The following is a 52572-nucleotide window of genomic DNA, read 5'->3' on the forward strand; positions in this document are numbered from 1 at the left end:
CCTGAAGATGGCGGTGAACCTGCGCAGTGACGTTCAGTCGCAAACCGACGCATCCGAAGCGGACCGAGCCAGGCCCCTTGATTCGGTGATCATCGTTATTCCGCAACCAATCACAACGAACAGGACGACGGCGAACCATTGGTCGGCACCAACGGACAAGCTCCATTCGGGAGGAATGAAAATCCACGCGGCTATAATGGCGCTTAGGACGGTAGCGAGAAGGCCGGACCCTCGGTCGAACAATAGAGCTGCCAAGAAGACGGCAGGAACGAACAACAACAGAGGGTAGTGTTTGAGGGTTTCATCGAGGGCCATCCGCAGCAGAGCCGCCAACAGAACGATCCCAACGGTTATCGAATATCGAACGAGCCTCGACGACGGCGTTCTGGGGAGCACTGCAAGGAGGAGGTTTTCCGTGACCACCTAAACTATCGCTCACGGCCAGGGTCCCAGGTCGGGGAAGCCACCAGGGAAACAAGCAACACATCCCATAGAGGCTTCCGATGTCCTTCAGGATTTGGACAAAACTACGCTACGACAGTTACACCATGTAAGCACGAACTTAGGTCTGGTGCGCTTCCGTACCAATAATGTTCGATCATTCATGAGAAATAGCGGCCGCAGGCACGAACACGCGTGCGGGCGATGGGTGTTCCGCCGTCACCACCAATGCTCCACAGATAGCGGCGATAGCGATAAGAATGACGATTAACGGAAAACGAATACCTGAGGATTTTTCTTCTTCGTAGATCATGGACATTCCTCTTGGCGGCCCCGACGGCGCAGTGCGACGCCGCCGGTACTGCCTGCTAGGCCTCGATGATGTAGACGATCGTTAGCGCATCAGGATCGACGATAACGATCCGGCCATCCGCAAGGAGAAAGAAACGGTAGCCTTCGTACGCTGGCACGATCTTCACAATTCTCGGCGGCAGCCTTTCAAGGTGAACCCGCTTGGGGATTGTGGTGCCGACGGAGACCGTGAAGTCGACCTCTTTCACAGGTTCGACGTGGACTTCCTGGATGACCTGCCGGATTTCAGTCCGCTGTTCGACGGTGACGTTGACGTTGGCCTTGGAATTGGTCGACGCTCTGTTATTGACGTTCGTCTCGGTCGAATTTTTGTTGGTCGTGCTCTGATCAACGGAATTCTTTGAAGCGTCACCGCTCTGGGTACTCGTGCCAGAAGTCGTGGAATTCTCTGTAGTGCCGCTCCTTGAGCCCGGCACCGCGCCGTTACTGCCCAACGTCGACTTCTCCTCAGTCGTCGTGCCGCCGGAGGTATCCTGCGACGCAGGCTTCTTTTTCATGTCGGTAGAGGATTTGCCGGGCAGAGTTCCCTCGCTCGAACCGTCGGTCGACTGTTGTTTCGAACTTTTCTGCGTATCGGACCCTTCGCCGCCCTTCTGCTCGGATTGATCTTTGGATTGCGGACATGCGCCTGAAGCGTCGGGAGTGCAGTCAGTTCCAGAGGCATTCGCGCCGGGCTTTGGCTGGCTCGACTGAGGCCCAGCGACGGCATCGGTGGAGGTTGACCCGGATTGCGTACCCGATTGAGCATCTGACTGCGTCTTCGTGCTGCTCTGGGCGGCGGCCGGAGCGGTTGCTAGCGGCGAGACGCTCAGTGATAGTGCGGCCAGGACCGCTGCAAGATTAGTGTGTCTCATGATAAACTCTCCGAATTCTGCACGGCAGCGCGGCCGCAGCGGAAAATCTGTGCTGCGGCCGGTGTCGCCGCTTGTTGATGATTGACGGCTGTCGCCGCCTACCGATCGCGGCTCAAGTGACTTACTGGATGACCTGGATTACCTTGCGGGTGGAAGGTTCGACGATCACGCGCTCATCGTTGACGATGGCGTAGGCGTAGCCAGTTTCATCAGGGATTGGCGTCACGACAACGGTGTCAGGAAGAGCCTGTCCGACGACGATCTTCTCCTTGACGACCACGCGTTCTTTGGGAGCAGGAGCCTTCTGGACGAAAGTGATGACCTTCTCCGACGGCATGGCCGACTGAGCGAATGCGGCGCTCGAGGTCAGGAGCACGGCAGTTGCGATTGCTGCTCTAATTTTCACGATGTTTCCTCCTTTAGCGGACCATTCCGCTGGGAGGCCAAACCTTCGCGCCGAGCACTCGTTCCAGACCCGGGACCTCAGTCCGGGGTCCACCGGACCTTAGTCCGAGGCTGCCAAATCATTGGTTTACTACGCGGCGCAACATCCGACTCGTCGACGTTTTCGACACCACCATCATGGCATCGATCGAGATCGCCTTGTCGCGATCCTGAATGTTCGAAATATTGTCTTCCAGAACCGCGAAGGGTCCGAGCATGTTGATGGTGATCGCATTGCTTGCGAACATTGGGGCTGCCGAAGCGCGGCGTGATGGTGGCAACCATCGCCGCGGAACGTTGACCTTGTAAACAGCAGTCGTCGTGACTGATATTGTGGAGAAGAAGCGTCGACGCGGCCATCCTCGCAGACGGTATCGTCAATTTGCTGTCGCCCAGCGTGGTCTGGTTCAATACTGGCCGCCAGGAGACTGGCATCATTGCCTGCCGAGAGGCCGATCGTGCGTAAACGGTATTTTGATCCCACGTTCCCCGGTCCGCCCTATCTGTTATCGGCTGTCTTATGGCGATCGTCTCGAAGGCGTCGTTTTAGCCGACCTGCTCCACAGTCAGGGTGCCCGCTGAGAGCGGCCTGATCAACGACTTTGCCGAAACGGTCGGATCGAGCCAGCCGGCCCATGCGTCGCGTTCGAGGATGACGATCTGACGGTCATGGTAGGGCGCGATGTCCGGTCCCGGCTCCATCGTCAGCATGGTGAATGCCGGCCCCACCTCCGGCGTTTCGCGCCAGGTGCCCGCGATGCAGAAGATCGGCTCGTCCTTTTTCGTGAACAGCCACTTGTCCTTGCGTTTCTTTTTAGGGACCTTCGGTTCGGTGAACTCGTAGAAGCCGTCGGCAATGATCAGGCAGCGGTTGGAAGTAAACTCCCGTCCTTCTGACCGGAAATTATACACTGGCCGCTTGTTCGGACCCGGCCAGCTCCAGCGCCGCTGCACGAGCTCAGCCTCGTCGCGAACGCCATCAATGGACCGGACGATTGGCCCGACATCGGTGATCTTGATATCCTCACGCGCTTGGAGGTTCGGTATGCCCTCGCCGAAGCGGATCTTGATCTTAAGATCGGAGAAGTCCTTGGCGATCGAGGCAGCGTCCACCGTCAGTCGATAATCATTACACATGCGTTCCCCATTTCAGGTTGGTTGCTTGAAGTAGAGGTTCCTGATATGTTCTATTTACGATGAGCGCGAAGGTTTTCCAGTCCGACGCCCCGCTCGACGAGCGCCGCGTCATCATAAGACGCCATGACGGCGATGTGGAGATGGTCGAGCTGCCATGGGGGCTGCGTCCCCGCGAGGGCGGCCCGGGCGCCGTCAATGTCGTCCGATCGGAAGGACGGACCTTTCCAGCCCACCGCTGTCTGGTGCCGGCTTCCGAGTTTCGCCACAAAAACTTCAGCTTCTCGCTCGCCAACAGTGACTGGTTCTATTTCGCAGGGATTTGGCGGCCCGAGACCAGTGGATGGCCGGAGGCCTACGCGATTCTGACTATCGAAGCGAATGCGGATATCGTGCCCTACCACGATCGGCAGATGGCGGTTCTGACACGCGATCAGCGCATGGCTTGGCTCGATGGGCTTCAGGGGGAAGAAGAAATCCTGCGGCCTCTGCCGGCAGGGACATTCCGGGTCAAGCGCCGTGCGGGCTCTTCTGCCCAGTCGATGCTGGCGGTTTAAGGCGCCAATCGCAACTCCAGGCTTCGTCCCGGAAGAGCTTGTTCGAATGTTGAGCTAAGATTTCTGACACCGGCGGTGGCCGCAAATGCGCCGCCACCGCAGATGGACCCGACTTTCGCAGGCTACAGCTTATATCCGCCGCTCGTTTCGATCACCTGCGCGGTGACCCACCGACCTTCATTGGATGCGAGGAAGGCCACCACAGCCGAGACGTCGGAGGTTTCGCCAAAGCGACCCAGCGCCGTATCTGCCTCGATCGCCTTCACCATTTCTGCATTCTCGCGAACGGCCGCGTTCATGTCCGTGCTGATCCAACCTGGCGCGACGGCATTCACGGTAATACGACGCGGGCCAAGTTCGGCGGCGAGCGCATGCGTGAGATTGTTGATGGCGGCTTTGACCATTGAATAGATCGGAACCACGGCCATTGGCCGAGCGCCAGCCGCAGAGGACACATTGATGATGCGACCGCCGTCCGCAAGGCGTTTCAACGCTGCCTGCACGACGAAGAAAGGTGCGCGCGCATGGACTGCAACCATCTCATCCCAGCTCTGCGGCGTAGCATCCGCCAGCCCGCCCCATCCGGAGTTTCCGGCATTGTTGACCAGGATATGGAGGGAGGAAGCTCCGTTGCGCTCCGTCAGTTCGCGACCAAGCTGGTCGAACAGGGACGGGATAGTTTCTGCATCCGCCAGATCGGCATGAAGTGCGAACGCCGCACCCCCGGCATCTTCGATAGACTTCACGGCCTCGTCGGCACCCGACCTGTTTGCGTTGTAGGTGAGGGCGACGGTTGCGCCTTCCTTTGCAAGACGTTCTGCGATCGCCCGGCCGATGCCCCGCGACCCTCCCGTCACGAGCGCGGTCTTTCCCTTGAGTGTCTGCGACATGGAATGTTCCTTCATTTTCAAAAGAGGTCGATAGGGTTGCGTCAGGCGACGCGGTCGCGCGCGATCGGGCCGGGAGCCGCTTCGATGACCGTCATGGCCAATCGTATGAGATCGGCGTCGCCGTTGAACTCATTGTCTGCAACCTTGTGCAGGAGCACGGCAACCTGTTCGATCTGACGGGCCGCCTTCAAGGGCCCAGCATTGACTGGCCGGAATCCGGCATCGACCACCAGGCTCCGGGTTATCTGTCCGGCCTGAACGTCGTCGGTTGCGTAGAAGACGGCCGGGCCGACAGGCGCTTCCGACCAGGCGGCTGCTTCAAGAACCGGGGCGGCGAGAAGGTTGAAGCCCTTCACGACACGCGCCTTTGGCAAGCGCTGCTGAAGGTTCTCGGAGGTCGAGCTGTCGCGCATGAATTCCACGTCATGGAAGTGCACGAAGTCCGACGTGACGTCGAGCGGGTTCATGGTCTCGATAACAATCTTGCCGTCGAGCGCGTCGCCGACTTCGGCGACGATCGCCTCTACCCGCGGCCAGTAGACCGAAAATAGCACAACCTCGCCGAACTCGGCGGCTTCCCGAATGGTGCCAAGGAGGGCCTTTCCTCCCAACTCCGCCAAGAGCGGTGCGAGCTTCCGATCCTCTCCGTCCTTTGCAATGACAAGGTCGTGGCCTGCGGCAGCCCAGGCGCGCGCAAGGCGTCCGCCAACGTTGCCGGCATTCAATATTCCGATTTTCATCTTCGTTCCTTTGACTTCAAGCTTCGACGCTGGGGTGCTTGCGTCGGCATGAGACTTAAGGATGTCCATCGAAGGGGATTAGACGCCGCAGTCACCTCAATCTGTTGCTTCGATGAGCAACAATCCCGTAGGAACGCCCAATCAGACCTCGTTTAGTCCTGGCTGAAGGATCCCCGACATAGATCGACGAAGCTTCTTACCTTCGGATCCATGTACCTCGTGGACGCAAAGACCGCGTGGACTGGCATCGGCGTGCCCGCCCACTCTGGTAACAGGTGAACCAGAGTACCTCGTTCGACATCGGGACATGCCATGAAGCGAGGAAGGTGCGCGACGCCAAGCCCGGCGACTGCCAGGTTCCTGGCCGCGACGATATTGTCGACCGAGCATCGGGGCGAGCGGAAGATGTTTTCGGTGGTCTCGCCGTTTACGAGCGTCCAGCTCGGGCGTCCCTTCGACGATTTCATGACGAGCTCGTGTTCGTTCAAATCGCCGACGGACCGAACCGGCTGCGACCGCTGAAGATATTCCGGGCTTGCGTATAAGCCGTAGGTGATCTCCCCGAGCTTCCGCGCAGAAAGATCGGAGTCCGGCAGTGTGCCGAGACGAATGGCGACGTCCACGCCCTCGTGAATGATGTCGACGAACCTGATGGAGTAGACGGTCTCTACCGCCACCTTCGGCCACAGCTTGAGATATGCCGCGATCCAGTTGTCGACGCGGGTGGTTCCGAATTCCGGCGTCGCGGTGATCTTCAAGCGCCCTTGCGGTTCCTGATGTTGGTGGGCAACCGCAGCTTCGGCCGCTTCGGCAGCCGCCAAAATCGAGGACGCCCGCTCGAAATAATCCCTGCCGACCTCGGTTACGCTGAGCCGTCTTGTCGAACGATTGAGCAGTCGGGCGCCGAGCTTTTCCTCGATCCGTTGCACGATCCGGCTCACCCGCGCCTTGTCAGTGTCGAGCCGCTGCGCTGCTGCCGTGAAGGACGCATTCGTTACGACGGCGACGAATACCCTCATCTCCGAAAAGCCGATTGTCGCCGTCATTCAGGTCTCCAGAAGCAGCTAGGAAAGCGAGAGGGCGCCCGCGCACGGGCGCCCCGGCACTCACTTCTTGATCGTGTCACCACTGGCGAGTTCAAGGAACAGGGCGACGTGGACGGCCGGCATGGATTCAAGCGTCCCTCCGATCGGCGATGGACGTACGGCCGTTTCGATCAGCTTCCGCGCCTCGGATGGCGACAGTGGTTCGCCCGGCTGCTTGTAGACCTTCTTCGCCTCTTCTTCCGTCAAGCCGTCAGGGATCTTTGGCGCATAGGGCGTAAAGTAGATCGCTGTATTGGGTTCGATCCTCCAGCTATCGGCGAGGGAGCCAGCGTCGACAACGTCATATCCGATGTTTTCGATGAAGCGCATGACGACCTCCTTGGCAGCTGCATCGCTTCCCGCGATGGGGAGCGTCGTCCGGCGGGCGTCGCCCTTCGGACGTGCGTTACCTTCCATGTGGATCCAGCCGAGATTGTGCATTCCCTTGACGACCTTCGCGCCTCGAAGGTGTCGCTGCACGAGTTCGCTCGACGTCAGTTCGCCGTTGTCGAGATCCGCTCTGCGAAACTCTCCAAGGCCGGGGTAATAGTTGCTCTGGTCGAGAACGATCTTTCCCGCGAGCTTGTCGGCTGGCAGCGCCTCGAATGTCGCCAACGGGATCGCGATCAAGACGATATCGGCGCTCGCGATAGCCTCCCCGACCGTGCCTGCGCGGGCAAGAGGGCCGAGTTCCTCTACGAGGTCAGCGAGCGTCTCCGGCCCGCGGGAGTTGCTGATCACGACGTGGTACCCAGCTGCGACGGCCAGGCGAGCGACTGCCTTGCCAACGAGGCCGGAGCCGATGATTCCGATTATTTGAGTCATTTTCCGTTTCTCTCTCTGAACGGCGGAGGCCCGCCAACATGTCGTGGTGCCTGCGGCGAACCTCGCTTGGGCTTCGTCCGCGGCACGACCTGAGATGCGGTTTTGTTCGGAGGCATAACAGTGCGAGCCCGAGCAACTGACTGTTGTCCCTGATGCGGACAATCGAAGCGGCACTAGTTCGAGGGCGAGAGGTTGTCCCTGAACCGTTCGCGGCAGAGATCAATGAACCGCCTAACCTTGGGGTCCATGTATCGCGTCGAGGCGAAGACCGCGTGAACGGGAACCGTACTCCGTGCCCAGCCCGGAAGGACGACCTCCAAGGTCCCGTCGCCGATGTGCTGCAATGCCAAATACTGGGGTAGCTGAACGATCCCGAGACCAGAGAGAGCGAGGTTTCGTGCGGTGATCGTATTGTTGACCACGCACCGAGGCGTCCGGGCGATCTTTTCGATCTGATTGCTGTTAACCAGAGTCCAGGAAGGGCGTCCTCGGGGAGTGTGCATGATCAGATCGTGATCCGCGAGGTCAGGCACACCTTGGATGTCGGGTCGGCTGCGAAGATACTCTGGCGAGGCATAGAGACCGTAGGACAGCTCGCCCAGCTTCCGAGCGGAAAGACCCGAGTCCTGCAGAGGTCCAATGCGGATGGCGACGTCAAAGCTCTCGTGGACGAGGTCGATGAGCCTGTTCGTGTACTCGGTCTCTACCGAAACCTTCGACCAGCGCTGGAGGAAATCGGCGATCCAGGCGTCGACCTGGGTTGTTCCGAATTCGACCCCTGCGGTCACCTTCAACCGACCCTGAGGTTCCTGCGCTTGCTGGGCCACGGCAGCCTCCGCAGCTTCCGCAGCAGCCAATATCGAAGACGCTCTCTCGAAATAATCGCGACCAACGTCGGTAACGCTGAGATGTCGGGTCGATCTATTGAGCAGGCGCGCACCGAGCTTTTCTTCCATGCGCCGAACTGTACGGCTCACGCGCGCTTTGTCGGTGTCGAGGCGTTGCGCAGCGGCCGTGAACGAACCCTCCGTCACGACCGCAACGAAAGCCCGCATTTCCAGGAAGTCAATCGTTGTTGCCATGACCAACAGTCTGATCAGCTGTTGTCCTTTGTCAACTTGTTGGGCGCGCTGCAGCTTGATCGTGTCAGGGGAAAAGCGATGCACCCGTTGGTGCGATTCAACCCAGCTAGTGGCAGTCCTGTGCATCTGATCAATTACTTAGAATTTCACGTCCTGAAGGGGCGTCCTTTATGAGCGCTCGGTGAGGACACTGAGCGAGCTGGACTGTCGCGAGAGATCGCCCGCTCAATCGCCGGCAAGACGACCGCAAGATCGCGATCGGCACGGTCTATCCGGCAACGACCGGCGTGCTGCCGGTATTGCTGTCGCGCATCGGCAGGAGTATCCCGATATCCGCATGCATAGCGAAAGCGGCACGATCGATGACATCATCCGCCATATCGAGGCAGGCCCCGTCAATCTCGGTTCATCCGGCCGGTGGAGAATATCGGCTCATTGCGCTTCTTCTCGATTGCCCATGAGCGCTACCTTCTGGCATTCGCCAAGGAGAGCCCGCTGTCTACGAGAAGCGACATCGATCTCGAGGATCTGCGCTCCCCGTGAGTGACCGCCCGTTGAGCGTAATCGATCGTAAACGCAGTACGAAATGATCTGAAGGGTGCAAGCAGGGCTCGCCTCCTAATCGAGAAACAAGAGAGCCCCAAATGTGGTTAAGTGCGGTGCCAGTGCGCGAGTATCGACTGGTTGATTAAGCGACGCGCCGCCGCTATCAGAATGTCACGGGTGCTCTGAGGGGCCTTGCCCGACACGGCCTCCTCCAGGAGGTCAGCCAGCTTCCTTGCCGTCTCCTGATCAGCTAGACCCTGGTAGATGCGATTGGGTTCGCGCAGTTGATTGAGTAGAGTGTTCACCTTGTCGGTCATGGAAAGAAGAACAACCGCACAAAGTAGATGTTCCTTTGTCCTCCCGGACGCATATGGATCACTCTCGGGCGGCGCGATTTTTACGCAACTCGTATGACGACATCAGCGATATCTGCGACGATAATTCCTCGGATGTCACTGGTCACCCGCAGCGACTATCCGTTGACGGAGTGCAGGGTGAGGCAAGCCAAAATATCAGCTCAACATGACTTTAGTGGTCTCTGGACTATCTCCTTAACGATCCGATAGCCGCTCAGCATTGGTCGGGTATAGCGGATTCTTCTCTCCCGATTTTCAAGGAGTACCGTTTGCTGAAAATTTACCGCGACACCGAGGGCACCGTCAGGTCGGGCGGAGCCGATGACGATTTGCCGGGTCACGTGATCTGGATGGACTTGCTCAATCCCGACGAAAAGGAGATCGAATTTGTCAGGCGCCGGGCGAAGGTGAGGGTACCGACGCGCGAAGCACTAAGCGAGATCGAAGCGTCGAGCAGGTTGTCGAAAGAGGGCAATCGCATCTATCTGAGTGCGCCGGTCATTGCACACGCGACGCTCGAGCATGCCGAGCTTTCCCCGGCAGGTTTTATCGTCGGCCGCGATTTTCTGATAACAGTTCGCTATGACAGCCAAGCCGCTTTCGATGCAGTTGCTGAGCGGCTGGTGCACGACGCAACGTTGGCTAGCGGCATGGGGGTTTTCGTTGCGCTGCTGGAAGCAATCGTGGACCGCGGCGCAGACGTGCTGGAACACCTGGCGTCCGCCGTCGATGAGGTGTCCAAGACAGTTTTCAAGGGAGACCTCAAAGGCTCGGCATCTCCTCACAGCTCCAATTTTACGCTCCGTCGGGCGCTGTCCAAGGTTGGGGCACTCGGTGATCGATCGTCAAAGGCCAGAGACGTGCTCCTCGGTGTTGGCAGGATGGCCGCTTTCACGTTGGATGTGTGTCACGATATGCTGTCGGACGAATTTCGAGACCAGCTCCACGCCGTGACGAAGGATGTCGCTTCGCTGAGCGACTACGAGACGCATCTTTCCGACAAAACGCAGTTCTTGCTGGACGCAGTTCTGGGCTTCATCACCATCGAACAGAACGACATCTTCAAAGTGCTGACAATCGCGTCTGTCGTTGGTGTGCCGCCCACGTTAATGGCTGGAGTATGGGGAATGAATTTCAAGTTCATGCCGGAGCTTAGCTGGACCTGGGGGTATCCCTTTGCATGGACGATCATTATCTTGAGCGCCGTCGCGCCGCTGCTCTGGTTTTGGCGCAAAGGATGGTTTTGATCCTGTCAGTCGTCGGAGGCCTTTGTCTGCAGGACCACGATCTCGCTCACGAATTTCCGAGATGCCGAAGCCAGATGCATAACAACTGACGGGTCAGACGGCAAGTAAGTGCACGGCTCGACGCCGGTCGGATCTGCAGACAGATCAGTTCTTTTCGGATGATGTGCTTACCTATCACCCCGTGACGTGAGGCAATGAACGCGCAGCAATGGAGGGTCTTCGCCAATTGCGCACGTATGCCGGAACCCGCTTTGCTAAAAGCGGTGGCCGAGACAGTTGAACGCGTAAACAATCTCTGGTGGCCGCTGCCGTAACGTGCGTTTACTCCGGAGAAGGTGCTCGAACGGACCGACGCATGTGAAGCGGATGACACCGATCCTCGAAACATGTGCCGGCTAGCCGGCGCAAAGAAACAAAAAGCGCAAAGCTTTGAACTGAGCGTCTTTCACAACAACCGCCGCGCTGACGCGTTCGTCTGCGGTTTGCCAGGCTGGAGCGTTTCGTGCCGGAGAGGAATCCAGAGAGACCGTGAAATGCGTCTCGTGATTTGATCGTGGGGTGAAGGCGTCCAATACCGCACGAGCCTCCCAATCGTCGGACCAATTACGTTCTGCCGATGGCCGTTCCCCTTTTTCCTCACCTTTTTCCACGGCGTTGCAGTCACTCGACGGAACGTTCAGCGGGGAGGGAACTTATCCTATGCCTGATAGGAGGAGCATCATGGACAGAGAACAGCAGCGGCGTGAGCGCGCCTATAAGATCTGGGAGGATGAAGGTCGCCCGGATGGCCAGCACGCAGACCATTGGCGGCGTGCCGAAGAGCAGCATGAGGCAACTGAAAAAGAAGCTGCCGATGTCACGGAAGCCAATCAGAATGCTTCCGATGAGTTCAACGGCGACAATGGAAACCGGCCCGTCACTGACATCCGGCCGCCTTCGACAGTCACTCCGGATTAGAGACCTCAATCATCATATGATTGGCTAGCCCCAGGGGGCACGATAGCTTCCGCTCTGAAAAGATCATCTCCCTTCCCGAGAAGACCGGTCCAGCGAGCGCCATTTCACCAAGAAGTTCGAGGAGCATGATCGCCGCTTCGATGTGGTCGATCAAGGCTAAAGCAGCGTCGAAGCCTGCGCTCGTATCCATCCTAGCGGTTCCGTTTCGATTGAGGTCGAAACGTTTTACGCTGCTTCGACGGTATCGCTCCGATTGCCCTCTCCTGCGTCGCGGCGAAGAGCTGCGAGGACATGATGTTGTCGATCGTATAGGTGGGGAAAGAGCCGGCGATGCCTGACAACTAGTGGACATCCTGCAGCACGCCGAGCGTATCATTTTGCCGCCACCTATGCACAGTTCGGTCGATTTCAGCGGCAAGCCCGGCTCCGGGCGGGCTCTTCCAATCCTCGCAGCGCGGTGTCTGTTCGCTGAGCAGATCAACGCCATCATCTCTAAAGCCCGCAAAGTCGGCGTTTGAATCCATGACAGATGTGGAACTCCGACGTCGGTTCGGGGTTGCTGTTAGCAAGGTCATGAAGGGAGAGCTTAGATGGCGCACAACAGTACGACAACGATCACGGCAACGTTTGGGACACGTGAGGCGGCGGACATTGCAGTCGAACATCTGGTTCAGCAGCATCGTATTTCCCGGCCTGACATTTTCATACAGGCAAACGGTAAGCGCAACAGTGCCGGTTCGCTGCCGTCAGGCGGCGACGCATCGCATCCTGGCGGCGTCCGACATGACGCCGCTCTCGAGGGTGACATCGAGGTGTCCGTCGAAATCACACCCGACAAAATCCCGGCGGTCCAGCGCAGCCTGGGGGATTCGGGTGCAATCCGCGTTACCGGAAAATAAAGCGAGGAACCTTCGATGAGGCAGTCAAGGCACGCAGATGATGACGAGCTGGTTGGCGTGATCACCGAAAAACTCGCCGCGCTCATCCGCGAACTCGAGGACGCTGATTGGAGTACCGACGACGTCGTATTCGCAATCGAGGACGTTTTGAACAAGAAGTGGCTTGAAAAGGCGAGAGCGCTGGCCACGGCGCGCGAGACTGTGCCCGACGATTTTGTTTCCGACGGAAACGAGGGATAGACCGCCGTGGATCACAATGAAGACGCCGTGCTGCCGAGGTTCCAGGTGATTGCTCTGAGCTCGCTCGATCCGGATGGACGCGATAGGGACAATGAGCCGAAACTTCTCTATCCCGATGCCATAAAGACAGCCAAGGAGCTGAGGTCCCAGGGCAAGGCATTTCGTGTTATCGCCGACGCCGAGGCGTCCATGGAGCAACGGCAGTCGTTCCAAGATCTGGGCGCAGTCGAGTAGAGCAGGGGAGGCGGCTGCTGAGGTGCGCTATCTGGCATGCTTCCTTTGTGATAATGAGGAACTTTAGAGCGATCTAAACATTTCTGCGCGAGATGGTGTGAACGCATATGCTTCAAGAGCACCTTTGCCGAGCCAGCCACTGGCAGCGCCGTCTTTTCAACTACCGGAATCATCCATGCCAGACGACAAGCCATTGTCGAAGTCGTTGTCTCCGAGGAAGAGGTGAGACTGCCTATTGGGATTGCCAGTGTGAAGCAGGGATTGGACATGCCAGCGGTTGACGGGCTGGCGTGCTCGCATCCAGGTCGCGAGCCAGGTGGTTCACGAACGTATCCATGACCCAGGACGAGCTCGCGAAGTTGCCGTAACGCCAACCAAATAGATCGTTTCTAACTGCCGGACTTAACCCCTCTGACGCCGTAATTCAGCGACGAACAAAACTTCCGGGCGAACGATGCTCGCCTTCTCCTAAAGGCTGATGAGCTAGCGGTATGACGATGTTTACCTAACTAATAGAAACATCCAGTGCTTGGAGTATATCTGGCGTTCGTCGCGGTCATGTCTTTCACCATGGACCACGGAAGCGGTGCCCGCGGCGCTTGCCAGCGGCGACATCGGTGATCCATACGGCACATCGATCAGATGGGGGGCGGGTGCGGCAGAGTTCCTATGCCGAGCGACGGAACCCACGCCTCTTGAAACCATTTCCACCGGATGAAGATCCGAGCCGCGTTCCTCAACCTGTCGGAAACCGTCGTTTCTCTGGCGGGGCATTCTCTCGTCCTTGCAGGAGCCGCCGCTCTCGTCGTGGTCTGGTGCGCCGTCGGTTTTGCTCTCGGTCCGCCAAAGGAGTGGCATCTTTTGTCGGCAATGTTCGGCACGCTCGTGTCGCTCTTCCTTCTCCTAATCATGCAGCATAGTCAGAATAGGGACATGGCGGCGCTCCAGGTGAAGGTCGACGAACTCATCAGGTCGAGTGAGGCTGGAAACCACATGATCGGCATCGAGCGGCTCGAGGCCGAAGAGTTGGAAAGATTGGCCGAGAACCGGACAACGTAATCGGGTTCGGGCGGTTCGCGCGGCGATATCGAGCGGCCGCGCGTTTCGAAAGCAGCGACCTCCGACGTCGTGACGTTACATGACGGTTGATTAGTGTTGGCCGATCGCGAACTAGTGGAACTGCAGCATCGTACAATGGTTTAAACGTCGTCGCCGGAGGTATCCATGATCAGGGAAATCGCAGTCGCTGCCGCATGCGCCATCCTCGTGCTGGAAGCCATGTTCACCCTTCAGCTCTACGGGCTGAACGCAGCGTCGGGCGCGTTGGCGGGAGGCACCGTAGGAGGGCTAGGAATCTTACTTGCGCGCTTTCGATGCAAGGCTTCTCGTCGGCGGCGACCCAACCGCCGTCTGTAGCACCGAGACAGGGCGCCTAAGTAGGATTGCGCTCCCGTTCCTCGGCTTTGTCCTCGGCGACCTCCTCGACACACTCGGCCTTTTCCGCCAGCTTTCGGCTCATTTCCCGAAGCTCTTGTTCCTCCAGCTTCTCGATACCGACGAACTTGTTCTGTGCCTGCGATGTCAGGATCAGCTCGTCCAGTTTCGCCTGAAGAGCCTTGCCATCGCGGTTCTGCGAGTTCTGAAGAACAAAGACCATGAGGAAGGTAACGATCGTCGTGCTCGTGTTAATGACGAGCTGCCAGGTCTCGGAATAGTTGAAAAAGGGGCCGGAGACTGCCCACGCCAGGACAAGAACAACGGCGAGCACGAAGGTCGCCGGCTTTCCGGAAAGGTCTGCAATGGCGGATGCGAACTTTGAAAATCCCTTGGACATTGCGTTGTCGCTCATGAAAAACCTCCTTGGTTCCCCGGAAAATGATAACGCGATCCGAGCTCGAGCAGTTCCGATCTTGGGACTTCAGTCTGAGGTGCCCCGTGTGCCGTGCATGGGAGACTTGCGTTGCGAAGCGCCAATGATAGTCGGCATTCGCTCATCCTGGCGCGAGTCGAGATCAATTAAGGTTTCTCGGAATCGTGGCCGAACGTATCAGGCAGCGTTCACGATGGTCGATAGCTACCGCGCCGCTTCACTGTTCCGCAGTGACGTGATCGCCAATTCGATCGGACCACAGCGAGATCGCCTCCTTCTACGGCCCTGCTCGCGTCTTCACTGCGCCGATCTTCCGGCGCTCGACAAGCCCAAAGTGCCGGGGGCATTCGCCCTCGATCGAGACCGGGGCACAGCAGCCCCATATTTCCAGGCTGCACCAGGCCGAGATCAAGTGCCTTCCCAACCTGCATATCGTGCCCAATGTCATCGTTGTCAGACTGGATCTCGACTCTGAAACCAGCCGCGCCCGAAAGGCGCGCCTCTGGCACCACGGAGTGCTACAGAGCATTGAGGCGAAGACCGTCGCACTGGGCTGCGGCGGCCGGGAAACGCCCGGCTTGTGGCGGGGACACGAGTAAGAAAGAAGCCGTGCGGCCTTCGGGTCACCCGACGCGCGATTGTGGAAGTTGTCCCGGCGCGTCATCTAGCGGCGTCAGTCGTTGCAGCAACTCTGAGACAAGCGACGCCTCATCGTATTTGGACTGAGCAAGATCGATTGCAATACTGAGAGCCCGGCGACCCTCAATGCTGTCGATGCCGCAGTGGCGCGTGCGGCACCATTCGCGGACAGCACTCGTAACCAGTTCAATTTCGGAATCCGAGAGTGATATGACGGGTAGCAACATTTCTATGCTCCTGCGGCAGAACGGCAGAAGCAAAGCGCACTCCCAAGCGACCACTACCATGAGTTAATGAGGCCGATGAACACAATATACGCTCAAACAGCGAGTTCTGATACTCACTATGACATGGTCGGGGTAGTAGTCAGGGGGAGCTGGCGTTCGCTGTCTTTCCATCTTCGAGTACGGCAGCATTACTCGCCTGCGCGGACTGCCGCCTTTTGATCTACGAAACGCACCAAGTATGCTTATGTGCTTCGGCATGCGGCGTACATGCGATAAATCCTGTTCCGCAACCGTCAACGCGTTTAAAGCCAACGTGAGGCCCCGCGCAGGAGTGCCGCCCCGACGAGCGGCAGGAGAACTCAGACTTCTATCAGCTGTAGCCATTGTGCTCGTCGTTGGCGGTGACCCGGTTTCGGCGCCGAATACGGCGGTCGCGTGAGACCTGATTGAGGGCACTGAAAAATTCACGCGGCTCAAGCTTGCCGTTGAAAAACCGGTCGGCAGCGTCCAAAAGCTCCCCCAGGTCGACATTTGCGTTGCCGATCACCCGGTGTCGAATGAAGGCAACAAGTACACGGTCCATCGCACATCCTCAGGCCTGCCAGGAGCATCCGTCTAACAGGGCGGCGTAAAAACCGTTTTCCCAGTAATTTGTTCCCTACCAATTTTGGACTAAAGATACTTCGGCCGGTGCATCTTTTGGATGCATCAACAAAAAGTTAGATTCTCGTATAGGTAAATTATGCCTGCAGCAACCCGGGCGCCGGTCCACCCTGGACGGCGTCGTAATGCTGAATCCTACAGGCTTCTTCTGGCCGGTCGCTCGAACGGGCAAACTCGCTGCGAACTAAGTTTGGTCGACAGCCACAACACTCTCCAGCGGTGGAAGCGCGCAGACGAAGCATCTACCACTTTCGGTGATGGACTGAACCTTATGATGATACCGCCCTTCCAAAGGGTAGTTTGTTAAGTGCTCAACTATGGGTGATAGTTCGTAAGGGCTGGGGTGCCTCGAGGGCGTCAGGAGGCTGACATGGAACCTTTAATCCGCGAAGTGCCACGACTTGCAAATGTCACCAAAGATATCTCGGTGACCACTCAGCTGCGACAGGAACTGCGATCCAATGGCTTTGCGATCATAAGAGGATTATTGACCCCGCAGGAGGCGAAAAGTTTGCGGCCGGTCGTCAGGCGATCGCTCAAGGCTAACGGCCGCTATTTGTATGGCGGCAAGTTTCAGCTACACGCCATGTACACGACAGAGGAAGTCGCGCGGTTTTTGACATCTGACGTCATCCTTGCTCGATTGAAGGAAATTACCGATCCTCTCGAAGTCGTTCTTACCGGCGAGTGCGACCTGATGATCAACACGACGTCGTCATGGCACAACGATGTCCCGCACCATCCTCGCTGCAAGGATGGCAGTATCTTTGCCGACGACACGTTCAGGGTCTACAAGATTGCGTTCTATCTGCAAGACCAGGGGGACGATTCGCCGGCAACGTTGAAGGTTCGCCCGCGATCTCACTTGAAAGGCGTGGTCGAGAGCCTTCCGGCAAGAGGGCTCGGTGTCAAAGCGGGTGATGCAATCATATTCGACGTGCGCATCGAGCACGCCGGCCAGATGCCGACATTTGTTGACCGAAGCCTACGAAGGTTTTGCGAGCTGGCCGCTCGCCCACTTCATCTGGATGCGCAAAAGGCTTTCACCCTGAGCCGCGCGATCCTCCGCCGCATCGCTTTTACACAGGATCGCGTTGCAGTCTTCATGACGTTCGGTCCCGCTGAAGAACAGACCTATTCTTATGCCGATGAAGGTCGCCTTCGTCACCCAGGGACAAGAGGCACGCTCAGCACTGAAGTGCTGGCGCAGCTCTCACGGACAACATACAACCGCCCATAATCGGCAGCCCCGCGTAAGGCCGCGTGAATGGCCGCTCGATGAGATCGAAGTCAGATGGATTTCGGTTGTGGCCAGCCGCGGTGCTGGATGTTTCATACATTTCGTCAAGGTAGCGCGATACTGCCCATCGATTGCAACTTCCAGGCAACACGGACAAGGCACGCTAGAAGTTCGCGCGGCATCGGCCGGGCGGCTGCGCTTGCCTTCGCAAGGGAAGGTGCCGCGCTAATCGGCGTGCACTACTCCGCCAATGCGGATGCGGCCAGCGCAACGGTGCGCGATATCGAGACGCTTGGCGTGAAAGCCGTTGCGGTAAAAAGCGACCTTCGACAGGGTAAGGAAGCTGCCGATAGCCTATGGACCCAGTTCGGCGAAGCGGCGCGTGCAGAAACCGGTTCGTCTGCTCTCGACATTCTGGTGAACAACGCAGGTATTGCACCAGCACTGCCTTTGAAGCAGACAAGTGAAGCCGCGTTTGATGAAGTGATGACGATCAACTACAAGGCGCCGTTCTTCCTGATCCAGGTAGTCGCCGACCACGTCCGCGACAACGGCCGGATCATCAATGTCTCCACCGGATTTACACGTATCGCGGAACCGACCCATCCGGCCTATGCTGCTTCCAAGGGCGCCCTGGAGACTTTGACGTTGGCGCTTGCACCGGAGTTTGCGGCGCGCGCGATCACAGTCAATGCCGTGCTGCCGGATGTGACCGAAACCGATATGAATGCGGAGTGGCTGGCTTCGCCTGACGCGCGCGCCGGCGCCGAAGCGCTCTCGGTCTTCTCGCGCGGTGGCAAGGCAGAGGATGTCGCCGACGTTATCGCCTTCCTTGCATCGAACGATGCGCGTTGGACGACGGGCCTGGTGATCGATGCCACGGGCGGCGCCCGGATCTGAACTGCATCAAGGTAGTTCACGTTCGAGCTGGCGAGGGGCGGTCGAAGCCTGTCCCCTTCGGCCCTGCGGCAGGTCCTGCTGGAAGGTTGCCTGCCTCGCCAATGCTGTCTTGATCAGAAAAAGCAAACATCTGCTTGGGTGCCGTCTCCGGCGCTTGTCGAAGGCAGGTGTCAGACCTGAGCCATGCCCCCATCCACGGCTACTTCTGCACCCGTGGTAAAACTGCTCTCGTCGCTTGCGAGGAAGAGGGCAGCGGCTGCCACCTCATCAGGTCTGGCCATACGCCCAAGAGGGATCATCTTGGACAGTGCATCTCGAATTTCCAGTGAGGCGGCCGCCATCATCGCAGTATCCGTCGGCCCAGGGCTGACAACGTTTACGCGTATGCCTTTGGGAGCAAGTTCGTTGGCCCATGTGCGTGCGAACGAACGGACGGCGGCTTTGGTCGCACCGTAGACGCCATAGCCTTTGGTGCCGATACCGCCCGCGATGGAGCCAATCAGCACAATCGTTCCGCCCGGCTGCATGATGTCGACGGCGCCCTGTGCCGCAAATACGAGAGCTCGCACGTTCAGGCCGAATGTCCGATCGAAATGATCCTCGGAAATGTCTTCTAATTGTGCGTGTTCGGATAGGCCCGCATTCACGACGAGCACGTCGATGCGGCCTTGTTCCGATCGGACCCGCTCGAAGACACGCTGAAGATCGGCGCTGTCGCTGGCATCTGCCCGAACCGTTCGGATGCTGCCCATGCCGGCTGACTCAGGTTGGCTCTCGGCTCCCTTGCGGCTAGTCGCGTAGACCTGCGCCCCTTCGCCGGCAAACCTCTGAGAAATGGCTCCGCCAATGCCACCGACACCGCCGATAACGAGGGAAATCTTGTTCGCTAGTCTGTTCATGTTAACTCCATCAAGACTGATGGCGCTAAGATATATTCTCTATACCTACGGTCAATTACGCACTATATGTAAAGCAGATATCGAGGTGTATACCGATGCCCACAACAGACGAAGGTCCGCTCATCAAAGCTTGCTCGTCTCCTGGCCACAAGGCTGTTTCCGCCGAGACGTTGTTGGACGTTGAGAAGGCGCGGCCGGTGCTTGAGCAGATCGCTAACAAGTGGTCTGTCCTTATCCTGACTGTACTATGTACCAAACCGTCACGCTTCAACGAGATCATGCGTCGTCTTGACGGGATTACGCACAAAGCCCTCGCCGACGCGTTGAAACGGCTGGAGCGCAATGGGCTCATCCACCGTGAAGTGCTTACAACAACGACGCCGGTTGGCGTCGAATATACCATCACCTCGCTCGGTCGCTCCCTTCAGCAACCGTTCGAAGCGCTCTATGCGTGGTCCATGACCTACGGTTCCGAGCTTGAGCGCGCGCAAGAAGAATATGATCGGGGTCGAGGCTAGCGGATGCTCGGCCTGATCGCATATCACGCGCCTGCATTTACGAGATGGGCAGACACGGTCGAGATGAACGCGCGAAGACGCTGAAGACGTCTCAGGTCCCGGTGATATCCCATCCAGATATCTCGCGCCGGCGGCGACTTTGAAAGTTCCAGCCTGCGGATACCGGCGATCTGATCTCCGACTACGCGAGGCAACACGGCGATCCCGACACCTTGCCGACACATGCGCCCCTGGACGTTGCGGTTGTTCGATCGCAGGATCGGTCTCGCGTTGGGGAAACTCTTGATGAGCCAATCGATATCGGGGAACTGACCGGTAGATGTATCATGTGTAATCAGCCGGAAACCGGTTCCGTCGCCATATTTGGGAGCAGGCGAATCCTCGGCGATGTAGACGCCGTATTGGAGCGTGAATAGCCGCCGCTGGACGACATCGGCAGTGTTGAACGGAACGATACGAAAGGCGACGTCGGCCTCTCGCTGGGCGAGATTGAACAGGCGCGTGCCCGTCAGGATCTCGACGTCGATATTGGGGTAGGCGTTGGAAAAATCCGCCAGGATGGAAGGCAGCACGTAGGCCCCGAACCAGTCCGCTGATGAAATGCGCAGACTGCCTTTGAGATTCTGCTCCAGCCCCGCAAGCCGGCGCTCCATGCCCAGCGCGCCCTCTTCCATCTGCTCCGCCAGCGCGATGATCCCGTGGCCCTCCTCGGTCAGCACGAGACCGTCGGCGGTCCGCTGGAAGAGCGTGTGCCCGATCGCCTGCTCAAGTGCGCGCAGTCGCCTTCCGACGGTCGGATGGCTCGTTTGAAGAGAACGCGCGGCACCGCCAAGCGTGCCGGATCGCGCAATTGCAAGAAAGATTCTGACGTCACTCCATTCCATCATACGCCCCTAACAAAACTGAACGCCGAGAATACGATTCTGTCACTTAAAGAACAAACCTAAACACCTAGATTTTTGTCATCGTAAAGGCGCGCCTTATGCAGTCCCGACGACTTTCATCAGGGCGCTCAAGTGAAAGAAACGCGCCTTGGGTGTCGTGTGAACTTAACCTCGGAGACAAAATAATGAGAACTTGGCTCATAACAGGCTGCTCGAGCGGCTTCGGCCGCCGGCTCGCGCTCGCTGCAGCACAGCGCGGCGATCAGGTCATCGCCACGGCCCGCAATCTTAAAACGATCGAAGAAATGGCTGAGCCTTTCGACGGCCGCATGATCACCTTGCCGCTCGACGTGACGGATGCGGCGGCAGCCGAGGCCGCGGCCGCAAAGGCGGTCGAGATTTTCGGCGGCTTCGACGTGCTCGTGAACAATGCCGGTTACGGACTGTTCGGCGCGATCGAGGAAGGCACGCCCGAAGAATATCGGCCGATGTTTGAGGTGAACGTCTTTGGTCTGATTGAAACCACGAGAGCCGCTCTGCCCGTCCTGCGAAGTTCAGGCGGAACGATTGTCAACATGTCGTCCGGCGCAGGCATCGCGGGCAGCGGCGGTGCCGGATATTACAATGCCGCCAAGTTCGCCGTAGAAGGAATTTCCGAAGCGCTCGCCGGCGAGCTGAAGCCGTTCGGCATCCGAGTGCTGATCGTCGAGCCCGGGCCGTTTCGCACCGATTTCCTTGGCCGTTCGATCACGATGGCGGCCAATGAGATGCCGCAATACGCCGCGAGCTCGCGTAGGCATTATCGCGCAACCAACAACGGCAATCAGGCGGGCGATCCCGACAAGGCGATTTCGGTGATCCTGCAGGCAGTCGACGCCGATGACGCTCCGCTTCATCTGCCGCTCGGCCAGATCGCGCATTCGATCGCTGAGCGAAAGCTGGCTTCCTTCCGCAGCGATATCGACGCATGGCGCGACATCACGATCGCCACCGATTTCGACCAGCCCTGAACGCTGGCCGCGAGCTTTGCTAACGTCAACATCGACTGGAAAGTGACCATGATCGCAACTCTGAAGGGGTTTACCCAGCAACTGGTGCCGGCGAATGGGATCAAGATCAACGCCGCCACTGGGGGCTCAGGCCCGCCGATCCTTCTCCTGCACGGTTGGCCGGAAACCTGGTGGGAATGGCACCATGTGATGCCGCTGCTGGCCGAGCATTTGAGCGTGGTGGCCATGGATCTGCGGGGCGCGGGTTTTTCCGACTGCCCGCTTGACGGCTATGACAAAGCGACGATGGCGCGCGACGCGCATGAGGTCATGCTTGCCCTTGGGCATGAACGCTACGCCGTGTGCGGTCATGACATTGGCGGAATGGTGGCATTGCCGCAGGCCGCCATCTATCGGGAGGCTGTCACCCACCTGGCCGTGCTCGACGTTCCGCTTCCCGGCTGGACGCAATGGGAGGCGACGATCGCAAGGCTCTGGCACTTCAGCTTCCATATGAACCGGGATCTACCCGAGCGCCTGATCCATGGCCGTGAATATGACTATGTTTCGACCTTCATGGCTGAGCGGTTCTACGATCACAGCACCTTCAATCCGGCGGACATCGAGATCTACGCGAAAGCGTTGGCACTTCCTGGCCGCACGCGCGCCGGCATGGAATGGTATCGTACCCTCGCCGGCGATCATGCGGCCGCGCTGGAGTACAAGAAGCGACCGCTCGAGATACCAGTACTAGGTCTCGGCGGGGATCAGCGCTTCGGTGCGCATATGGTCCCGATGCTGAAGGAGTTCGCCAGCAATGTGACGGGCGGCTCGATTGAGCGGTGCAGCCACTATGTCGCGGACGAGCGATCGGCAGAAGTGGCGGCCGCTCTCATCGATTTCCTCAAGGCCAGCTGAAACTCTGCGGCCGCCCCGTCGCGGGGCGGATCGCGACGCTGCGGGCAAGTTGCGCCCGCACCTACCGCATTCGATCGATTAAATAAGAAAGGAAACTGTCATGACCGCACCTGTCATTCGCGGCGTCAATCATATTGGCATCACAGTGCCCGACATCGAAGCAGCAAAATCGTTCTTGGTGGAAGCTTTCGGCGGTCAGGTGATCTACCAGTCCTTCGGACCGCGGGATGCGCCGCGTCAGGGACCCGACTTCGAACGGGCTACCGGTGCTTTCCCCGGAACGGTCGTGCGCGCACAGGCGATGGTCAAGATCGGTACCGGACCTGACATCGAGCTCTTTGAAATGCATGGCCCCGCACAAGCCAAGCCGGTTCGAGCGAGCGACTTTGGGATTACTCACTTCGGTGTCTACACCGACGACATCGACGCGTCGGTAGAACGCTTTGAAAAAGCTGGAGGCACCTCTCTTACCGCGCCGCGCGCTATACCCTACGCAACCGAAAAAGGCCCTGGAAACAAGGTCTGCTACTGCCGCATGCCATGGGGCACGACGATTGAATTTATCACCACGCCCGACCGTATGGGCTATCACGACCAGACGGATCTGCGCCGGTGGCAGGACTAGGCCGAGCGTTCTTTGTTGGGGACGAGCGGCAGCGATTATCCCACCATCTCCTTGAGGCCCGATCAGGCCTTTATCATCCCGCCACGGCGGAATTAAAAGCAAAGAGCATGCTAAGCCCTCCAGCGGAAATCGGACACGCTGAAGCAGTGGCACGCGATAATCGGGGTCCAAACACGCTCGACTGTCGAAATATCTACTGCGTGGACATTCCCACCGTTGCACGTCAGGTCGAGCCCGGGTGGACTCTGTTGTAGATGGTCGCTTCGCGGGCGCCATCCGATGGCGCGGTGAGAATTCGAGGATTAAAGCGACAGGATAGCCGACACGACACAGATTAACCGTGGTCCGCAATTAAACCCTCTAAGAGGATGCTGCTGCTGGACCGATCACAACCACTACGCTACGCATTGCATGTTAGGATTTTCGCAATCATGTTTCCGACGAGGATGCATTGCCGTTTGACGCACTGAACAAGCTCTGGACCAGCGTTCGCGAATCCAGCCACGACTTCCGGGCATCGACCGAGATTTTCCCGTCACTCGATACGGACAAGCTTACCCAGACCTTGGATGTGCGCGAAAAGGGAGACGAGAACGGCAGGGCCAATCGTCCGGCGTCATCGGCCCAGTTCCTCGATGAGGTCGAACAGCGGATCGTCGGTCGCATCGAGCAGGAAAAAGCGTCCGCCTATCAGCTGCTTGAGGATCAGTTCCAGACCTTCGACGGGCGGTTGCGCAATCTCGATTTCGAGGGACAGTTCGGGCTGATCCGGCAGGCAAACGCCTCTAGCCTTTCGGATTTCAAGGCCGAGATCGCCAGCGGCGTCGACGAACTCCACGGCTTGCGCCGCGATCTCAAGATTGCCGAGGACGAAATGAGGTCTTTCAAGAGGCAGCATCGGCTGGATCGCGCGGCAAAGGTCCCGAGTGCGGGCGCAACGAGCGTCAAGATCGCGCTGCTCATCGTTCTCGTCCTAATCGAGATCGTCATGAACGGCAACTTTCTGGCCAAGGGCAGCGAACAGGGCATCATCGGCGGCATAACTGAGGCGGTCGTCTTTGCCGTCCTCAACATTGGCGCTGCACTGCTATTCGCTTTCTTCTGCGTTCGCAATCTTGTGCACCGGTCCTGGCTCATGAAGCTCGGCGGATTGTTCGGCCTGGTCGGCTATATTGTCGTTGCGCTTGCCGTGAATATTGCGCTCGCCCATTATCGCGAAGTATCGGCCACGATCCTCGACGGGGCCGGGACCGAAGTCGTCCGCCGGATCCGCGAAAACCCGCTAGGTTTGAGCGAATTGAATTCCTGGATGCTGTTTGCGATCGGCATTTTTTTCTCGATCCTGGCGTTTATTGACGGCTGCATGCTCACAGACCCGTATCCGGGTTTTGCTGGCGTCCAACGTCGGCTGGACGAGGCGCGGCGAAACTACATTTCCGGAAAGCTTGATCTGATCGACAACCTTCGGGAAATTCGCGACGACCACAACGACAAGATCGAGGAGATCGTCAGAGACCTGAGCACGCGCCGGCAGGAGTCGGCCGCGATCATCGCCCACCGAATCCGTACGGCTGGGCTGTTTGCCGAGTACCAGGGTCATCTCGAGCGCACGGCGAATGCTGTTTTGACGGCTTATCGTGAGGCGAACCGGGCCGCGAGAAGCGAACCGGAGCCTTTGTACTTCACGAGCGCCTACACGCTGGAGCGGATTGTACCGGTCCTCAAAATCAGCGGGGAATGGGACGATCGCGTTCTGTCGGAACGCGTCCAGGTCGCCCAGGCCGAACTCAGCGATCAGATCAGGAAAATCGGCTCTGCCTTCGAGGTCGCCGTCGAGCAGTATCACAGACTGGACAATCTATTCCCGGAGGCGGGCGTTGGCGCGGAACAGGCGGCGTAACAGTCGTTCAAGGAAAGGCGGCTTTTCGACGGGTGCTGTGGTGGCGACGATTGCATTGTCGGCAGTGGCACTGGCCATGATCGGCGCTTTTGGGTGGCTGAAGTATCAGGCGATGTCCGCGGTCTCGCTCGACAAGGCCTCGCTCTGCCCGACGACGGGTCCGACCAGCGAGACCGCCGTCCTTCTTGATGTCACGGATCCGATTTCCGGCACGACGTCCCTCGATTTGAAGAACCAGTTCCAGCGGCTTGTGTCTGGCGTCCCCGTCAGCGGTGCGATCGACGTCTATGCGCTGACCGAAAAGGAAGGCGAGCTTCAAAGAACCTTCCACGGCTGCAATCCGGGCAGCGGTGATCTCGCCAACGAGTGGACCAGCAATCCGAAGCTCGTGCAGCAGCGCTGGGAGAAAGGTTTCCAGAAGCCGCTCGACGACATCGCGGGAAAACTCGGGTCTGGCGCTTCAGGCGAGTTTTCGCCGATCATGGCCGGCATTCAGCGCATTAACCTCGAAGCCTTCCAGCCTTTGCCTGCTGGCATTCCGAAAACCTTGTACATTGCCTCGGACATGGTCGAACATACTGCGGCGTTTTCCAGCTATCGCGACGGCGTTTCGATCGCCAAATTCGACAGCAGTGCTGCGCGCGAGAAATTCAGGACCTCGTTGGATGGGGTGCAGGTCAGGATCCTGGCGTTCCAGCGGCCGGGCCAAAAGTTCAAGATGGAGGACCTGGCGGCATTCTGGAAATCCTGGGTGGAGAAGAACAACGGAGAGTTCGCAGGTTTCACCCGTCTGGAGGGACTGGAGTGATGGCGTCGAACGAGACAGGAAGAACCGCATTTCGCGATTGGGCGCCTGTTGTGCTGTTTGCAGTGGTGACGATTGGGGGAATGATCTTCATCTGGACGGCGAAGCTCGCGGCTTGGTCGACCCTTGTTGTGACCGCCGTGCCCCTGGTGCTGATGGCGGTCTATTTCCTGGCATCGATCGCGCTTGCCGGTTTCCGCCTGCACAACGAGCAGGCCGGCGACAACCTCTATTACATGGGGTTTCTGTTCACCCTCTCGAGCCTTGGCGTATCGCTCTACCTGTTTGCTGGCGAGACGTCGATCGAGACGATCGTGCGCAACTTCGGGATCGCAGTCACATCGACGATCGCCGGCGTCACACTCCGCATCCTCTTCAACCAGATGCGCCGCGACCCAATCGACATCGAACGCAGCGCCCGTCACGAGCTTGCGGAAATGACGCGGCGGGTGCGAACCGAGCTCGACACGTCCGCCCGCGAGTTCTCCAACTACCGCAGGGTCAGCAACCAGATGTTGACGGAGGGCTTCGAGGAGATCGGTCGTCAGGCGGAAAAAAACGGCGAGGAAATCCGCAAGGTGATCGAATCTATCACCAAGGAGGCGATCATCCCGATCCAGGAAGCCGCGGCCAGGCTTTCATCGATCATCGGGGATCACAATCGCTCGGTGACCGATCAGGCCGCAGAAGCAAGTCGCAAACTCAACGAGACCACGGATAGACTTTCGACGATCATCGACCGGTTCGGGGTTGCGGTTGAGGGCGTCGGGACCCGTCTTGGAGAGATCAGGCCGCCCGAAGATGTGATCCGGTTCGAGTTGACCCCCACGATCGATGCCATCAGGGACATGACCGATGCCCATCTGCGGCGGATGGAGGAGGTGATGGCGCAGACGCGCTTGCAGACTGTTACGGTGGACGACGCGCTCAGGCCACTGAGCAGCATCGACAGCAAACTCGATCGCATCGCCGAAGCTCTCGAGCGTGACCGGAACGGTTCGTCGTCGTCCAGCCTTGCGAGAATCCCAGAGGTTGTCGAGGATATAGTGGCGGGCGAGGACAAGACCGTGGATACAGAACCGGTGTCGGTGGCACCTGAAAGGACGAAAGCCAATCCAGCGCCGGGCGAGCCGAAGCGACGGTTGTTCAAATGGTGACAAGGGCAAGCGCAGGTCCAAAGCTGGAACACAAGGGCTATAACCGCGGCCTCATTCTGGGGCTGACGATGGCAGAATCCATGCTTCTGCTGGTCTTCTGCCTGCTGCTGGTCGCGGCCGCCATGATCACGGCCGAACGCAGGCACCGGATGGACGCCGAGCAACGGCTCGCCCAGCTGGAACAGCAGAACAAGGAACTTTCCGCCCAGCTTGTCGAGGCACAGTCCAAGCTCGGCGCGAACATGTCGGCAGCCGATCGGGTCAAATTCGAGAGCGAATGGCGCGAGCTCGTCTCTGCCCGACAGATCATAGACAGGCTGAAAATGAATGATGCGAGCCCCGCTGATCTCGCCAAGCTTGCGGCGGTCGGAAAGGTGCTGGTGGCGAATAATATCCCGCTCGACCAGGCTCGTGACCGGCTCGAACAGCTGTTACACGGTCAGACCGAACCCCATGAGTGGCCACCGATCATCAACCTTTCCGAAGCCGGCGGCTATTATTTCACGTCAGGTAGCGCCGCATTGACACCGGAGTTCGAAGACAGGCTTGAGACATCGATCGCCGACCAGATCGCCGACAATCTTGAGCGCTACAAGGTCGATGTGATCGAGGTGATCGGACATACGGACGAACAGCGCCTTTCCAGGAGCATGTCCAATCTCGACGACGCATCGATCGAAGTGATCGACGGCGCGCTTCCGGTCGAGACGCTTCAGCCAGCCGACAACGCCGGGCTCGGTCTCGCGCGGGCGATCGCCGTTGCAAATATCCTAAAGGCAAATCCGAAGCTGAAGGACGTGACCGTCTTGCCGATGTCAGCTGCGCAGCTGGTCATTCCCGGCGACACGCTCACCAGTGGACGGGCCGGAAACGTCAAGGAACGGCGTCGTATCGAGATCAGGATCAGGCGTCGCGCCGAATCCCTGCAGCCCTGACTTGGGCCAATCTTGGCTTTCGGTGGGGCGAGTGACAATGGCGGCTCGTAACGTAGACTTGGCCGCTCGTCCATCGCGGCATCGCTCGCCAAACCACCAAGGCGGTGCTGCTATCTCCAAAACCGCTTCGTATCGAGCACCTCATCGACCGACGCTTGCGCCCTATGGATCAACGCCTCCTTGTCTGCATGGGAAAGGACCGAATCCTTCGCCGGGTGGTCCGATAGACCGTGCTTCTGCAGTACATCGGGGCCGGTCGCAAGATCGTTCAGGCTGCCAAGATCATCCTGAAGCAGTTCCATCGCAGCGAGGAATTTCCTGTGTCGACGGGCGCCTCGTCTGTCGTCGAACAGCGATGCGAAGAATTCCGCCGCATACCGGAACTTCTTCGCGTCCTTGCGAACCTCGTGACGGTGCTCGTCGTCCATCTTCGCCAGCGCTTGCCCGCCCTTCTTTATCCGTTTGCGCAGCTTGTCGAGCGCGCGCGCTGCAAAATCACGAGCGCCAGGTATGTCTCCGGAAGAATAGTCCCTGCTCCAGAGCCATTCTATCAGGCCGAGCATCAGGGCCCGTGACCTCGGAGAATTCAATGCTTCAATTGCATCCCGGTAAACGACGTCCCTGGCTGACTTGAGCTTGAGGACAAGGTCGGCATCCTCTGCCTTGGCGAGCAGGACGTCGACGTTTCGCGCCTCCCCGAGCGCAGCGGCGATCCATCGCAGGTCTTCCTTGAGCCTAAGCGCTTCGTCGCTCGGGATGAGCTCCCTGAAAAGGGAGAAAGCCGACCGCAGCCGTCGAAGAGCGACGCGGGCCTGATGCAGCTCCTCCGAGTTCCGCTTCTGGAGGAGCACGTCCTCATTCAATCGGAATTGCCGGACACAGGAAACGGCGATCGCTTGGAATGCCGCAGCCGCATTCATGTCCGGGTCGAGATGGATAGGTTCTGACTTGAAGACCAGTTTCTGAGCTTCGACGAGCGCGAAGCCTCGCTCAGCCTTCGAGCGCACGCCAAACCGGAAGCCCGTGACGGCGTCGATCCTTCGCGCGAAGACGAAAAGGTCGCTCGGGTTTCCGTCTTTAAGTTCGACCTCGACCTCGCGGATCGGGGAGCGACGGTCGCCGGCGACAACCTCTCCTTGATCGACAACGACTTCGAAGCGCGAGCCGTTCTCCTCGATATCCCATTGCCGCCGTTCAACCACGACGTCGAACACCGGTTCCAGTTTGAGCTCGCTGCCGAACTCGCCGGCGAGGGGACTGGTATGATCGACGACGGGCTCGTCTCGGTTGACGGGCGTTTCCCACTCCGACCGCGCAAACAGTGAGCGTGCGGGTCCGGTGGCTTTGACGGTCTGCATGCGCGCTTCGCCGACCTTACGGATGCGAAGCGTGCATCCTTCCCGCCAAAGCCTGCGATCCGGGGTATCGAAGTATGTTGATCGCTGCTCGATAATCCGTCCGGCCTCGCCTAGCAGATGGGAACCAACAAGGCGCTCGAGAGCTTCCTCCGAAAGATCGATCTTCAATTCGGTTTCTGACGACAAAGATGAACTCCGGTTGATAGTGGAAGCTGTTAAACGCCGACCCACCTGTCGTAGTTCGGTGCCACATCGTTTTGATGAAACGTAGGAAGAAATCGAAAACATGCTCGCGGACAACCCGCTCATTTCCTCGACACCGACGGCAAGGTCCCGGGTCGCGCAGGCTGGAGCCATCTGCTATCGTCGCAACGGCAAGCGCGTGCTTTGCATCCTTTTGATCGGCAGCCAAAGAAATGGTCGCTGGGGCTTACCCAAGGGCCATCTCGTTGCCGTTCGCCTCCTCGAGGCCACCGGACTTTCTACGGAATTCCCCGAGAAGACGGTGCGCAGGCAGAAATGGTGTTCACTTAAGGTCGCCGTCGGCGAGGAAAGCCAGCCGGGCCTGCGGGCCTTGCTCGCAAAGCTGGAAGCGGTCGCCTCTTGAAGATCGGTTTTTCCAGATCCCTGTCGAGGGCGATACGGTCACAAAAGAAGATTGTCAGGCTCGTCGAAGCCGTTCTGCAGCCGCCGCGCCGGCGGCGAACGCGCAAGGCGCCGCAACGGCTCGAGACGATCGTGGGCTTCGGCAGCAATCCGGGACGGCTCGTGATGAAATTTTTCGCGCCGCCCAAGCTGCCTGAGCGCCCGCCGGTGGTGGTCGTGCTTCACGGGTGCGGCCAGACGCCCGAGAGCCTGGACGCTGCGAGCGGCTTTTCCCGTCTCGCAAGAGAAAAGGGCTTCGTCGTCGTCTATCCCGAGCAGTCGAAGAGCAACAATCCGCACGGCTGCTTCAACTGGTTTCGGCCGAGCTCTGTCGCCCGCGATCGTGGCGAGCTGCTCTCCGTAAGGCAGATGATCGAACACGCGGGCAAGCGTTATGGTGTCGATCGGAAACGGGTCTTCGTTGTCGGCCTTTCGGCAGGCGGAGCAATGACCGCAGTCTTGGTGGCTACCTATCCCGATCTTTTTGCAGGCGCAGCGATCGTCGCCGGAATGCCGGTCGGCGCTGCTCGCGAGGCGATGTCGGCTCTTCGCGCGATGAGGGCGGGTGCTCCGACACCCGCTGAAGGATGGGGCAGCCGCATCGTCGGCATCTCTCCCGAGCGGCGGTCATGGCCTTCGATCAGCATTTGGCACGGCACGGCCGACAGCGTCGTAAATCCAAAGAACGCAAACGCGAGCGTCGACCAGTGGCTGGAAGCGATGAACATCAATCGGGAATCGAGCCATATTCAGAAAAAGGCCTGGGGAGAACTGCACTCCTGGCGGACTGCACATGGATCCTCAGTAACTTTTTATTCCGTCGCCGACCTGGCCCACGGACTGCCCGTCAAGAAGCGCGCGCGTGACCGGTCGAACCCGAAGGATCCTTTCGTACTTGCATCCGACGTTTCAGCTCCTCTCGAACTGATGCGCTTGTGGGGTTTATCGTAGCGGACGTTTCCTGGTCACTTTGGCGAGCGCAGCGTCAAAAATGCTGAACTTCCGGACTTTCATCCGCGACTACTGCGTCTCCACCTGAGATAACGCATCCATGGGCGCCAACTATGACTTATGGAGAAGATATGACAGAGAAGAGCTGCTCCGTGCAGACGTCCGAACAGCGCCGTTTCCTCGAGATCCGGGAGGCGGCAGAGCGCTCGATGTTAGAAAAGGTCTTCAAGGCAATCGACGGCGCGGCAGCCGAAGTCGCGGAAAAACTTGCGGAGGCGGGTCTCGATTTCGAGCCTACCAGCAAAGACTATTTCATGTTCACGGCTCAGCAGGTGACTTTCGTCCGTCTATGCGGCGGCGATCCGGATACGCTGCAAGGCGGCGATCCCGACCTCGGTCAGCGGATTGTCAACAATGGCCAGCATATCATCGACAGCTACTGGCGAGGCGGCGAACGAACCTAGATATCCGGCTCGGCCCGAACAGCTGAGGGTGGAGCCGAGGCGGCACGCCCGACCATCGAACCCGGTAGATGGGGCCGGCGCACGCCCTTATTTCTTGCCCCCGTCAGAAGTACGTGTGGATTAGTCCTGCATCACGAACACCCGCCCCGGATTGCATTGATCACGACCCGGGTGGCAGCCGGCTGACGGGGTGGCGAGCCGGGTCTCGCAGTCATGGATCAATCGCTCCACCTTCACGCTCTAACGAAAGCCACGGTCATGGTTTTCTACGCGGTACTCGGGAGTGGTTCGGGCAAAAGCGGACCGCGCAGCATCTCAGTGCCCTAAAAAACAAGGAGGGCGCCGCACGCCCCCCATAACTTGCAAGATGTTTCAATGGTGTTCCGGCTACATCAGGAGCCAACACTCAACAGGAAGCAGTTCGCTCAGCACCGCAACGAGTGCCTCTTGGGCCTCCAGCCACCGCCGCATGTCGATTAGATCCTGAAACGCGTCGCGCAGTCATCCTGGACAATAAAAAGCGGTCGGGATCTTCCCGTCGACGATCGCGGCATAAGTTCGGTCATCACCCGGTGATGGAGTAGCCCAACGCGGGTCAAGCATCGTGCTAGAGCCGAAGAGGCTTGTATGGTGGGACCGCACGGTTTCTTTGAAGGGAAGGGTAGACGAGCTAGCCCCCGCGCGGTCCCAAGGCAAATACTTGAAAAGCCTTGTTTTGTTCCCGCTCCATAGAACAAAAAAGGCCTGCCGGGGCGGGCTAGTTTGAGCTGCATTCTGTGCGATCGCGCAGGCAGATAGATAACGGGTGCCAGAAAGGGGCGGACACCCACAGCACGCGCGAAGATGATTTCCAAAACCCGAGCTCAATGCGCGATTCATCATCGCGTCGGGCGGTCACCGTCTGCAGCCGACGAGCTGCAAGGATCGATTCGTAAATCTGTCCGAGCCGAGCCGAGCCGACGCTCAAGACCACGCCCGCAGGCTGTCGCTCTGCCAACGGCCCGGCGTGCTCATCAAACCTTCGTGCCGAAACCGGCCGGGTTACTGCCGGCTGAGGGCAATTCGTCTTCCCCGTCTGGCAGTTTTCCATCAGGCGTCAGATCGTCAACAGCCTTCGGCAGGTCGCTGCTTAGCCGCTCTAAGATCTCTTCGTGGGAAAGGCCGGTCTTCGCAGCAAGTTCGTTGAGAATGTCGGGACCGAGAGCTTCACCTAGTTGGCCACCATCGATCGGAGCGTTGGAGCTCGGACTGATCCAGCTTTCTGCTTTTTCTCCGTGACCATTTTGCTGGAACGTCTTCAGCAGGTCGCCGAGACCACCTCTTAAGATTCCGCCTGTCGACAGTCCGCTAAGGAGATCGCCAAATCCACCAGGCCCACCGAAAATCCCTTCTAGGCCCCCTGGAGCTTCACCTGAAGTTGTTGGTCGGGCGTCCTGTCTACGTTGCGGATTTTGGATCCCGCGCAGCAATTCGCCAATCTTGTCACGGTTCTGGTAACCAGCCACCGCGATCACGCCCAGCAGGGCCTTCAAAGGACCACTCATCATAGCTTTTCTCCTTCATAACACGGCGGACGCCCGATGCGGCCGCAGATGTTCGTAATTTTGATTTCATTGCATAAGAACAGCGTCCTTGAACGCTACGGTTGCCAAGACTGAACCGTCGTCTCCCGCAATCTCAAGGGATCGGCCATCGACCACGTCGTCATGCAAAACAAGTTCAGCAACCATTTCCCGAGCGGACCGTCTTGCCTCGGCGACGGCCTGCGCAACCGAAGGGAATTCGATCCCCTCGTGGTCCTCTTCATAGGAGTCCACGTCGCGGAGGTGAAAGAAAAATTTCATCGGTGCCCTTTCTTAAATGGGACCGGGAAATGAACCGAATGACGCCTTAAGCATGTCTACAATCGCACTATGATCGTACGGCTTGGGAACGAACGAGACGCCGCTCGCAAGGTCGAACGCACCAAGACGGACATGGCCCGAGGTGACGATGACACGTGTTTGTGGCGCTCGCGCCCGGACGCGTGTCATCAGGCCAAGCCCGTCGGTGGAACCCGGCATGTTAACGTCGGTGAAGACAGCGTCGATCTGGGTTGCTTCGAATACGGCAAGAGCTTCGTCGGCGTTGCCGGCCTCCAGGACCTCGAATCCCGCCTCCTCGAGCGCATCGACTGTCGCAAATCTGATGAGCGGTTCGTCGTCCACAACGAGGACCCTGCGGACGGGAAAGGTCCCAGCGTCGGGACCCAGAGGCGGCTCGCTATGGCCTCTCGCTTGCCAGTCGGCGACCGCCTGCGACCAGTGTTCGCGATCCCGCCCGTCCGGACAGCCTTCGCCCTGCCAGATTTGATGCGCCCGGCGACTTATCCAGTTATACTCTTCCTGATCCATCTACCGTCTCCATCGATAGCAGAACGCCGGCAGGACGAGACGGTTCCTGCGCCTTTTCTACATAACCGGAGGAGAAGCCTTGCCGGCCGATCGCGCCTTCCCGTTGCCACCTTTTCATGCGTGGAGCGCGGCGGGTCGACTACTTGGGCTGAGCTTGGTCGTTGATCTCTGTTTGTCTGATCAGTGGACCACGGCGACAACAGTGACACCCACTTCGCCTGCCGCCGTGACGATGACTTCTCGCAGCTGTGGCGGACTGGCATCCCCGATCATCACATCGACGCACGGCCCTCATCGCGGCGAAATACTCTTCGCCATCGCTAGACGGCCAGCCCTTGACCAAGGCGTCTGCGGCTTCTCGCGCTGTTCTTACAATAAAGCGGAATTGAAGGGTCAAAACCTCCCCTGTGGGGGCAGGCGGACCGCTCAGGAGCTCACTGGTGTAAAAACAGGCAGGGTGCGGCACGGCCCGCATAATCTATAGGACTCCCTTCCGGTTGACGTTTTCAACCTCGGCATTTGTTCCATCATTAGCGCCCGGTTATAGACGCGCTCGATCACCGCGACGAGCACCTACTGAGGCCTCCAGCCTGCCGCCTCCGATCGCTCGGCAATATCTTGAAACTCGACGTGCGACGTTCGTCACGCTGAAGGTGATGACGAACTTCAAGCTCTAGAAGACGCAGACGGTTCTTGAGGCGCGCCAGTTACCGATGACAACGCTGCGAGGAAGCACTGACGGAACACGTCAAGGTCTTCGGGGGGTCTTGCCCTTCTGGTTGCTCCAGCGACAGTGTTTTTTGCGCGCGAGGAAAGCGTGAGCGGTTGTGAACGGCGCGGATCGTGCTTCAGCGAAGGTCGAAGACGTAATGGCCCCCATATCCTGAGGAACAGATTAGGTTAAGCGAAGTTAAGAAGGCGGGGTCAATCCGATCTCGAAAAAGGAGGAGTAAATCATGGCATCGACAAGTGGTTCGCAGTCAAAAGGCGGTGCAAAGTCGGGCGGCAGCAAGAGTGCGTCATCGTCGTCCGACAAGAGCTCTAGCTCGTCCGGCAAGCAGGGCGGCACGCACGAACAGCACGTCAAGGCTGGCGAACAGAGCCATAAGAATTCAAAGTAACCTGTTCACGACGGCCGGGACACATTAGAAGGGCGCGGAACTGATCCGCGCCCTTTTTTGCGTCGCGAGATCGCGGCGCGCCTTGCGGAAGCTTAAGCAAGGTCGAGCGACTTCGAATGTGCAACTAGTAACAAGCTCCTGCCAATGTAGACCGGATAGCTTCGCTGGCATCGCGTAGCGCTTGGCGGGAATCGTGAGAAATCAGCCCTTTTAATTGGTTCATCTTGTCCAAAATTACGATCCTGAGGCTTTTTAGAGGTAACCAAGGTCGGTATCGTAGACATGCCCTTATCCAGGTTTTCCTGGCATATTACCTAAGCCTCGCACTTTTGAACCGCGTTTGCTCGCGTTCAAGCCTCACACGAAGTGAGGAGCTTGGTCTCTCGATGATCGTCAAGGAAAAACCCGTCGTTGTTGTCACGGGTGCATCTGCTGGGGTCGGTCGAGCAGTGGCGCTCAACTTCGCACGGCATGGATGGCGTGTCGCATTATTGGCGCGCGGGAGGGCACGCCTCAAATCGGTCGCAGCCGAGATCCAGGCGGCGGGCGGCTAGACACTCGAATTGTCCGCGGACGTTGCCGATGCCGCCGCCATCGAAGCCGCGGCGGAAAGGGTGCTCGGCGCATGGGGAAAAATTGACGTTTGGATCAACAACGCGATGGTTACCGTGTTCGGGACCGTCGAAACAATTTCTCCAGATGAATTCAGGCGCGTGACCGAAGTTGCCTACCTCGGGCAGGTGCATGGAACGCAGACCGCGTTGAAGCACATGCGTCGCGCTGGTCGAGGAACAATCGTCTGCATCGGATCAGCACTGACTTATCGCTCCATACCGTTGCAATCGGCCTACTGCGGCGCCAAGGCTGCGATCCGAGGATTTGTCGATGCATTGCGATGCGAGCTTCTTCACGAGCGCTCGCCACTCAAACTCACGATGGTTCACCTTCCAGCAGTGAATACGGAACAATTCAGCTGGGCCAGATGCAAGATGCACCACGCGCCACGTCCCGTCGCGCCCGTGTTCACACCGGAAGCCGTGGCGGCTGAGGTTTATCGGGGCGCGCTGACTGCCCCTCGGGAACTCTGGGTTGGACGGCCGACGGTAAAGACGATCCTCGGTGGGCTCCTATTTCCCGGTGTGACCGACCGAGTGGCAGCCGCGACCGCGTTCAAAGGCCAGCTTGATGCCGAGCCGAAGCGTTCAGGACCACCCGATAATCTCTTCAATCCAGTCGATCCGAAGCAGGTTATCGGTGGTCGCTTTGGCGGGGAGGCAAGGCAGACGGTCGGATCGGTGTCAGGATCAAACGCGCGCGCGGCTCTAGCCGCGCTTGGCCTCGGAATGATTCTAAGCGGCATCTACGCAGCCGGGCGCCCTCGAATTCGGCGGCGTCGCTGGAATTAGAACCCCGCCAATCGTCCCCTTTGGAAGGGCCGCGGATCTCGGTGAGGGAGACCTTTCGTTCCGCGCTTGAAACTGGCCGGACCAACGGCATCGGCTCCTTCGCGTAAGGAGGCGCCACACGGCCTGAGGGCCTTTTTTATTTCAATGATTTGATACTCGAATAAGCGCCACCCCACCCCGGTTCCACTGAGGGAGAGGGGCACTGTACGTCTTCGAGACCGACTTCATAAAGCAATGGATCGCCAGCATCGGCTTAAACCGTGCGGCCTTACGCTTGATCTTTATCGGGCAAGAAAAGCAGGCCTCAAGATACTCGCGCCAGCGATGACCATCTCTTGTTTCAAGGCGCCATGCGAAAGGCGTTTCCATTTGCATGGGGGCATCCGGAGGCGCAGTCCCACAGCCCCGTTTAATCTCGTCCGTGAGAAAGGTAGCCTTCGTTTCGCAGAAAGGTGGCGCTCACTCTTCTCATTTCCACAGCTCAGCCATTGCGTCAACGGTCAGCAAGCGCATGTGGACGGGGCTTCATTCGGAGAGAGCAAGTTAAGAAAGCTACGCTCCAGGCTTGCCCCGAAGCCGCCCCAGTCATTTTTGAAGGCCATGGAATCAGTGGAGCATCAAGGGTATTGGCCGCATCTCATCGGCCTTGACCCGTGCCTCCTCCACGTTCTGTGCCGGAAACATCTTGATAAAAAAGTTTTCAGTTTCCAGAGCATGGCTTTGGAGCTCCAGCTCCATGACGCCGGCTTCAGCTTCGTCTTTGAACACATTCAGCAGCCGGTTACGCGACTCGTCAGTGTGGACCTCGTAGATATAGTATCGCATCCGGACCTCCTCGCATCACTGGCGACACCGTCTCAGCCTTTCCGGGCGTGAACAAAGCCAGGTAAGCTACGGCAATGATAATCGCGATGACGAATATCATCAGCACGTATCGGATCATGGCTTTGCTGGCTTTTCGTTCGGTGTCGTTCATGTCGATCCAACAAGCAAGGAAGTAGAAGGTTCCGTGCCATTGCTCAGGACACAGCACGATCGAAGACATGCGCCGCGTGGCTTGGATCCAGCTCTGAAAACGCGGGGCTAGGCACCGCTCGTTTGGATCGGGTGTCTGCAGCGGTTGTAAAGGTCGACGTACGCAGGATGTCCGCGTATCATGAAGCCTATGGCCTGCGCTCGCATTGGTATCGCGCCGTCTGCTTCACATATAATGGGACAATATCCCATTTACCCTCTGGTCGACAAACGGATCGGCGGTCTGAACGAAAAGCAACCGCGGTTCCTATGGTCAATCGGTTGACGCGAAGAGTGCCGGCCCTATCTCGCCGCTCAGAGACCTCACCATGGATCACGTGGATATGCACAGCGATCAAGAATTCCGGATGCTCTCGGAGGCGGTCCAGGCGTGGTATCGCTATTACGAACTTCGTCCCGACGAGCAGGCTTCCCATGTCCTATGTTCGGCAGCGCTCGAATTCTTCAACGAAGGATATTGCACCTTTGATGACGTATCGACCATGCTTATCGGAACCTATGTCGGAATTTCGGCTACACGAGTGAATGCGCCAACGTCGAAGTCGGTGCATTAGTGGTTTAAAGGTCTTGCGAGCATGGTGCGAAAGCCCGGACAGACATCCTGTTTGTTGAGCGATACCGGGATCAACAACGCTCGTACACGCGCTATGGCGCGGCGATCATGTTGAGACACACTCCTGATCGCCGCTGCCTAGCCGCGAGAACTTGAAGGGCGCGAAACTGATCCGCGCCCTTTTGCATCAGGAAATCGGCGCGGAGGCCTTGCCGAGCTTGACGGAGGGTTCTCGCCCCCATACCCGCAATTTGCCAAGTTCCTCAACGAAACTGGCGACATCCTTACCGCTTGAAAGGGCAATCGTGCCTTCGTCGAGGGCATTGGCGATACCTGCCTTGTCAAGCAGCGGCAGAGCGGATTGGTCGTAGCCGATATACTTGCAGTGCTGGAACGCGTCGGCGACGAAATCACGTGCGGTCGCTTCCTTGACTAGATCCTCGATCGCCTGATGAGAGGTCAGGAGCACGACCGCATCGAAAAGCACCGACGGGCCGCCGTCGATCATATGCTGCGCTTCAATGAAGCTTCCGTCCGCCGCGGTCACGCCACCGACTTTCGGGGCAATAATCTCGAAGACCGCCTTTTCCCTTGTCACAGCGGCAGTCAGGGCCTTGAGCAGTTTTGCATCGGCGCCGTCGGCGACAAGGATCCCGAGCTTACGACCCTCGAAACGTTTTGGGCCTCGTTCAACGATGCTGAGCGCCGGCGAGGGGTCGAGATCCTGCCTGGTCGGCATGGCAGCGTCGGCGGGTTTCGGCATTGATTGGAGCCCGAGCTTTTGAGCGACCGTGGCAGCAAGCGTCTCATCGATGTTCATTAGATGCGATACCATTCGCTCGCGGATCACAGGCGTTTCGACCTTGCTAAGCTCGAAGGTCAGCGCCATTGCGATGTGTCGTTGCTCGGCTCCCGTCTGGCTGATGTAGAATTGCCGCGCCTGACTATAGTGGTCGGAAAAGCTTTCCGGACGAAGGCGAACCTTCTGGCCCTTTTCCTCGGCAGGGAAATGACGATAGCCTCGTGTCGGAGACTCCCGCGGCCCTTCGCCGTAAGAGTTGGGCTGGTAGTTGACCCGTCCGACCGGATTGCGCATCGCCATATGCCCATCCTGCTGGAAATGCGCGAATGGACACTTCGGCGCGTTGATGGGCAGATGTGTGAAGTTCGGCCCACCCAGACGTTTTAGCTGAGTATCGAGATAGGAGAAGTTGCGGCCCTGCAGCAGCGGATCGTTCGAGAAATCAATACCCGGCGGCACGTTCTGGGTCATGAACGCGACCTGCTCAGTCTCGGCAAAAAAATTGTCGGGCATGCGGTCAAGCACAAGACGGCCGATCGGACGAACCGGAAGCACTTCCTCCGGAATGATCTTGGTCGGATCGAGGATGTCGAAATCGAAATTGTCGGCAAAATCCTGGTCGAACAGCTGCACGCACAATTCCCATTCCGGGAAGTTTCCGGACTGGATCGATTGCCAGAGATCGCGTCGGTGAAAGTCCGGGTCGGCGCCATTGATCTTGACCGCCTCGTTCCAGGCAACGGATTGCAGGCCAAGCTTGGGCTTCCAGTGAAATTTCACGAAAGTGGATTCGTCGTTGGCATTGACGAAACGAAAGGTGTGTACGCCGAACCCTTCCATGAACCGAAAAGATCGCGGAATAGTCCGGTCCGACATGATCCACATGACCATATGCATGCTTTCGGGCGTCAGACTAATAAAGTCCCAGAAGTTGTCGTGCGCGGTCTGAGCCTGCGGAAAGGCACGGTCCGGCTCCTGCTTGGCAGCATGCACCACGTCTGGAAACTTGATGGCATCCTGGATGAAGAAGACCGGAATATTGTTGCCGACCAGATCCCAATTCCCCTCCTTGGTGTACATCTTGACGGCAAAGCCGCGCACGTCGCGAGCAAGATCGGCAGACCCCTTGTTTCCCGCCACCGTCGAGAAGCGCACGAAGACAGGCGTCTTCTCGCCCGCTCGCTGGAACACGTCCGCGCGCGTGATGTCCGACAGGGATTCATAGGTTTCGAAGAATCCATGGGCGCCGTAGCCACGTGCATGGACCACCCGCTCGGGAATGCGCTCATGATCGAAGTGGAAGATCTTTTCGCGGAAGTGGAAGTCGTCGATCAGGGCTGGACCGCGGGCACCGACCCTCAGCATGTTCTGGTCGTCGGCGATCGGACCGCCTTGGGCGGTCGTCAGTATGTCATGTCCGTCTTCGGCGATCTGATGAAGCTCACCGCCATCGCCGCGATGGAGCTGCTGGTCATGAATTGTCACTGTGTCCCCGGCTGAAGGTATAGTCGCGGTTTTCGCCGTTCGCTTGGCCATCGGATGTCCCCTGAGATTTAGGATGTTGAATATGAAAAGGGCCGCCCACCAAGGACGGCCCCTTCGACGCCCCGCCTAAGCGGCCTTGCCTTTGGCGTTCGCCTGCGCCATGGCAAGCTGCGTCAGTTTTTCGTCGGTTGCTTCTTCCTCAGCGAGGTTTGCCTGGAGCAGCGGCACAGCGTCATTTAGGCCGAGCTGCTTTGCCCAGGCGATGAGCGTGCCATAGCGGGCGATTTCGTAATGCTCGACCGCCTGCGCCGATGAAATCAGCCCGGCGTCGAGGGCTGAAGACCCCTTGAATTCTTCCATGATCTCCTCGCCCTCGGCGATGATGCCCTGGATAGCCTCACAGGTCTTGCCCCGGGCAGGCTTGCCGAGCAGCTCGAACACCTGCTCGATTCGGTCGATCTGACCCTGCGTTTCGTCGCGATGGCGCAGAAATCCTGCCTTGCCTTCTTCGGAGTCGGCGGCGCGCGCCATCTTCGGCAAGGCCTTCAGAATCTGCTTTTCGGCAAAATAGATGTCCTTCAAAGTGTCGAGAAATAGGTCGTCGAGCGTTTTTGTGCTGGCCATGATGTCCTCCTGTCTGGCTCTGGCGGGTAACTGGCGATCGTCGGCAAGAACGAGCGTTCAGGCGCCGTCGCCGAGGCGGCAGCGCGTGAAAGGAACCAACGCAACAGGACATTGTTCCCGTATCGAGCGGACATTCTGGACTCGCGGCGCACGCGGCTTCGGCGAACCCTAGTTGGGGCGGCCATCCGTCATCATCTTATGGCTCAAACGCATCCGCTACAAAGGAAGAAGTCCGATTGACGGTGTTTTCGGCGATCCTGCGCCACAGGCGAGCCGAGGAAACCTTTGAAGCAAAGCAAACGGCCGGCCGAGGTTGCTCTGAATAAGCGAGCGCACAAGCGACCCGTTACTGACATAATCTGTTCTGGCAAGGCCGGTAAACCGTCCTCACGCCTGCTCAAAATCCGAGGCTGCGCGCTGGGGAGGCGTCGGCGTAAAGATGCCAAGGGTTTTCAGGTGGATCAGCGGAAGGCTCCAGCTTTTCGCCGGCCAGCGCCGTGAGCTCGTAGATATAGCTTGGCGCCTCAACGGAAATATTGACAAATGCGGCCGTCGAATAGACCGCTAAAGGCAACTCGCCTGACCTGGCATCGAACGATCTAGAAGGTCGCCGCCCACTGCTGTCACGCCCAGTGGTGCGCTTGTTCCGTCAGGCGTAACGCGACGACGCTCCTTCTCAGGTGCGGTCCAGGAGGTGGCGTGATCGTTTCGACTCTATATCCTGTCTGGCTATGGCTTCATCGCCGGAACATCCGCGCGATCGCAATCAAAATGCAGGCGCCGATGAAGCCGGCAATCAGATAGCCGAGCCAGCCGCCGAGAACCACGCCGAAGACAGACAGGATTGCGTTTGCGACGATCGCGCCGACGATCCCGAGAATGATGTTCATGAGGACGCCCATGTTGGACTTCATGAACTGCTCTGCGAGCCACCCCGCGATGCCGCCGATGATGATTGCCGCGATCCAGCCGAGACCTGCCTGTTCCATACGTAGTCTCCTGATGAAGTCCTTGATGATAAAGAGGAAGTAGCGCTGTGTTCTGGATCGTCAATCTCGTTTGGTACCTCGGTTGTCTGCAAACTCTCTGTCTGTGCAAACCAAAGGATTTCTGCCCCTGAACACGATGTAGCAAAACATGGCCATGGCGATGACTGCTGCGCTCACCGCAAAGATTACGCGGTAGGAAGACAGCACCGACAGCGACAGCCCCGCGATTTCGCCATAAACTGCTGACGCCACTGAGACGCCAAGGAAAACGAGCGTGTTCAGTCCTCCAAGCGCTAAGCCGCGCACGCGCGGCGGGATCAGAGTTTGGGCCTCGGTCATCACGAGAGGATGCACGTTTCCCATGGCATAGAGAACGGACAAGCCGGCGCAGGCCGAAAGAAAGGTGAAGCCCGGGGCAGACGAGAGGAAGATGGCACAGGTCACTCCGGCGCCGTAGGTGGATATCACGATCGTTCGTCCGGGGACCCGCATGAGAACAATTGGAAGCATGAAGCTGGTGACGATGCCGACGACACTGATCGTGGTGAGCATCGCGCCCACCGCCACATGCTCGCCGAATACGGACGTGACATAGGGCACCGCCCATGCGTTGCGAAACGTGCCACCGAGCGAGAGGGTGAAGCACACTGGGACGAGATAGAACAGCGATACCAGCGACCAAGGGCGTTGATCCCGGTCGCTTTCTTCAATGCTTGCCGGTGTCGGTCCGAGCACGAAAGCGACTGCCGCAGCGCTGACAGCCATTGCTGCCGCCGCCAACCAGCAAGCGGATTGCCAACCGAATACCTCGACGAACCACGACAGTGGAGAGGCCGAAAGCAAGGCGCCTGCCGAGCCGACGGCACTGACAGTGGCGGAAAGCCGCCCCGCCCTCTCGGGCTCGTTGGTACGCCCGAGATAGTAAAGGACGCCCATAAAAATTGGCGCACAACCGATCCCGACAAAGGATTGGCCGGTGATCGCGCACCAGTAGCCCGGCGAGAGGGCCACGATCGCTGACCCCGCGGCTCCGATACTCATCATTGCCGCCATCGGACCACGCACGCCCCATTTGTCGAACGACATTCCAACAGGGATCTGCAGGATCGAGAAAGAAGCGAAGAACGTCGAGGCGAGCCGGCCGAATTGTTCGGGAGACAGCGACAAATCTGCGGACAAAGCTGGACCTACCACACCAAAGTAACTGCGGAAGTACATGCTCAGCAGAAAGGCAGCGGCCAGAACGGGCAGTGTAAGCGCGGTCATCTTCGGTCCACAGCAAGGGCCGGCCGCGGCGATCGGGCGGCGATTATTGCTGTTCTGGTAAGCGTGGTCTTGGCGGAAGGTCTGGCCCTGGCTACTCCGGCATTGGCTGTAGCCCGTCTGCGTCTTCGCAAACATGCCGGCGACCTGTTCAAGATGATCGCGGAACCTCCCGACGACACCAATCCCGATGCAAACCGATTTACAATCGGTAACCGCCCCATTCGCCGCATTGTCAGCCAGCCTTTTTTCGGCCCTTGAGATCGGCTTGCACGCTCTTTTTCAATGCATCCATGATGTTGATGACATTGGAAGGCTGATCGGATGCGTCTTCCTTGGCCTTGCCTTTGGCCTTGTTGGCCGGCTTCAAAGCTTTCTTCTTCGAGGCAATGAGCTTGAGCAGGCTTTCCTGGATGGGATCTGTGACCATTGAGGGCGACCATTTCTTCAGCCGTGGCTTGATCAACCTTTTGATGGTCATGACGGTCTTGGGGTCGGACTTCGTTTCGATGTCCTGGAAATACTCTTTCTCAGGACGGACCTCGTCGCCGAAACGCAGGGTCCAGACCACGATGCCTTCGCCACGCGGCTCCAGCACGACAGCGCGTTCGCGCCTGCCGATGACCACACGCGAAATCCCAAGGACTTTTTCGGCCTTCATTGCCTCACGGATGACTGCAAACGCCTCGTTGCCGATCTTGTCGCTCGGCATGAGGTAGTGTGGGGTCTCAAGGTAGACCCATTCGATGCTTTCCCGGGGCACGAACGTCTCGATATCGATCGTTCGAACCGTTTCCAGCGCGACCGATTCCAGCTCGTCATCAGTCAACAGCACGAAGTCGTTCTCGCCGCGCTCGTAGCCTTTCGCCTCGTTTTCGTCCTTCACGGCCCTTCCCGTCACCGCGTCCACGTACCGCGAGACGACACGGTTTCCGCTAGCTTTGTTGAGGGTATGGAAGCGAACCTTTTCGCTTTCCGACGTCGCGGGGCTCATGGCAACCGGGCAGGTGACGAGCGAAAGTTTGAGATAGCCTCTCCAGTAGGGACGACGCGGGGCCATGGTGATCCTCCTAGCTGGCCTTCTTGTGTGCGGTCCTGGTGGTCGACTTTCGACCAGTAGTCTTCCCAGGTTTCCGGGCGTTTGAATTGGCGGCCTTTTTTGGTTTTGCCTCGCCCACCCCCGCACTCTCGCGCAACGCCTTGAGCAGGTCGTTGGGTTTGGAAACCTTGACGGGCTTGGGCTTGGGAAGCGTCTTGCCCTCGGCTTTGGCCTTAACCAGTTCTGCCAGCGCGGTTTCGTAGCGGTCATCGAATTCCGCCGGATCGAACTCGCCCTTCTTGGTGCCGATGATATGCTTGGCCAGATCGAGCATCTCGCCTTCGACCTTGATCTCCGGCATTTCCTTGAAAGCTTCTTCCGATGAGCGGATTTCGTAGTCGAAGTTGAGCGTGGTTGCGATGAGACCACGTCCGTGCGCCCGGATCAGGACCGTACGCATCCGGCGGAACAGAACGGTCCTGGCGATTGCCGTTACGTTGGCTTCCTTGAGTGCGTCGCGCAGTCCGGCGAACGCGTCCTCCGAGACATCATCAGTCGGCAAGACGTAATACGGCTTGTCGAAATAGACGTCGTCCACATCGGAGCAGGAAAGAAAAGCTTCGATTTCCAACATCTTGTCGGAATCCGGAATGACAGCGGTCACCTCTTCCGGATCGATCATGATGTACTGGCCGTCGCCGATGTCGAAGCCTTTGATCTGCTCGTCGCGGTCAACCGTTTCTTCGGTTTCGCTGTCAACAAATTCCCGGCGGACCCGGTTGCCCGTGGCTTTGTTGATGGTGTGGAAGGTGATGCGGTCTGACGTGGAGGCCGCCGTATAGAGACCGACGCCACAGCTGATCTCACCGATCTTGATGTGGCCTTTCCATTGAGCGCGATGTGCAGCCATGATGTAACTCCATCGGGAACCTTACGATCAACTCCCTGTTCTGGCTTTCGTTCCGAGCAGGCAAAGGGGAGGGATATGACGCAGCATTACGAGGACGAGGCCGATGACACCGAGGACAGCTCGAACTTATTGGACGCAGTCGTAACGTGGTTCCGCGTCTATCAGGTCCCGTTTGACAAGAGGGTCGCCGATGTGCTGTGCAGCGCGGCTATACCACTGGCCTCGTCCCGGTTCTGCAAAAGCCGGAGCGCCCGAGGGGTTGTGTTCGTCATTATTGAAGGCGAGGCCGGGCCAGCCGACGTTGTTGCATGCCGACACTGACGTTCGTGCTTATTCAAGAGCAGCAAGCAGAATGGGCCTCCTGGGCGTAAAAGTTGTTGCGAGTCTTTCTGGCAACACCGAAGCGGGAACTGTATTTTGGAACGGATTTGGCTGGATTGGAGCGGTGTAGTTGCAGTACCTCTAGGACTGCAAATCATTGCACGAGCGGGACGGCGAGAGATGGCTCGTCCGCGATCTCCGAAAGCAGGACCTTGATGAACGCGGATATGATAGCCGCCTGGGCCGTGGAAAACGGATTCCATGCGATCGATGCGGGAAACTACCGACGTCATGACGATACTGGCATGATGACGATTGAGATAAAGAAGATGTCGTTTCTCCTGATCGATGAGAGGCAGGGGCTGCGGCCGCACCTCATATCGCGGTTGTTTAAAGACATGCCCCTTTCCAGTGGGAGCGGCCGCTTGCAGGCTCTTCTTCTTGGTCGCATCTCCCATCGGTGACCCTCGCTCGGTCAACACAGCCCAACCAGTCCAGCACCGGTCAGGATCGTGGCCGTCGCCGATGAGTACTCTCGCCACGTGAAATCGTGGGGTGAGAACATGCCTGAGGTCGAGCTGACGAGCGAGAGTGTGGCTTCTATCCCATCAACAGTGTGCAACATTGCCATTGCCGACGCTGTCGCGCCTTCCGTCGGCGCAACCGAAAAGCGAAGGATAGCAGATTTTGAGAACTAAACGTGACGACGCGCCTTTGGTCCCGTATACGGTTTTCATCGATCTTTTGCTTGCCGAGCTTTGTCCACGGCGCGATTGGCACCGCGTTTTAAGCGAACTTCCCTTTCAAAAACAGTCGGTTTCATCTGCGTGGCTGCTGCTTCGCGGTCCCTTATTCTATACTTCGAAAGGGTTCATCATGACCACAGGCACAGTAAAATGGTTTAATTCCACCAAAGGCTTCGGCTTTATCCAGCCTGACAACGGCGGCGCTGACGCCTTCGTCCATATTTCGGCTGTCGAGCGCGCCGGCATGCGCGAACTCGTCGAGGGCCAGAAGATCGGTTTTGATCTCGAGCGCGACATGAAGTCGGGCAAGATGTCGGCCTGCAATCTGCAGTCCGCTTAATCGATATCTGCTTCCCTTTGACCACGGATGTACTGGCACTGCCGGAAGCAAGTTATCAGTTCGAGGCCAGGCAATTTCGCCTGGCCTTTATCATTTCTGTGGCTGACACGAGGAACGAAATGACCGAGACCCATAGTAAATCTCGCCAGGAGGCAGAGATCCCTTTCAGACCCAGTTCTTTGCCAAGAATGCGGCGATCGAAGAGCTCAAATCGGCAGAGCAGGCCCGAGATGAAAAGACGTTGCGCCTTCGAGAAGCCCGCCTGGCCAAGGAACAGGCTGAACGCGCTCTAGCAACCTCCACCCTCCTTGCCAGGCGTTCCAAGACACGCTGACCGTCGGCGCCTGCCACCATTAGGATGAAGATTTGAAAAACCACAACGATCTTGCCGACCGACGTTCAGCTTCGGCCAACGCCAAGGCCGCTCTTCTTAGCGCTTACCGAGCTGCCAAGACGGCCGCGGAACCGTCCCGACTTACCAGGCAAGCCGAGGCGCCTCGCTTGCCGAAGCGCGTGAAGCACGCCGTCTTGAGCGTGACCGCGTCAGCCTTGAGGCGCAAACCCGGCTTGAAGCAGAAGCGACGGAAGCACGGGCGGCTGCCGAGGCGGCAGCGCGGGTCGAGACCCACTCGAACAGGGCAGCAGAGGACGCACGCATCGCGCGGGCTATCGAAGACGAGGCAGCCCGCAAAGCCGAGCGTGACAGACGCTATGCCGCTCGCAAGGCCAGAAAATCCTAGCCCGCCGGGTAACGGTTCCTCTGCGCCGGGTTTGTTCGCCCAAAAAGTTAATCACACGGTGGAGCCGTCATGACCCCGGACACAAAAGAGCTGCAGACGATTAATACCGCCTGGCAAATTGCGATACAGGAAATCCTGCGCATGGTTATACGCGACATGTACCATGGCAGCGGCGAAGCCGCGTTCGGCGCTCACATCAAGCGTATTGAAGAAGCCGCCGTCGACAGCATCTACACGGATTTGAGGCTCCGCGGCACTGACGAATGGACGGAGGTCGTCGTCAAGGAACGGGCCAGCAACTTCGTGACGACACTTCTGACATCCTTCACTTATGACAGCGCCTGATGTGTTGGAGTGGCTGTGGCGGAGCGGCAGACCGGTCATCCCCCGTCTGAGCCGTGTTGCGGAGATGTGCCTTTAAGAATTGTTGCGCCTCTGCCTAACGCCTATGAGCTGACGCCGCAATTGCCAAGGTCACTCCGACTAAGAATGCCTGCGGAGCAGCAAGGGCCTTATATCGTCCGCGAGTACAAGGCTCGCCGGTGGAATGACATCTTCTTCACCCACCACGACCGCAGAGATGTAGGAAATAGCGTTCCTCATGCCGTTCACAGTGTAGGGCTTTTCGATAGCCCCGAGAGCGCCTGCGAAATCTTCAGGCAGCTTCTTGATGTTGCCGCTGACGAATACGTATGGGATCCCTTCGGATGCCAGATCGCGGCCGACGTCGATGCCTGTTGGACCGTCCTGTAGGTGAATATCGACGAAAGCAAAATCCGGGTGATGCGCTTTCATGAGGTCGCTTGCTTGTTTGCGATTCATCGCGGTCCCCGTCACCTCGTGACCGGCCATTTCGACCTCGCTTTCGAGCTCCATGGCCAGCAGCATCTCGTCCTCGACAATCATCACCTTCAATGCGCGCTCTCCTCTGTGTCGACCGGCAGCGTGACATCAACGGTTGTCCGATATCCGTCGATCCGCTTCTCGATCTTTGCGTCAACCTGCTTGGCGGATGTTTCAAGAAGGATACGACCGATCTCGGCCGCATCCTCATCGACCTCAACCGGTATAGAGGTGTCCTCCACCCTGATAAGAAAATGTGCGTTCAAGCGCTTGACGACGACATGGATGTCGCCGCCGCCGTCGCTCAACCCCCGCCGGACGGCGTCCCCGACAAGCTCGTTGACGATCAAGGAGAGAGGGGTCGCCTTCACAGCCGGCACATGGAGCGGATGCAGGTCGAGCGTCAGGCGGATATCCTTTCGTCCGACAGCTTCGACAAGATCTCTGACAAGTTCCTCCGTGAAGTCGGCGACGTCGAACCGTGAGACATCCTCCAGCGTGAACAGCTTTCTTTGAACTGTGCTCAAGGCCTCCACGCGGTTCAGCACGGACCGCAAAACGCGTTTCTGGCCCTCATCCCTGGTAATACGCGTCTGAAGCTTTACAATGGAGGCCATGGTCAGGAGGTTGTTCTTGACACGGTGGTCAACCTCGTGGACCAGAAGAGAGCTGATTTTCAGCGCAGCCTCAAGTTTCTCGGTGTGGGCGGCCACTTCCTCTTCGGCGCGATGACGTGCGAAAGCGAGATCAGCCTCTCTCGATTTAACGTTGGTGAAATCCAGCTGGGAAGCGAAGAAATAGACGATTCTGTCGCCATCATCGCGCACCGGAGATAAAAACAAAGCGTTCCAGAAAGGCTCGCCATCTTTCTTGTAGTTTAAGATGTCGATGGCGATATCGGAACCTGCGCTGATCGCCGCGCGGATGCGCGCCACCGTTGCCGCATTCGTCTCCGGGCCTTGGAGGAAGCGGCAGTTGCGGCCGACTACTTCACTGCTCGAATAGCCCGTCAGCCTCTCGAAGGCGACATTGCAAAAGATGATCGGATTGTCGGCCTGATTTGGGTCGGTGACGATCATCGGCATGCGCGTGGCTTTGAAGGCCGCGGCGAAGGGGTCTTCGCGCACGTGTCGTGCCACAAGGCGATTTCCGGCATCTTGCGCCGCTTCGGCTTGTTTTCGGTCGGTTTCCTTCATGATGACCTGATCGTTTATGGTCTCGGCGTAATGCATGACGGGTTATTCGAGTTCCAGTTCTCGCCCGGTAGCGCTGCAGACAGGGGCGCTCGAGCGACTGCTATCTGCCGCGGATGAGAGACACGAAGCAGTTGCTCCAGGCCCCCGCTTCAAGAATTCACGTATCGCCGATGCGTAAAATTGATGCTTGCCGCGCAAGGCGGGGACGACATCATGACACCAGACAGCGAAAAGTTTGCTATCGGTCCGATCCGGGCCTTCCCAACCAGCCATCCGGATCCAGGATCGCATCGATCTCGCAGATGACGCCGGTAGGGTTGTAGCTGATCGTCGAGCGCCCGTTTAGCTCGGCTGCCAGAAGCCTCTCAACGAGACGCGAGCCAAAGCCCTTTCGGGTTGGCGGCGTGACCGCGGGGCCGCCGCGTTCGACCCATTTGAACCGTAGCCTGCCGATCTGTTCTTCATAATCCCAAGAGATCGCAACTTTGCCTTGAGCGACCGACAGTGCGCCATATTTAGCGGCGTTCGTCGCAAGTTCGTGGATAGCTAGGGAGAAAGAGACGACCGCCTTTTGAGGCAAAAGCACGGCGCAGCCTCCAATCTCGAAGCGTTCAGGCGGATAAGGTTCCAGCACCTGACTGACCAACTCGCCCAGGTCAGCACGCTGCCAGTCCCGATGCGTGAGCAGATCATGGGCCTTTGCCATTGACATAAGCCTGTCATGGAAAGCGGTGACCTGATCCCGGCCGGTTTCGTTCCGGTCCAGGGTTTGTCTGGCAATGGCAATGACAGTCGCAAACGCATTCTTGACGCGATGGTTGAGCTCGCTTGTCAGGACTTTTTGCAGACGTTCGGCCTCCTTTCTGGCCGTGATGTCCTGGGACATCTTGGAAGCGCCGATCGTATTTCCAGTGCTGTCATAGATAGGAGAAACACTGAGCTGAACGTCGACTAGGCTTCCATCCTTCCTTCGACGCTGCGTTTCGTACGGCTCCACGATCTTTCCGTCGCTGACCTTCCTAAGAATTTCGGGCTCCTCGTCGCGACGTTCCTCCGGGACCAGCATCAGAACTGACTTTCCCACCGCCTCTTCGCGCGAGTATCCATAAAGCCTCTCGGCAGCTGCATTCCAGTTGGTGATCGTCATGTTCAGATCGATGGCGAGAATGGCATCATTCGAAGAAGCGATAATGGATGCAAGAAGACGCTCCGCTTCCTGGGCGCTCTTCCTTGCCGAGATGTCGATGGCGATGAAGCCAACCTGCAGGATTGACCCATCCTCACCTTTGAGGGCAGAGACTGAAACTGCTGTCCATAAGACACTTCCGTCCTTCCGCAAGCATCGCTTTTCCATATCGAAAGGTTCGCCGGTTTCGATCAGGTACTGGAAAAGCCGCTCGGCTTCCGGACGGTCGTCCGCAAACGTCAAATCCTGGAAGCGGATGCCCACAAGCTCCGCTCTCTGATAGCCAAGCATCTCACAAAAGCGTTGGTTGGCTAGCGTCATGCGTCCCGCAAGATCGGTCTGCCCTATACCCGCAGCGGATTGCGAAAACAACGCTCGTAGACGTTCCTCGCTTTCCTTGAGTGCTTGCTGCGAACGCACCCTTTCTGTGGTCTCGCTGACGATGCAAAACACGCCGCGGACGCTACCGGTTTCGTCCTTGATCGGCGAATAGGAAATGTCGAAATAGACGGTTTCTGGATGTCCATGGCGTTCAATGTAAAACTGGCGATCGCTGGCTGAGACAGTTTCACCACCATGAAGGACGCGATCCAGCAAAGGTTGGAGGTCGTCCCAGAGCTCGCTCCAGTTCTCCTTTGCCGGTCTTCCGAATGCGCGCGGATGCCTAAGGCCGATTGTGGGAGCGTAGGCATCATTATAAAGGGCCACATACTGGTCTCCCCAGAACATCACGATCTGGGCATGTGACGGAAGCATGATGTCCACCGTAGCCTTCAGGCAGGCGGGCCACTCCGACGGCGGTCCCAGGATGGAATCATCCCAAAGCCCGCGCTCGATCATGTGTGCTATTCCGGCGCACGCGGTTTTATCGTTCAATCCGAATGCAGACACTCTATGCGGCCCTGATGAAACAAGCAGTTGGAGATGCGAAGTTAAGCCGCTTGAACGCGATAACAAGGGGAGACACCCACCACCTGGGCGGTCTTTTAAGAAGTCGGATTGTGACGCGAGAATGGAACGCTTTTCGTACGGGAGATCTATCGGCGGTGAGCACATCCCGCGGCTGACTGAGATGATCCGTATGCAGCACATGCGTGGCGCATGCGGCCGCTTCCAGGTTGTGGTTCGTTTTACTGTTGTTGATGTCCTCTCTCATTTTCCGGCTCCATAGATAAACCGGTGGCACCCGGAGTGTTCAGGAGCTCAGCAAGGAGCGGACGGTGCTCCTCCTGCGCCACCGGCATGTCGGCGACTGCCATCGCTTTCGACAGAAGCCTGTCGCGGTCTCGCATGCCCTTGTTGAACAGTCTCGCGACTGTCGCCGTCAGCCGGCTGATGGAGGATGGGTCGCCCGACATCCCTTTGGCTCGGGCAACCTCTTTGACGACGCTGGCGCAAAGGCGCGCGTCTTCCTTCGATGGCAGGTTCATGGTTTCCTCCGCAAGTGGCTCGCCCCACGCGGCTGGGGCGAGCCTTCCCTATCGCCTTTAGAAGTCCATTCCCGCGCCGGCCGGCAGGGCAGGTGCGGCGTCCTTCTTAGGCTTTTCAGCAATCATTGCTTCCGTGGTCACAAGAAGGCCGGCGACCGATGCTGCATCCTGGAGTGCCGTGCGCACGACCTTGGCCGGGTCGATAACGCCTTGAGCGTAGAGATCGCCGTATTCTCCGGTCTGGGCATTCCAGCCGAAGGAGAACTCGGCCTTCTCCCGCAGCTTGCCAACGATGACCGAACCTTCGGCGCCGGCGTTTTCCGCGATCTGACGAACAGGCGCCTCAATCGCGCGGCGCACGATGTCGATGCCAACCCTCTGGTCCCGGTTGGCGGTGTCGAGATTGTCGAGCGCCTTGACTGCGCGAAGCAGCGCCACACCGCCACCTGGCAGAATACCCTCCTCGACGGCAGCACGCGTTGCATGAAGCGCGTCATCGACGCGGTCCTTCTTTTCCTTCACTTCCACTTCCGTCGAACCGCCGACGCGGATGACGGCAACGCCGCCAGCGAGCTTGGCGAGACGTTCCTGCAGCTTTTCGCGATCGTAGTCAGACGTCGTCTCCTCGATCTGCGCGCGGATTTGCGCAACGCGGCCATC

At 58.4% G+C, this 52572-nt stretch carries 60 protein-coding genes and 5 pseudogenes; 30 read left to right on the top strand and 35 right to left on the bottom strand.

The window, feature by feature from the left end; all coding sequences use genetic code 11:
* Positions 1-598 precede the first annotated feature (598 nt).
* From FHT93_RS34040 to FHT93_RS34060, 5 genes are all read right to left on the bottom strand, one after another.
* On the bottom strand, positions 599-754 hold the full coding sequence (locus tag FHT93_RS34040; RefSeq protein WP_183851326.1) for a hypothetical protein: 156 nt from the start codon (positions 752-754) through the stop codon (positions 599-601).
* A 55-nt stretch (positions 755-809) separates the two neighbouring features.
* Positions 810-1667, bottom strand: coding sequence for a DUF1236 domain-containing protein (locus FHT93_RS34045; protein ID WP_183851327.1), 858 nt, complete (start codon positions 1665-1667; stop codon positions 810-812).
* Between the two features lie 121 nt (positions 1668-1788).
* Entirely contained in the window at positions 1789-2073 is a 285-nt protein-coding gene (locus tag FHT93_RS34050) for a DUF1236 domain-containing protein (RefSeq protein WP_183851328.1), read from the bottom strand.
* Between the two features lie 118 nt (positions 2074-2191).
* On the bottom strand, positions 2192-2359 hold the full coding sequence (locus FHT93_RS35810; RefSeq protein ID WP_246715769.1) for a hypothetical protein: 168 nt from the start codon (positions 2357-2359) through the stop codon (positions 2192-2194).
* Positions 2360-2657: 298 nt separating this feature from the next.
* Positions 2658-3248: an SOS response-associated peptidase gene (locus FHT93_RS34060; protein WP_113207521.1), complete on the bottom strand. Its 591-nt coding sequence runs from the start codon at positions 3246-3248 to the stop codon at positions 2658-2660.
* Positions 3249-3307: 59 nt separating this feature from the next.
* On the opposite strand from FHT93_RS34060, the gene FHT93_RS34065 reads away from it, so the two are divergent.
* Positions 3308-3802: an SOS response-associated peptidase gene (locus FHT93_RS34065; RefSeq protein WP_183851329.1), complete on the top strand. Its 495-nt coding sequence runs from the start codon at positions 3308-3310 to the stop codon at positions 3800-3802.
* A gap of 122 nt (positions 3803-3924) precedes the next feature.
* Here the strand turns inward: FHT93_RS34065 and FHT93_RS34070 are convergent, their stop codons facing one another.
* The 5 genes from FHT93_RS34070 to FHT93_RS34090 all read right to left on the bottom strand — a co-directional run bounded on the left by FHT93_RS34070 (position 3925) and on the right by FHT93_RS34090 (position 8550).
* Entirely contained in the window at positions 3925-4692 is a 768-nt protein-coding gene (locus tag FHT93_RS34070) for an SDR family oxidoreductase (RefSeq protein ID WP_018115257.1), read from the bottom strand.
* Between the two features lie 41 nt (positions 4693-4733).
* Entirely contained in the window at positions 4734-5432 is a 699-nt protein-coding gene (locus FHT93_RS34075) for an NADPH-dependent F420 reductase (RefSeq protein WP_029616488.1), read from the bottom strand.
* A gap of 152 nt (positions 5433-5584) precedes the next feature.
* Positions 5585-6478, bottom strand: coding sequence for a LysR family transcriptional regulator (locus tag FHT93_RS34080; protein WP_018115255.1), 894 nt, complete (start codon positions 6476-6478; stop codon positions 5585-5587).
* A gap of 60 nt (positions 6479-6538) precedes the next feature.
* Positions 6539-7516 (bottom strand): NADPH-dependent F420 reductase, encoded by a 978-nt coding sequence (locus FHT93_RS34085; protein WP_312866627.1) that lies wholly within the window; start codon positions 7514-7516, stop codon positions 6539-6541.
* A complete protein-coding gene (locus FHT93_RS34090) occupies positions 7516-8550 on the bottom strand; it encodes a LysR family transcriptional regulator (protein ID WP_246781788.1) in 1035 nt (344 codons plus the stop codon). The genes FHT93_RS34085 and FHT93_RS34090 overlap by 1 nt, the downstream gene beginning before the upstream one ends.
* A 37-nt stretch (positions 8551-8587) precedes the next feature.
* On the opposite strand from FHT93_RS34090, the pseudogene FHT93_RS34095 reads away from it, so the two are divergent.
* Positions 8588-8958, top strand: a pseudogene (locus FHT93_RS34095) (LysR substrate-binding domain-containing protein); the annotation flags it as partial.
* 116 nt (positions 8959-9074) lie between these two features.
* Here the strand turns inward: FHT93_RS34095 and FHT93_RS34100 are convergent.
* Positions 9075-9287, bottom strand: coding sequence for a hypothetical protein (locus FHT93_RS34100; protein WP_183851330.1), 213 nt, complete (start codon positions 9285-9287; stop codon positions 9075-9077).
* 308 nt (positions 9288-9595) lie between these two features.
* Here FHT93_RS34100 and FHT93_RS34105 point away from each other — a divergent pair, with 308 nt between their 5' ends.
* The 3 genes and pseudogenes from FHT93_RS34105 to FHT93_RS34110 all read left to right on the top strand — a co-directional run bounded on the left by FHT93_RS34105 (position 9596) and on the right by FHT93_RS34110 (position 11530).
* Positions 9596-10573 carry a magnesium transporter CorA family protein gene (locus FHT93_RS34105; protein ID WP_018115249.1) on the top strand — a complete coding sequence of 326 codons (978 nt, stop codon included), beginning with the start codon at positions 9596-9598 and terminating at the stop codon, positions 10571-10573.
* A 188-nt stretch (positions 10574-10761) separates the two neighbouring features.
* Positions 10762-10972: pseudogene (locus FHT93_RS35815) on the top strand (type II toxin-antitoxin system HipA family toxin); the annotation flags it as partial.
* Between the two features lie 321 nt (positions 10973-11293).
* Positions 11294-11530, top strand: coding sequence for a DUF2934 domain-containing protein (locus tag FHT93_RS34110; RefSeq protein ID WP_113207526.1), 237 nt, complete (start codon positions 11294-11296; stop codon positions 11528-11530).
* Here the strand turns inward: FHT93_RS34110 and FHT93_RS34115 are convergent.
* Positions 11517-11720, bottom strand: coding sequence for a hypothetical protein (locus FHT93_RS34115; protein WP_018115247.1), 204 nt, complete (start codon positions 11718-11720; stop codon positions 11517-11519). The two genes, FHT93_RS34110 and FHT93_RS34115, sit on opposite strands and share 14 nt — an antisense overlap.
* Before the next feature lie 151 nt (positions 11721-11871).
* Positions 11872-12054 carry a hypothetical protein gene (locus FHT93_RS34120; RefSeq protein ID WP_183851331.1) on the bottom strand — a complete coding sequence of 61 codons (183 nt, stop codon included), beginning with the start codon at positions 12052-12054 and terminating at the stop codon, positions 11872-11874.
* 66 nt (positions 12055-12120) lie between these two features.
* Between FHT93_RS34120 and FHT93_RS34125 the strand changes: the two genes are divergently transcribed.
* From FHT93_RS34125 to FHT93_RS34140, 4 genes are all read left to right on the top strand, one after another.
* A complete protein-coding gene (locus tag FHT93_RS34125) occupies positions 12121-12429 on the top strand; it encodes a hypothetical protein (RefSeq protein WP_183851332.1) in 309 nt (102 codons plus the stop codon).
* A gap of 15 nt (positions 12430-12444) precedes the next feature.
* Positions 12445-12669 (top strand): hypothetical protein, encoded by a 225-nt coding sequence (locus FHT93_RS34130; RefSeq protein ID WP_183851333.1) that lies wholly within the window; start codon positions 12445-12447, stop codon positions 12667-12669.
* Between the two features lie 6 nt (positions 12670-12675).
* Positions 12676-12903 carry a hypothetical protein gene (locus FHT93_RS34135; RefSeq protein WP_113207530.1) on the top strand — a complete coding sequence of 76 codons (228 nt, stop codon included), beginning with the start codon at positions 12676-12678 and terminating at the stop codon, positions 12901-12903.
* A gap of 714 nt (positions 12904-13617) precedes the next feature.
* Entirely contained in the window at positions 13618-13962 is a 345-nt protein-coding gene (locus tag FHT93_RS34140) for a low affinity iron permease family protein (RefSeq protein ID WP_183851334.1), read from the top strand.
* A gap of 373 nt (positions 13963-14335) precedes the next feature.
* On the opposite strand, the gene FHT93_RS34145 is transcribed toward FHT93_RS34140, so the two are convergent.
* From FHT93_RS34145 to FHT93_RS34155, 3 genes are all read right to left on the bottom strand, one after another.
* Positions 14336-14752: a low affinity iron permease family protein gene (locus tag FHT93_RS34145; protein ID WP_183851335.1), complete on the bottom strand. Its 417-nt coding sequence runs from the start codon at positions 14750-14752 to the stop codon at positions 14336-14338.
* A gap of 644 nt (positions 14753-15396) precedes the next feature.
* Complete coding sequence (locus FHT93_RS34150; RefSeq protein WP_183851336.1) at positions 15397-15639, bottom strand: hypothetical protein; 243 nt, start codon at positions 15637-15639, stop codon at positions 15397-15399.
* 370 nt (positions 15640-16009) lie between these two features.
* A complete protein-coding gene (locus tag FHT93_RS34155; protein WP_018115239.1) occupies positions 16010-16222 on the bottom strand; it encodes a hypothetical protein in 213 nt (70 codons plus the stop codon).
* Positions 16223-16672: 450 nt separating this feature from the next.
* Here FHT93_RS34155 and FHT93_RS34160 point away from each other — a divergent pair, with 450 nt between their 5' ends.
* Together FHT93_RS34160 and FHT93_RS34165 are read left to right on the top strand one after the other, a co-directional pair.
* Complete coding sequence (locus FHT93_RS34160; protein WP_246781789.1) at positions 16673-17542, top strand: phytanoyl-CoA dioxygenase family protein; 870 nt, start codon at positions 16673-16675, stop codon at positions 17540-17542.
* A gap of 87 nt (positions 17543-17629) precedes the next feature.
* Complete coding sequence (locus FHT93_RS34165; protein WP_246715776.1) at positions 17630-18442, top strand: SDR family oxidoreductase; 813 nt, start codon at positions 17630-17632, stop codon at positions 18440-18442.
* A gap of 170 nt (positions 18443-18612) precedes the next feature.
* Here the strand turns inward: FHT93_RS34165 and FHT93_RS34170 are convergent, their stop codons facing one another.
* Positions 18613-19341, bottom strand: a complete 729-nt coding sequence (locus FHT93_RS34170) for an SDR family oxidoreductase (RefSeq protein ID WP_113207535.1) — start codon at positions 19339-19341, stop codon at positions 18613-18615.
* A gap of 95 nt (positions 19342-19436) precedes the next feature.
* Between FHT93_RS34170 and FHT93_RS34175 the strand changes: the two genes are divergently transcribed.
* Entirely contained in the window at positions 19437-19859 is a 423-nt protein-coding gene (locus FHT93_RS34175) for a helix-turn-helix domain-containing protein (protein ID WP_113207536.1), read from the top strand.
* Positions 19860-19882: 23 nt separating this feature from the next.
* Here FHT93_RS34175 and FHT93_RS34180 read toward each other — a convergent pair whose 3' ends face one another.
* Positions 19883-20743 (bottom strand): LysR family transcriptional regulator, encoded by an 861-nt coding sequence (locus FHT93_RS34180; RefSeq protein WP_183851337.1) that lies wholly within the window; start codon positions 20741-20743, stop codon positions 19883-19885.
* Positions 20744-20928: 185 nt separating this feature from the next.
* Here FHT93_RS34180 and FHT93_RS34185 point away from each other — a divergent pair, with 185 nt between their 5' ends.
* The 7 genes from FHT93_RS34185 to FHT93_RS34215 all read left to right on the top strand — a co-directional run bounded on the left by FHT93_RS34185 (position 20929) and on the right by FHT93_RS34215 (position 28072).
* A complete protein-coding gene (locus FHT93_RS34185; RefSeq protein ID WP_183851338.1) occupies positions 20929-21753 on the top strand; it encodes an oxidoreductase in 825 nt (274 codons plus the stop codon).
* Positions 21754-21801: 48 nt separating this feature from the next.
* Positions 21802-22650: an alpha/beta hydrolase gene (locus FHT93_RS34190; protein ID WP_113207538.1), complete on the top strand. Its 849-nt coding sequence runs from the start codon at positions 21802-21804 to the stop codon at positions 22648-22650.
* Positions 22651-22750: 100 nt separating this feature from the next.
* Positions 22751-23275, top strand: a complete 525-nt coding sequence (locus tag FHT93_RS34195) for a VOC family protein (RefSeq protein WP_018114676.1) — start codon at positions 22751-22753, stop codon at positions 23273-23275.
* Between the two features lie 451 nt (positions 23276-23726).
* Complete coding sequence (locus FHT93_RS34200; RefSeq protein WP_113207539.1) at positions 23727-25175, top strand: hypothetical protein; 1449 nt, start codon at positions 23727-23729, stop codon at positions 25173-25175.
* Positions 25153-25983: a hypothetical protein gene (locus FHT93_RS34205; RefSeq protein ID WP_029616392.1), complete on the top strand. Its 831-nt coding sequence runs from the start codon at positions 25153-25155 to the stop codon at positions 25981-25983. Before FHT93_RS34200 ends, FHT93_RS34205 begins: the two co-directional genes overlap by 23 nt.
* On the top strand, positions 25983-27137 hold the full coding sequence (locus FHT93_RS34210) for a hypothetical protein (protein ID WP_018114679.1): 1155 nt from the start codon (positions 25983-25985) through the stop codon (positions 27135-27137). Before FHT93_RS34205 ends, FHT93_RS34210 begins: the two co-directional genes overlap by 1 nt.
* A complete protein-coding gene (locus tag FHT93_RS34215; protein ID WP_183851339.1) occupies positions 27131-28072 on the top strand; it encodes an OmpA family protein in 942 nt (313 codons plus the stop codon). The genes FHT93_RS34210 and FHT93_RS34215 overlap by 7 nt, the downstream gene beginning before the upstream one ends.
* Positions 28073-28182: 110 nt before the next feature.
* On the opposite strand, the gene FHT93_RS34220 is transcribed toward FHT93_RS34215, so the two are convergent.
* Complete coding sequence (locus tag FHT93_RS34220) at positions 28183-29616, bottom strand: CYTH and CHAD domain-containing protein (protein WP_112547287.1); 1434 nt, start codon at positions 29614-29616, stop codon at positions 28183-28185.
* A gap of 100 nt (positions 29617-29716) precedes the next feature.
* On the opposite strand from FHT93_RS34220, the gene FHT93_RS34225 reads away from it, so the two are divergent.
* The 3 genes from FHT93_RS34225 (at position 29717) to FHT93_RS34235 (ending at position 31490) form a co-directional block, all read left to right on the top strand.
* Positions 29717-30037: a hypothetical protein gene (locus FHT93_RS34225; protein ID WP_018114682.1), complete on the top strand. Its 321-nt coding sequence runs from the start codon at positions 29717-29719 to the stop codon at positions 30035-30037.
* The gene (locus tag FHT93_RS34230; protein WP_183851340.1) at positions 30034-31026 is read left to right on the top strand and encodes a PHB depolymerase family esterase; all 993 of its coding nucleotides are present in this window, start codon (positions 30034-30036) and stop codon (positions 31024-31026) included. Before FHT93_RS34225 ends, FHT93_RS34230 begins: the two co-directional genes overlap by 4 nt.
* A 131-nt stretch (positions 31027-31157) precedes the next feature.
* Positions 31158-31490, top strand: coding sequence for a hypothetical protein (locus FHT93_RS34235; RefSeq protein WP_018114684.1), 333 nt, complete (start codon positions 31158-31160; stop codon positions 31488-31490).
* 1013 nt (positions 31491-32503) lie between these two features.
* On the opposite strand, the gene FHT93_RS34240 is transcribed toward FHT93_RS34235, so the two are convergent.
* From FHT93_RS34240 to FHT93_RS34255, 4 genes are all read right to left on the bottom strand, one after another.
* Positions 32504-33037 carry a YidB family protein gene (locus FHT93_RS34240; RefSeq protein WP_018114685.1) on the bottom strand — a complete coding sequence of 178 codons (534 nt, stop codon included), beginning with the start codon at positions 33035-33037 and terminating at the stop codon, positions 32504-32506.
* 63 nt (positions 33038-33100) lie between these two features.
* Positions 33101-33334, bottom strand: coding sequence for a hypothetical protein (locus FHT93_RS34245; RefSeq protein ID WP_183851341.1), 234 nt, complete (start codon positions 33332-33334; stop codon positions 33101-33103).
* A gap of 12 nt (positions 33335-33346) precedes the next feature.
* Complete coding sequence (locus FHT93_RS34250; RefSeq protein WP_018114687.1) at positions 33347-33883, bottom strand: response regulator; 537 nt, start codon at positions 33881-33883, stop codon at positions 33347-33349.
* 139 nt (positions 33884-34022) lie between these two features.
* Complete coding sequence (locus FHT93_RS34255; RefSeq protein WP_246715778.1) at positions 34023-34358, bottom strand: DUF982 domain-containing protein; 336 nt, start codon at positions 34356-34358, stop codon at positions 34023-34025.
* Positions 34359-34839: 481 nt separating this feature from the next.
* On the opposite strand from FHT93_RS34255, the gene FHT93_RS34260 reads away from it, so the two are divergent.
* Positions 34840-35004, top strand: a complete 165-nt coding sequence (locus FHT93_RS34260) for a hypothetical protein (protein WP_018114688.1) — start codon at positions 34840-34842, stop codon at positions 35002-35004.
* 386 nt (positions 35005-35390) lie between these two features.
* Positions 35391-36410 (top strand): annotated as a pseudogene (locus FHT93_RS34265) (SDR family oxidoreductase).
* 606 nt (positions 36411-37016) lie between these two features.
* Here FHT93_RS34265 and FHT93_RS34270 read toward each other — a convergent pair.
* Positions 37017-37235, bottom strand: coding sequence for a hypothetical protein (locus FHT93_RS34270; RefSeq protein ID WP_018114690.1), 219 nt, complete (start codon positions 37233-37235; stop codon positions 37017-37019).
* A gap of 533 nt (positions 37236-37768) precedes the next feature.
* On the opposite strand from FHT93_RS34270, the gene FHT93_RS34275 reads away from it, so the two are divergent.
* A complete protein-coding gene (locus FHT93_RS34275) occupies positions 37769-37999 on the top strand; it encodes a hypothetical protein (RefSeq protein WP_246715780.1) in 231 nt (76 codons plus the stop codon).
* Between the two features lie 186 nt (positions 38000-38185).
* On the opposite strand, the gene catE is transcribed toward FHT93_RS34275, so the two are convergent.
* The 6 genes from catE to FHT93_RS34305 form a co-directional block, all read right to left on the bottom strand.
* Complete coding sequence (gene catE / locus FHT93_RS34280; RefSeq protein WP_029616394.1) at positions 38186-40336, bottom strand: catalase C; 2151 nt, start codon at positions 40334-40336, stop codon at positions 38186-38188.
* Positions 40337-40411: 75 nt separating this feature from the next.
* Positions 40412-40909, bottom strand: coding sequence for a ferritin-like domain-containing protein (locus tag FHT93_RS34285; protein ID WP_018114694.1), 498 nt, complete (start codon positions 40907-40909; stop codon positions 40412-40414).
* Between the two features lie 737 nt (positions 40910-41646).
* The gene (locus FHT93_RS34290; RefSeq protein WP_018114695.1) at positions 41647-41898 is read right to left on the bottom strand and encodes a GlsB/YeaQ/YmgE family stress response membrane protein; all 252 of its coding nucleotides are present in this window, start codon (positions 41896-41898) and stop codon (positions 41647-41649) included.
* Positions 41899-41958: 60 nt separating this feature from the next.
* Positions 41959-43299, bottom strand: a complete 1341-nt coding sequence (locus FHT93_RS34295; protein WP_183851342.1) for an MFS transporter — start codon at positions 43297-43299, stop codon at positions 41959-41961.
* A 97-nt stretch (positions 43300-43396) separates the two neighbouring features.
* Positions 43397-44221, bottom strand: a complete 825-nt coding sequence (locus FHT93_RS34300) for a Ku protein (protein ID WP_018114697.1) — start codon at positions 44219-44221, stop codon at positions 43397-43399.
* A gap of 10 nt (positions 44222-44231) precedes the next feature.
* Positions 44232-45110, bottom strand: coding sequence for a Ku protein (locus tag FHT93_RS34305; protein WP_183851343.1), 879 nt, complete (start codon positions 45108-45110; stop codon positions 44232-44234).
* A 536-nt stretch (positions 45111-45646) separates the two neighbouring features.
* On the opposite strand from FHT93_RS34305, the gene FHT93_RS34310 reads away from it, so the two are divergent.
* From FHT93_RS34310 to FHT93_RS34320, 5 genes and pseudogenes are all read left to right on the top strand, one after another.
* Entirely contained in the window at positions 45647-45895 is a 249-nt protein-coding gene (locus FHT93_RS34310; protein WP_113207547.1) for a hypothetical protein, read from the top strand.
* Positions 45896-46307: 412 nt separating this feature from the next.
* A complete protein-coding gene (locus FHT93_RS34315; RefSeq protein WP_112547310.1) occupies positions 46308-46517 on the top strand; it encodes a cold-shock protein in 210 nt (69 codons plus the stop codon).
* 119 nt (positions 46518-46636) lie between these two features.
* Positions 46637-46851: pseudogene (locus tag FHT93_RS35820) on the top strand (hypothetical protein).
* A gap of 32 nt (positions 46852-46883) precedes the next feature.
* Positions 46884-47257, top strand: a pseudogene (locus tag FHT93_RS35825) (DUF6481 family protein).
* 69 nt (positions 47258-47326) lie between these two features.
* Complete coding sequence (locus tag FHT93_RS34320) at positions 47327-47602, top strand: hypothetical protein (protein ID WP_113207549.1); 276 nt, start codon at positions 47327-47329, stop codon at positions 47600-47602.
* A 138-nt stretch (positions 47603-47740) separates the two neighbouring features.
* Here FHT93_RS34320 and FHT93_RS34325 read toward each other — a convergent pair whose 3' ends face one another.
* The 5 genes from FHT93_RS34325 to FHT93_RS34345 form a co-directional block, all read right to left on the bottom strand.
* Positions 47741-48172: a response regulator gene (locus FHT93_RS34325; RefSeq protein WP_018114279.1), complete on the bottom strand. Its 432-nt coding sequence runs from the start codon at positions 48170-48172 to the stop codon at positions 47741-47743.
* The gene (locus tag FHT93_RS34330) at positions 48169-49296 is read right to left on the bottom strand and encodes a PAS domain-containing protein (RefSeq protein WP_029616321.1); all 1128 of its coding nucleotides are present in this window, start codon (positions 49294-49296) and stop codon (positions 48169-48171) included. The genes FHT93_RS34325 and FHT93_RS34330 overlap by 4 nt, the downstream gene beginning before the upstream one ends.
* 238 nt (positions 49297-49534) lie before the next feature.
* Positions 49535-51322, bottom strand: coding sequence for a PAS domain S-box protein (locus FHT93_RS34335; RefSeq protein ID WP_112547298.1), 1788 nt, complete (start codon positions 51320-51322; stop codon positions 49535-49537).
* A 290-nt stretch (positions 51323-51612) separates the two neighbouring features.
* Positions 51613-51912, bottom strand: coding sequence for a hypothetical protein (locus tag FHT93_RS34340; protein WP_112547299.1), 300 nt, complete (start codon positions 51910-51912; stop codon positions 51613-51615).
* 57 nt (positions 51913-51969) lie between these two features.
* Positions 51970-52572 (bottom strand): TCP-1/cpn60 chaperonin family protein (locus FHT93_RS34345; protein WP_281413619.1); only part of this gene is annotated, 603 nt, incomplete at its 5' end.

Source organism: Rhizobium sp. BK379 (genome assembly GCF_014193955.1).
Taxonomy (GTDB): Bacteria; Pseudomonadota; Alphaproteobacteria; order Rhizobiales; family Rhizobiaceae; genus Rhizobium.

What these genes read in the sequence shown, in the direction of transcription:
- FHT93_RS34040 (WP_183851326.1), bottom strand. Translation starts at nt 754, where the DNA reads ATGATCTACGAAGAAGAAAAATCCTCAGGTATTCGTTTTCCGTTAATC.
- FHT93_RS34045 (WP_183851327.1), bottom strand. Translation starts at nt 1,667, where the DNA reads ATGAGACACACTAATCTTGCAGCGGTCCTGGCCGCACTATCACTGAGC.
- FHT93_RS35810 (WP_246715769.1), bottom strand. Translation starts at nt 2,359, where the DNA reads ATGTTCGCAAGCAATGCGATCACCATCAACATGCTCGGACCCTTCGCG.
- FHT93_RS34060 (WP_113207521.1), bottom strand. Translation starts at nt 3,248, where the DNA reads ATGTGTAATGATTATCGACTGACGGTGGACGCTGCCTCGATCGCCAAG.
- FHT93_RS34065 (WP_183851329.1), top strand. Translation starts at nt 3,308, where the DNA reads ATGAGCGCGAAGGTTTTCCAGTCCGACGCCCCGCTCGACGAGCGCCGC.
- FHT93_RS34070 (WP_018115257.1), bottom strand. Translation starts at nt 4,692, where the DNA reads ATGTCGCAGACACTCAAGGGAAAGACCGCGCTCGTGACGGGAGGGTCG.
- FHT93_RS34075 (WP_029616488.1), bottom strand. Translation starts at nt 5,432, where the DNA reads ATGAAAATCGGAATATTGAATGCCGGCAACGTTGGCGGACGCCTTGCG.
- FHT93_RS34080 (WP_018115255.1), bottom strand. Translation starts at nt 6,478, where the DNA reads ATGACGGCGACAATCGGCTTTTCGGAGATGAGGGTATTCGTCGCCGTC.
- FHT93_RS34090 (WP_246781788.1), bottom strand. Translation starts at nt 8,550, where the DNA reads ATGCACAGGACTGCCACTAGCTGGGTTGAATCGCACCAACGGGTGCAT.
- FHT93_RS34100 (WP_183851330.1), bottom strand. Translation starts at nt 9,287, where the DNA reads ATGACCGACAAGGTGAACACTCTACTCAATCAACTGCGCGAACCCAAT.
- FHT93_RS34110 (WP_113207526.1), top strand. Translation starts at nt 11,294, where the DNA reads ATGGACAGAGAACAGCAGCGGCGTGAGCGCGCCTATAAGATCTGGGAG.
- FHT93_RS34115 (WP_018115247.1), bottom strand. Translation starts at nt 11,720, where the DNA reads ATGGATACGAGCGCAGGCTTCGACGCTGCTTTAGCCTTGATCGACCAC.
- FHT93_RS34120 (WP_183851331.1), bottom strand. Translation starts at nt 12,054, where the DNA reads ATGGATTCAAACGCCGACTTTGCGGGCTTTAGAGATGATGGCGTTGAT.
- FHT93_RS34125 (WP_183851332.1), top strand. Translation starts at nt 12,121, where the DNA reads ATGGCGCACAACAGTACGACAACGATCACGGCAACGTTTGGGACACGT.
- FHT93_RS34130 (WP_183851333.1), top strand. Translation starts at nt 12,445, where the DNA reads ATGAGGCAGTCAAGGCACGCAGATGATGACGAGCTGGTTGGCGTGATC.
- FHT93_RS34140 (WP_183851334.1), top strand. Translation starts at nt 13,618, where the DNA reads ATGAAGATCCGAGCCGCGTTCCTCAACCTGTCGGAAACCGTCGTTTCT.
- FHT93_RS34145 (WP_183851335.1), bottom strand. Translation starts at nt 14,752, where the DNA reads ATGAGCGACAACGCAATGTCCAAGGGATTTTCAAAGTTCGCATCCGCC.
- FHT93_RS34150 (WP_183851336.1), bottom strand. Translation starts at nt 15,639, where the DNA reads ATGTTGCTACCCGTCATATCACTCTCGGATTCCGAAATTGAACTGGTT.
- FHT93_RS34155 (WP_018115239.1), bottom strand. Translation starts at nt 16,222, where the DNA reads ATGGACCGTGTACTTGTTGCCTTCATTCGACACCGGGTGATCGGCAAC.
- FHT93_RS34160 (WP_246781789.1), top strand. Translation starts at nt 16,673, where the DNA reads ATGGAACCTTTAATCCGCGAAGTGCCACGACTTGCAAATGTCACCAAA.
- FHT93_RS34165 (WP_246715776.1), top strand. Translation starts at nt 17,630, where the DNA reads ATGTTTCATACATTTCGTCAAGGTAGCGCGATACTGCCCATCGATTGC.
- FHT93_RS34170 (WP_113207535.1), bottom strand. Translation starts at nt 19,341, where the DNA reads ATGAACAGACTAGCGAACAAGATTTCCCTCGTTATCGGCGGTGTCGGT.
- FHT93_RS34175 (WP_113207536.1), top strand. Translation starts at nt 19,437, where the DNA reads ATGCCCACAACAGACGAAGGTCCGCTCATCAAAGCTTGCTCGTCTCCT.
- FHT93_RS34180 (WP_183851337.1), bottom strand. Translation starts at nt 20,743, where the DNA reads ATGGAATGGAGTGACGTCAGAATCTTTCTTGCAATTGCGCGATCCGGC.
- FHT93_RS34185 (WP_183851338.1), top strand. Translation starts at nt 20,929, where the DNA reads ATGAGAACTTGGCTCATAACAGGCTGCTCGAGCGGCTTCGGCCGCCGG.
- FHT93_RS34190 (WP_113207538.1), top strand. Translation starts at nt 21,802, where the DNA reads ATGATCGCAACTCTGAAGGGGTTTACCCAGCAACTGGTGCCGGCGAAT.
- FHT93_RS34195 (WP_018114676.1), top strand. Translation starts at nt 22,751, where the DNA reads ATGACCGCACCTGTCATTCGCGGCGTCAATCATATTGGCATCACAGTG.
- FHT93_RS34210 (WP_018114679.1), top strand. Translation starts at nt 25,983, where the DNA reads ATGGCGTCGAACGAGACAGGAAGAACCGCATTTCGCGATTGGGCGCCT.
- FHT93_RS34215 (WP_183851339.1), top strand. Translation starts at nt 27,131, where the DNA reads ATGGTGACAAGGGCAAGCGCAGGTCCAAAGCTGGAACACAAGGGCTAT.
- FHT93_RS34225 (WP_018114682.1), top strand. Translation starts at nt 29,717, where the DNA reads ATGCTCGCGGACAACCCGCTCATTTCCTCGACACCGACGGCAAGGTCC.
- FHT93_RS34235 (WP_018114684.1), top strand. Translation starts at nt 31,158, where the DNA reads ATGACAGAGAAGAGCTGCTCCGTGCAGACGTCCGAACAGCGCCGTTTC.
- FHT93_RS34240 (WP_018114685.1), bottom strand. Translation starts at nt 33,037, where the DNA reads ATGATGAGTGGTCCTTTGAAGGCCCTGCTGGGCGTGATCGCGGTGGCT.
- FHT93_RS34245 (WP_183851341.1), bottom strand. Translation starts at nt 33,334, where the DNA reads ATGAAATTTTTCTTTCACCTCCGCGACGTGGACTCCTATGAAGAGGAC.
- FHT93_RS34250 (WP_018114687.1), bottom strand. Translation starts at nt 33,883, where the DNA reads ATGGATCAGGAAGAGTATAACTGGATAAGTCGCCGGGCGCATCAAATC.
- FHT93_RS34255 (WP_246715778.1), bottom strand. Translation starts at nt 34,358, where the DNA reads ATGCGGGCCGTGCCGCACCCTGCCTGTTTTTACACCAGTGAGCTCCTG.
- FHT93_RS34260 (WP_018114688.1), top strand. Translation starts at nt 34,840, where the DNA reads ATGGCATCGACAAGTGGTTCGCAGTCAAAAGGCGGTGCAAAGTCGGGC.
- FHT93_RS34270 (WP_018114690.1), bottom strand. Translation starts at nt 37,235, where the DNA reads ATGCGATACTATATCTACGAGGTCCACACTGACGAGTCGCGTAACCGG.
- FHT93_RS34275 (WP_246715780.1), top strand. Translation starts at nt 37,769, where the DNA reads ATGCACAGCGATCAAGAATTCCGGATGCTCTCGGAGGCGGTCCAGGCG.
- catE (WP_029616394.1), bottom strand. Translation starts at nt 40,336, where the DNA reads ATGGCCAAGCGAACGGCGAAAACCGCGACTATACCTTCAGCCGGGGAC.
- FHT93_RS34285 (WP_018114694.1), bottom strand. Translation starts at nt 40,909, where the DNA reads ATGGCCAGCACAAAAACGCTCGACGACCTATTTCTCGACACTTTGAAG.
- FHT93_RS34290 (WP_018114695.1), bottom strand. Translation starts at nt 41,898, where the DNA reads ATGGAACAGGCAGGTCTCGGCTGGATCGCGGCAATCATCATCGGCGGC.
- FHT93_RS34295 (WP_183851342.1), bottom strand. Translation starts at nt 43,299, where the DNA reads ATGTTTGCGAAGACGCAGACGGGCTACAGCCAATGCCGGAGTAGCCAG.
- FHT93_RS34300 (WP_018114697.1), bottom strand. Translation starts at nt 44,221, where the DNA reads ATGGCCCCGCGTCGTCCCTACTGGAGAGGCTATCTCAAACTTTCGCTC.
- FHT93_RS34305 (WP_183851343.1), bottom strand. Translation starts at nt 45,110, where the DNA reads ATGGCTGCACATCGCGCTCAATGGAAAGGCCACATCAAGATCGGTGAG.
- FHT93_RS34310 (WP_113207547.1), top strand. Translation starts at nt 45,647, where the DNA reads ATGAACGCGGATATGATAGCCGCCTGGGCCGTGGAAAACGGATTCCAT.
- FHT93_RS34315 (WP_112547310.1), top strand. Translation starts at nt 46,308, where the DNA reads ATGACCACAGGCACAGTAAAATGGTTTAATTCCACCAAAGGCTTCGGC.
- FHT93_RS34320 (WP_113207549.1), top strand. Translation starts at nt 47,327, where the DNA reads ATGACCCCGGACACAAAAGAGCTGCAGACGATTAATACCGCCTGGCAA.
- FHT93_RS34330 (WP_029616321.1), bottom strand. Translation starts at nt 49,296, where the DNA reads ATGAAGGAAACCGACCGAAAACAAGCCGAAGCGGCGCAAGATGCCGGA.
- FHT93_RS34335 (WP_112547298.1), bottom strand. Translation starts at nt 51,322, where the DNA reads ATGATCGAGCGCGGGCTTTGGGATGATTCCATCCTGGGACCGCCGTCG.
- FHT93_RS34340 (WP_112547299.1), bottom strand. Translation starts at nt 51,912, where the DNA reads ATGAACCTGCCATCGAAGGAAGACGCGCGCCTTTGCGCCAGCGTCGTC.